We start from the raw sequence: 57,671 nt of genomic DNA on the forward strand, positions 1-57,671 counted from the left end.
GCTGTACAGATGAGTAAGTGAACACAATGATGAATTGATGACAGAACCAGAAAGGCAGGCAAATAGAATCATGCAGCAGTCAAGATTCACAGTCTCTATCAATGATGATTACGACGATACTGTGTATACCGATGTACTGGTGATCGGAACGGGCATTGCCGGGTTGTTTACTGCCCTAGCGGCAAGTGAACATAAGAACGTGCTATTAATCACAAAGGATATACTGCTGGAAAGCAATACACGTTATGCGCAGGGTGGTATCGCTGCGGTGATGGCGCAGGATGATTCGCCTCACTTTCATCTGGAAGATACCCTGCTGGCAGGAGCGGGTTTGTGTGAGCAGCATGCGGTACATGTACTGGTGCAGGAAGGACCAGAGCGAGTACAGGAGCTGATGATGCTTGGAACGGCATTTGATATGTTGGACGGCAAGCTGGAGCTGACACGCGAAGGAGCGCATAGCCACCGCCGCATTTTGCATGCGAATGGCGACTCGACCGGACATGAGATTGTGCGGGCATTGTCGCGGCAAGTACAGCAGCATGACAGGATTGATGTGTGGGAGCGGCATAGCACGGTGGAGCTGCTCATGCAGGATGAGCAGTGCATCGGGGCGGTCATTCGCAAGCCGGATGGTCATGTGCTGCATGTCATCTCACAAGCGACCGTATTGTGTACGGGCGGCAGCGGACAGCTATATGAGCATACGACCAATCCAGAAGTAGCTACTGCCGATGGTATTGCGATTGCGTATCGGGCAGGTGCGCAGTTGCGAGATATGGAATTTATCCAGTTTCATCCGACAGCGCTTTGTTATCCAGGTGCGCCGCGCTTTTTGATTTCGGAGGCGGTACGCGGGGAAGGCGCGATCTTACGCAATACACAGGGTGAAGCATTTATGCCGAATTATCATGCGCTGGGTGATTTGGCACCGCGCGATATTGTATCCCGGGCGATTGTAAGTGAGATGGAGCGGGATGGGAGTGCTTTTGTATATCTGGACATTACGCACGAATCAGAGCAGCAGCTGCGACATCGCTTTCCGACCATTTATGAAACTTGTCTGCGGTATGGACTGAATCTGGCGCAAGATTGGATTCCGGTTTCTCCGGCAGCACATTATATGATGGGCGGTATTCGTACCGATGATAACGGGGAGAGCAGCATTGCGCGCTTATTTGCCTGTGGGGAAGTGTCGTCTACGGGCATTCATGGAGCGAATCGGCTGGCAAGCAACTCGCTGTCTGAAGCGGTTGTATACGGTCGCCGAATTGCACAGCGCATTATGGAATTGCCGCTGCTGGAGATGATGAGCGATAAGGCTGTATTTTCTGACTCTCCTAATGTAAATAAATTCACAACCCCGTCATCTGCATCATCTGCGCCGTCATCTGTCATGCAATCGCAATTGTTGGATGTGCGGCTTGCACTGCGGCGATGCATGACGATGTATGCAGGTATTCGCCGTACAGCTACTGGTCTGCAACAGGGGCTAGAGCAGCTGCAACATATTCAGCGTCAATATGATACGCTACCAGGCTATACATTTACGATGGATCGGGATCATGATGAGCTGGGCAATATGCTGCTTGTCGGACGCTTGATTATGCTCGCGGCGCTTCAGCGTGAGGAGAGTCGCGGTGGGCATTATCGGGACGATTTTCCAGAGCGAGACGATGTGAACTGGCACAAGCATACGATTCAGCACCGACAATATGGGCTAAGTGAGGAGAAGATCAGTCATGTTTAACGGATATCAGGAGCAGCTGGATACATGGATCAGACACTGGCTACAGGAGGATGTAGGTGCAGGCGATGTAACGACCGCTGTGACCGTTCCGCAAGGGCATATGAGCCGGGCGGTAATCCATGCCAAGCAGGATGGCATTCTGGCGGGACTGCCGATAGCGGAGCGCGTATTTGCCGTCGTTGATTGCAGTCTTCATTTTCAGGCAGTAGCAATTGAGGGGCAATTGCTGCAAAAAGGTGATATTATAGCAGAAGTGGAAGGCAGTACCCATTCGCTGTTAACGGGCGAGCGCTTGGCGCTGAATTTGCTGCAACGGATGTCTGGCATTGCGACTGGGACAGCAGAATATGTTCAGCGCATAGCAGGGCTGCCAGTACGGCTGGTTGATACACGCAAGACGACACCCGGTCACCGGATGCTGGAAAAGTATGCCGTGCGCATCGGTGGCGGAGCGAATCATCGTTTTGGATTGTATGATGCAGTGATGATCAAGGACAATCATATCAAAGCCGCTGGTGGCATTACGGCGGCTGTACAATCGGCACGCGCTGCCATTCCGCATACGATGACGATTGAAGTGGAGACGGAATTCATCGCTCAAGTACACGAAGCACTGGATAGCGGCGCTGATATTATTATGCTGGATAATATGGACAGTACCAATATGCGCGAAGCGGTACAGCTGATACGCAGCCATAGCCCACATGTGAAGATTGAAGCGTCCGGCAATGTCTCGCTGGATACGATTCGCGGACTGGCAGAGACGGGGATCGATATTATATCGGTTGGACGGCTGACGTATTCATTTCATAATCTGGATATCAGCCTTGATCTTGGAGCCAAAAAGAAGGAGTGACCCTCATTGATACTGGTGATTGATATTGGGAATACGAATATCGTATTCGGCATTTATAAAGAAAAAACATTGCTGCATCATTTTCGTATCCATACCAATCGCCAGGCGACCCCGGACGAATACGGTGTAACGGTTCATCAGTTATTTCAGATGTCTGGTATTGCGACGCAGGCGCTGGAAGGCATTATCATTTCATCGGTCGTGCCGCCGATCATGCATACGCTGGAAGAGATGTGTGCGAAGTATTTGCATCATACGCCGGTAATTGTCGGGCCGGGTATTCGTACCGGCTTGAATCTGCGGTATGAGAATCCGCGTGAGGTAGGGGCTGATCGGATCGCCAATGCGGTAGCAGCGATTGCGATTTATGGCAGTCCAGTGATCGTAGTCGATTTTGGCACGGCGACGACGTTTGATTGCATTGATAGTCAGGGGAATTATTTGGGTGGGGCGATTGTGCCGGGAATCGGCATTTCGACCGAGGCGCTGTATCAGCGTGCTTCCAAGCTGCCGAATATTGAGCTAGAGAAGCCGCGCAAGGTGATCGGACGCAATACGATTCATGCGATGCAGTCAGGTATTATTTTCGGATATGCTGGTCAGGTCGATGGCATCGTCAAACGCATTCACGAGGAGCTGGGTGAACGCGCGCGTGTTGTCGCTACTGGTGGTCAAGCGGAGCTGATTGCGAGCGAAACCGACAGCATTGACGAGGTGAATCCACTGCTGACGCTGGAAGGACTGCGTTTGATCTATGAGCGTAATCGCATCTCTGGTAAAGCAGTTGCCCGCAATGATGGATCATCTATTTTATAATTGCATACATTTCCAAGCCGACAGGCAGCACAAAACTTTTGACGTGTACGCAGCGTCACTTTAGAATATAAAGTGCTGAACCTGTGCGGCTTTTTTTGCAGCCGCCTTGTAATGACGTTACAATAATAGGGTAATGTGCAATACAATCACTACCACATTCTTAATGAACAACAGGATCAAGCGACGCATAATTGAGAGGAGTTTTATATAGATGGAACAACAACACAAGTCGGATCGCCTGATCCGCGGTATCGCTTTGGGTGGCAAAATTCGTGCATTTGCCATTCGTTCGACTGAGCTAGTAGAGGAACTGCGCCGCAGACATGACACTTGGCCAACCGCTACAGCGGCACTTGGTCGCACACTGAGTACTGCTGCGATGATGGGCGCTATGCTCAAGGGCGAAGAGAAATTAACGCTTCAGGTCAAAGGAAACGGACCGCTCGGACAGATCGTAGCCGATGCTAATGCCAAAGGCGAGGTTCGCGGGTATGTGGACAATCCACATGTGCATCTGCCAAGCAATGCGATGGGCAAACTGGATGTTGCTGGTGCAGTAGGTACCGAAGGCTTTGTCTATGTGATCAAAGATCTCGGTCTCAAGGAGCCATATCGTGGCAGTGTGCCGATTATCTCCGGCGAGCTGGGCGAAGACTTTACGTACTATTTTGCTACATCCGAGCAGACGCCATCTGCGGTCGGTGTAGGCGTGCTAGTCAATACGGACAACTCCGTGATCGTAGCGGGTGGATTCATTATTCAATTGCTGCCGGGTCTGAACGATGCCGAGATTGATGCCATTGAGAAGGCGCTATCTACATTGCCGCCAGTAACGACACTGCTGGAGCAAGGGCTGGAACTGGAAGATATGCTGCGCAAGATTTTGCCGGACGTGGAAATTATGGATCAGATGGATATCGTGTTCAACTGCGCATGCTCGCGTGAACGCGTTGAGCAAACCTTGGTCAGTCTGGGCGAGTACGAATTGACGCAACTGATCGAGGAAGACGGTCAGGCGGAAGTCGTTTGCCATTTCTGTAACGAGAAGTACCAGTTTAACCGTCAGGATCTGGAACACATTCTGACCGAAGCCAAAAGCTAAAGGAAGACAAGACATATGACGAAGGGCAGATCACCGTTATGGACAGCCGTCATGGTCTTGGTCATAGTCATTATTATGCTGCTCGGAGCCTTTTGGGTCATCCGAGCAGTTCAGCATTCTGGCGGTGACGGCGCAGCAGTAGCAGTCGTGAACAATCAGGAGATCAGCGAGGATCAGTGGGTTGCGGAGCTGAAGAAACGCTACGGTCAGGAGATTCTGACCCAGATGATGAATCGCAAGGCAGTACAGCTGGAAGCACAGACGCTGCATATTGAGGTCAGTCAGCAAGAGATCGACGATAGCTTGCAGGAGCAGATTAGCGGCTATGATTCACCAGCTGCCTTTTACAAGGAAATGAACAGTCAGTTCGGATTAAGTCAGCAGGATTTGCAGAACGAGGCGACGTATCAGATTCAATTGGAAAAGATCGCTACAGCCAGCATCAACGTGACCGACGCGCAGATCGATAGCTATTTGCAGCAGCATGAACAGCAGAATAGTCAGCAGCGACAGTACGAACTGGCATGGATCAAAACGGATAGCGAAGATCAGGCGAATGAAGCGGTGCAGCGGATTGAGAACGGTGAGGACTTTGGTGATGTTGCCAAGCAGCTATCCATCGATTCGTTTTCCGCTTCCAACGGTGGCGAATTGGGCTGGATCGACGATGATGATCCATTTCAACCAGCCGAGATGATGAAGGTCGTCAAAACGATGAACAAAGGCGATATCGTTGGTCCGATCAAGCTGGATGATAGCGGATACGCCGTTGTGCAGATGCTGGATATTCGGTTGCCGCAAACGTCCAAGCTAGAAATTAGCCGTGACACCGCTCGCCGCAAAATCGCGCTGGAACGCGCTCGTCCGCTGACTGAAGTCGAGCAGCAACTACGGAAAAAGTATAATGCGTATATTTTATCCGCGAATCCGCAGGAATAAGGAACAGAACATTGACAACGATGTTCCATATTGGTACTATTAAGTCATATTAATACCTACCATTTTACTCGGATTAGCGTAGTTCACACATACAGGGTGTAACACCCATTGCTACGTTCCATTATTTGAAGGAGGGCAACACGCATGGCAAAAGTCGTAAATAACGTGACAGAATTGATTGGAGGAACTCCACTCGTTCGTTTGAACCGTTTAGTTCCGGAAGATAGCGCAGAAATCTATCTGAAGCTGGAATATCAAAACCCGGGTTCCAGTGTCAAAGACCGCATTGCGATCAGCATTGTGGAAGAAGCGGAAAAACAAGGACTGCTGAAACCGGGCGGTACGATCGTTGAAGCAACCAGCGGTAACACGGGTATCGGTCTGGCTATGGTCGCAGCAGCCAAAGGCTACAAATGCGTGATCGTGATGCCGGAAACGATGAGCTTGGAGCGTCGTAACCTGCTGCGTGCCTACGGTGCTGAACTGGTGCTGACTCCGGGATCGGAAGGTATGAACGGTGCGGTCAAAAAAGCGGAAAGTATCCTCAAAGAAAACCCGGACTACTTTATCGCAGAGCAATTTAAAAACAAAGCCAATGTGAAAATTCACCGCGAAACAACCGGTCCAGAGATCGTGGAAGCGATCGATTCCATCGGCGGTTCGCTGGATGCCTTTATCGCTGGTATCGGTACAGGCGGTACGATCACAGGCGCAGGCGAAATCCTCAAAGAGCGTTTCCCTGAAGTGAAAATTTATGCAGTCGAGCCAGCGGCATCGCCGATTCTGGCAGGCGGACAACCCGGTCCTCACAAAATTCAAGGGATCGGTGCCAACTTCGTTCCAGAAATTCTCAACCGTGACATCTACGATGAGATTATCCACGTAGAGAACGAAGAAGCATTCGAAACGGCACGCCGTGTAGCCAAAGAAGAAGGCGTACTGTCCGGTATTTCTTCCGGTGCAGCTGTACATGCCGCACTGAAAGTAGCCAAAGAACTCGGCAAAGGCAAACGCATCGTCGTAATTATCCCAAGTAACGGCGAACGCTACCTGAGTACACCGCTGTACAACTTCGAATCGTAATTTTATGTTGCATCCTATACTGCGGATCAGTAGAAAGGTAGTATCTTCTCTGAACGACAGTTTGCAAAAGTCCTCCATCTCCGGTGTCACTTGACGCGGAATGGAGGATTTTTTATATCTTCCTATGACTTCATCCGTTCTTTACCCGTCTTGCCCTTCTCAAGTCCGCCACGCTTTAGTATACTAACGACTAACTACAGATGATCAGCTTGGAGGAACTACGTTTGACCAGAGGATGTATATCGTTACAGCAATGGCAGGTATGGAGCGAAGAAGGCTACAACCAGCTGCCCTATATTTTGCGTGTTCCATTGTCGGAGCAGCTGCTGCCAGAGAGCTGGGAAGTGTTATGGAGTGAACAGTTTCCTCATACCGTCTTGCTGGAAAATGGCAAAAGCGGACGTTACAGCTATATTGGTGTACAGCCAGTAGAATATCTGAGCGGCGATCTGACGAAAGGGCAATCGGTGATATTGCAACAGGGCGACCAGGAAGAACGACAACGCAGTACATCTACAGCAGTTGTAGAACCAGGTGACGATCCAGCGTATACGCCATCGCCAGATCAATTGATTGACAAAGACATTGAATATACAGGCAAACCACTAGATGTTCTGCGACAATGGATGTCTCGTTATCGCGCACCACGGGTGAAGGACGTGCCGCCGTTTACTGGTGGCATTGCCGGATTTCTCAGCTACGATGTAGCGCGCTCACTGGAGCGTTTGCCCAATCGGTTATCCAATGAATTGGAATTGCCGGAATATGGATGGCTTCGCTTTGATCAAGTATGGGTCGTCGATCATCAGGAGCGGTTATTGTATTGCTGTGTGCATACTCCATTGTTACAAAAAGAAGATGCGCGTGCTGAATCTACCCCAGCGGTTGGCATGAACATATCCGGTTCCACACATTCCAGCTCAACGGATACTACAGATTCAGAAGCGCAGCAGAATCAAACTCATGCTGCACATAACAGCAATGATGCCAGCTACACGTCAATCCATTTGGAACATGCGTATACAGAGGCAGCATCAGCCGCAGATCAAATGGCAGCGCAGTGGCAACAATGGCTGGAGCAAGCGGCACATATTCAATCAGCGGCGTCTCGTCAATTCTTTCTGGAGCAGCATCCACCAGCAACAGCTGATTCGCGCACGGATGCGTACGGATTTACGACTGATTTTCAACAAGCGGAGTTTGAGCAGGCAGTTTGTGCCGTGCAGCATTATATCCGTCAAGGTGATGTATTTCAGGTGAATCTATCACTACGCAGCCATCGCCAGATCAAGAGCACACCGGAAAGGATCTACGAATGGCTGCGTCTGACCAATCCGTCGCCATATATGGGCTTGCTTCGATTGCCGGGTTTCCAGCTCGTATCGGCTTCGCCTGAGCTACTCGTGTCTGTCATCGACGGTTCTGTATCTGCTCGTCCTATCGCCGGAACACGCCGCCGTGGCACAACAGAGCAGGAAGACCACGACATGGAGCAGGAGCTGCTGCATACCGAAAAGGAACGCGCCGAGCATATTATGCTGGTCGATTTGCAGCGTAACGATCTGGGACGCATTGCTCGCTATGGCACCGTACGTGTACCAGAGCTGCTGACGATTGAGCGCTATTCTCATGTGATGCATCTCGTCTCCGGTGTACAAGCAGAGCTGGCGGACAACAAAGATGTGTATGACGTGATCGCCGCTACGTTTCCGGGTGGTACAATTACCGGCGCTCCCAAGATTCGTACGATGGAGATTATCGAAGAATTGGAACATACCCGTCGTGGCGCGTATACTGGCTCCATGGGCTGGATTGACTATAACGGCAATATGGAATTAAATATTATTATCCGAACATTAACCATCCAAGATCGAATGACGTATATGCAAGCAGGAGCCGGAATCGTCATTGATTCGGAGCCTTATCGCGAATACCGTGAATGCTTTAATAAATCAAGAGCGCTGGCACGAGCGGTCATGCTGAGTGAACAGTATGATCAAGCCAAGCAGCAAGAGGAGGATATATCATGATACTTGTAATTGATAACTATGATTCCTTTACGTACAATCTGGTGCAATATCTGGGCGAGCTAGGCGAAGAGGTTGTCGTTCGCCGTAACGATGAGATCGATATGGAAGGCATTCGTGCACTGGCACCGGATCATATACTGTTGTCGCCGGGACCGTGTACACCGAATGAAGCGGGCGTCACGATTGATGTCATCCAAACGTTCAAAGGCGAGATTCCCATCTTTGGCGTCTGTCTCGGTCATCAGGCAATTGGTCAGGCATTTGGCGGCAATGTTATTCGTGCAGAGCGTCTGATGCATGGCAAGACGTCTCCTATTTTGCATGAATCCCATTCTGTTTTTGAGAATCTGCCGTCCCCGTTCACCGCTACCCGTTACCACTCCCTGATCGTTGAGCGCGAAAGTCTGCCAGATTGTCTGGAGATTACCGCTGAGACAGCGGAAGGCGAGATCATGGGTCTGCGCCATAAGGAATATCAGGTGGAGGGCGTACAATTCCATCCAGAATCCATCGTAACCGATCATGGTCATACCATTCTGCGCAACTTCCTCAGCCGCAAAGTGGACAAGCCTGCCAGCGTATGAATAACGTCAGTATAAATGGTGTGATTACACCGACAGAGCAAGCCGTGGTTTCCGTCATGGATCACGGCTTCTTGTATGGAATGGGGCTGTTTGAGACGTTCCGTACGTATCGCGGACGTCCTTTTTTATTGGACAAGCATATGCGTCGTCTGCAAGCAGGTTGTCAGTCGTTAGGCATTCAGTGGAATGAGACAGCCGACCAGGTGTGCCAGCAGATTGCTGAGCTGATGCAGGCAAATCAGCTAGCAGAAGCATATATCCGCTACACTGTCTCCGCAGGCGAGGACATTCTCGGTTTGCCATCCGGTCCTTATACACAGCCGACTATCGTTATCTACGCCAAGCCACTGCCGCTAGCTTTACAGGGCAATACACAAGAACGATTATCCGGCAAAAGCAAAGCATTGCGTCGCTTGCACACCGTTCGCAACACACCCGAAGGCGATATTCGGTTCAAATCGCTGCATTACATGAACAGCATTCTCGGCAAACGTGAACTAGCGCTGTACAATGACCAACCCTCTGCCTCCGTCGAAGGCTTGATGCTAACCGCAGAGGGACATCTGGCAGAAGGCATCGTCAGCAATTTGTTTTTCGTACAGGAGGATTGTCTGTACACCCCTTCGGTCGATACTGGCATTTTGCCCGGCATTACGCGCAGCTATATTATAGAGCTGGCAGAGCAACTGGAATTGCCAGTGGAAAAGGGGCTGTACAACTGGCAGCAATTACAGCGCGCCAACGAGATTTTTATGACCAATTCTATTCAAGAGCTGGTACCAATCACCGTGCTGCTGGACGATGATCATGAGATCCCTGTATCCGGCGGACAACCGGGACGGTGGACGACAGCTTTATATGAAGCTTATGAAAAGGAGGCTTGCCAACCGTGAAGCAGCCTGTACGATATACCCGCCAATACGATTTTGGCGCTGCCAGTCTTACACTGGATCAGACGACCAAGATCATGGGCATTTTGAATATTACACCGGATTCCTTTTCTGATGGTGGCAGTTATACATCAGTCGACACTGCCCTGCGTCATGCTATGCAGATGGCAGAAGAAGGAGCGGATATAATCGACATCGGCGGCGAATCAACTCGTCCCGGTCATGATCCGGTATCGGCTCAAGAGGAGCTGGATCGCGTACTACCTGTTATTGCCGCACTGCATCATGAACTACCGCAGCTCACCTTATCAATCGATACGTACAAAGCCGAAGTCGCGCGTCAGTCACTGCAAGCCGGCGCCCATATCGTCAATGACGTCTGGGGCGGCATGGCGGATGAGCAGATGTTTGCCGTTGTCGCAGAAGCGGGCTGCCCGTATATTCTTATGCACAACCGGTACGATATGGATTATACCGATGTGGCAGCTGACGTTTGTCGTGATTTGCAGCAGCGGATTGATCTGGCGCTGCAAGCAGGCATTGACGCTAATCATATCATTCTTGATCCCGGCATCGGTTTTGCCAAGCATGCACAGCATAATTTGGAGCTGATGCGCCGTTTGGATGAGCTGCATGTGCTGAAGTATCCCCTGTTGTTAGGCACATCTCGTAAACGATTTATCCGTTCCGTGCTGGACGCACCTGCGAACGATGTAGTTGAAGGCACAACAGCCACAACTGCTTTTGGCATTGCGCAGGGCTGCCAGATTATTCGCGTGCACGATGTACGCGCCAACAAGAAAATGGCAATGATGTGTGATGCCATGCTGCAATCCTGATTTCTCCCTACTATCTTCAAGGAGCTGAACGTTATGGACAAAATGATACTGACCCGGATGGAATACTACGGCTACCACGGCGTATTTGAAGAAGAACGCAAGCTCGGTCAACGCTTCTATGTCGATCTCGAACTAGAGCTTGATCTGTCCCGCGCTGGTCAAACCGATGATCTAAGCACAACGATCAATTACGCCGAGATTCATGAAAAGGTCAAAGACGTTGTCGAACAACAATCATTCCAATTGATCGAAGCACTCGCGGAATGTATTGCATCCACTTTGCTGGATGCTTATACTGGTGTACATGCACTGACCGTTGGAGTGACCAAGCCGCACCCGCCGTTTGATATTCATTTTCAGGGCGTGACCGTACAGCTGCGGCGTACACGAAAGTGAGCGTATGCAAGTGAGTAACCCATCATCTTCCTCTGATCACTCAGAGGCTTATATTGCTTTAGGCGCCAATCTTGGCGAACGTGAGCAGACATTGCATGAAGCGATTCAACGATTGCACCAGCATGATCATATCGACGTGCTGCGCTGTTCCGGTATCTACGAAACTGCGCCAGTTGGCTATGTGGATCAGCCTGCTTTTTACAATATGGTGATCGCCGTCCGCACTACTCTACAGCCGGAACAACTGCTGGACATCATGCTGGACATCGAGAACATACTTGGTCGTGTACGCGATATCCGCTGGGGTCCACGTACCGTTGATCTGGATTTGCTATGGATGAAGAACGTATCGCTGAATACGGAACGATTACAATTGCCGCATCCACGTATGTATGAGCGAGCTTTTGTACTGGTGCCGTTGCAAGAGATTGTACAGTCAGAGCAGACACCGCAACTAGCAGAAGATATTGCTTCTGCGCTGCACCTCATTCAAGAGCAGCAGCAGGATATCCGCTACGTGCACGCCTATAACGCTGCCCTTTAGTTCAAATTTGTAATATATAATGTAGAAAATAGCAGCGAATACTTGTTTAGATCTACCACAAGCGCCGCTTCCGTCGCTTAGTCTATACACCGTGTCGTCCCGTTTAGCGCTGCCAGTAAAAGGAGTGACTCATCCGATGCTAACAATCGGTGATATTCAATTAAAAAATCGCGTCGTCCTTGCCCCGATGGCAGGCGTCTGCAACCCGGCGTTCCGTCTGATCGCCAAAGAGTTCGGCACCGGTCTCGTATGTGCCGAGATGGTTAGCGACAAAGCCATCCTGCACGGCAATAAACGTACCCACGACATGCTATTCGTCGATGAGCGCGAGAAGCCGATGAGCTTGCAAATTTTCGGCGGTGACCGTCATTCCCTCGTCGAAGCCGCCAAAGTCGTCGATCAGGATAGCAATGCCGACATTATCGACATCAACATGGGCTGCCCAGCACCCAAAATCAACAAAATCGATGCTGGTGCACGCTGGCTGCTTGATCCGAACAAGATCAACGAAATGGTGGCCGCTGTCGTCGCCAACGTCAGCAAGCCCGTCACTGTCAAAATGCGCATCGGCTGGGATCACGATCATATTTACGTAATCGACAACGCTAAAGCCGTTGAAGCCGCAGGCGGTAAAGCGATCAGTCTGCACGCTCGTACCCGCCAGCAGCTATACACCGGTCAGGCAGACTGGTCCTACATCAAGCAGGCAAAAGAAGCTGTGTCCATTCCCGTCATTGGTAACGGCGATGTCATGACACCCGAAGACGCCAAGCGCATGTTGGATACGACCGGCTGCGACGGCGTGATGATCGGTCGCGGTGCACTCGGCAACCCATGGATGCTGTATCGTACCGTCGAATATCTCAAAACCGGCGAACTGCTACCCGACCCAACAGCGGAGGAAAAAGTACGCATTGCCATCCTGCATATGGATCGTCTCATCAATCTCAAAGGTGAACAGGTAGCGATGAGAGAGATGCGCAAGCATCTGTCCTGGTATTTAAAAGGGCTGAAAGGCTCTGCCAAAATCAAAGATTCCATCATGGAAGAAACGAAGCGCGATGAGATGGTACGTATCCTGCACAACTTCCTTGAGAATCAGCCCAGTCTGGCAGGCTCTGCTGCTGACTACGAAGCCGTTCCGTTTGTACAGGTACAATGCGCAACCCCAGCTTCAGTCTGAGTAGTAGCAACGATTATATATGTATCACCCAAAGCGGACTTTGTTATACGACGAAGTCTGCTTTTTCATGTATCATGTGAATGAATCCATATGATGAAGTTCACTCGGGTAGGGGAACAGGAGGCATTCAGAGCTCACGCTGCGTATAACTGCACATTTTCTACTATCAAGTTCAACTGTCATCATACTTACCAATTCAGATAAGTACATGCACAACAATAGACATCGAATCATACCGTTTATTTGCTTTACAGAAGGCAGTTTTTTGTCGGTTTTTAGGTTCTTCCGGCAGGGTCTGCCTTTTTGTTGACATTTCATTTTCATTCCAATATACTTTTGCAGTATAAATTTGCCTGAGTTAATGGTTGGATTTGATATAGCGAGTGGTTGAAAATTATTCACACGACAGGAGAATTGGTTAAGATGAGCGATAAAGAAGTCATTTTGACACAGGACGGTCTAAAGAAGCTGGAAGACGAACTCGAAAACCTCAAATCGGTTAAACGCCGTGAGGTAGCGGAACGGATCAAGATCGCCATCGGATACGGTGATATCAGTGAGAACTCCGAATATGAAGATGCCAAGAACGAACAGGCATTCATCGAAGGACGTATCATTACACTGGAGAAAATGCTGCGTAATGCACGGATTATTAACAGTGATGAGATTGATACAGATGCGGTGAGCATTGGTGCAACCGTTATCGTACAAGATCTGGAGTTTGGCGATACGATGGAATATACCATTGTAGGTAGTGCCGAATCCGATCCTTCTCAGAACAAAATCTCCAACGAAAGCCCGGTTGGCAAAGCAATCCTTGGCAAAAAGCAGGGAATCGTCGTAGACGTGAACGTACCTGCCGGCGTCATCCAGTACAAAATTTTGGAAATCAAAAAATAATAATGGTGTTACACACCATGATCCATTCGTAAAAAGCTTCCCCCAGGGGAGCTTTTTTCTTGAAATCTGACTGAAATTCATGAAAATATCCCGTTTTACGGATTTCAGTTTCAGGTCAAATCAAGTAAACTATACCTATGTGCGTATATCGCCGACAACGATAAGGATCGTTTTGGATTGTACAAGCGGTTGATAATCAAATTGCAAAAGCTATTTATTGAAGGAGTTGAATTTCAGCGATGTCTGATGAAACATTGAATCCCGGTCAGAACGAAGAGACCGTTATGAGCGAAAGCGAATTGAACGAAATGCTACAGTTGCGCCGGGCGAAGCTGGACGAACTACGAGGACTGGGTATCGACCCATTCGGTAAAAAGTACGTTCGCACAACCAATGCAGCCGAAGTGGTGCACACCTACGATACACTCACCAAAGAAGAGCTGGAAGAAAAAGCAGTAACCGTAAGTCTGGCAGGTCGCATCATGACCAAACGCGGCATGGGTAAAGCCAGCTTTGCACATATTCAGGATCTGAGCGGACGTATCCAAATCTACGTACGCAAGGATACCGTAGCCGAAGCACAATACGAAGCATTCAGCATTCTGGATCTAGGCGATATCGTCGGTGTCAAAGGAACAGTCTTCAAAACCAAAACCGGCGAGATGTCCATTAAAGTCAAAGAACTGGAAGTACTGACCAAATCTCTGCTGCCATTGCCGGACAAATACCACGGCATCAAAGACGTAGAGCTGCGTTACCGTCAGCGCTATGTCGATCTGATCGTGAACCCGGAAGTGCAGCATACCTTTATCACGCGTTCCCGTATTATCCAGTCGATGCGCCGTTACCTGGATTCGCTCGGCTATCTGGAAGTGGAAACGCCAACGTTGCATAGCATCGCTGGTGGAGCGGCAGCCAAGCCGTTTATTACCCATCATAATGCGCTGGATATGCAGTTATACATGCGCATCGCGATTGAGCTGCATCTGAAACGCCTGATCGTCGGCGGTTTGGAGAAAGTATACGAGATCGGACGCGTATACCGTAACGAGGGAATCTCCACCCGTCACAATCCAGAATTTACTATGATCGAGTTGTATGAAGCATACGCCGATTACAAAGACATCATGAGCCTGACCGAAAATCTGGTTGCTCATATTGCTCAAGAAGTGCTGGGTAGCACCGTCATCAACTATCAAGGTCAAGAAGTCGACCTGACTCCGCAATGGCGCCGTGTATCCATGGTCGATGCCGTCAAAGAAGTCAAAGGCGTAGACTTCGGCGTGCATATGAGCAATGAAGAAGCACAAGCACTTGCCAAAGAACATGGCGTAAAAGTCGAGCCACATATGACATTCGGTCATATTTTGAATGCTTTCTTTGAAGACTTCGTAGAAGAAACACTGATCCAGCCGACATTTATTACCGGACATCCGGTAGAAATTTCCCCACTGGCGAAGAAAAACGAAGAAGATCCACGCTTCACGGATCGCTTTGAACTGTTTATCGTTGCGCGTGAACACGCCAACGCATTTACCGAGCTGAATGATCCAATCGACCAGCGTCAGCGCTTTGAGGCGCAGCTGCAAGAAAAAGAACAAGGCAACGATGAAGCTCATGAGATGGACGAAGACTTCCTGCGTGCATTGGAATACGGTATGCCACCAACCGGCGGACTCGGCATCGGTGTCGACCGCTTGATCATGCTGCTTACGAATGCTGCATCGATCCGTGACGTTTTGCTGTTCCCACACATGCGCAACCAGTCCGGAGAATAAGCATCTCAATTGAGGCTTAACACAGCATAGAAGCCATGACGCTTACCATAAATGCCATATCACTTAGCATGTATGCCAAGAGTTATGAATATCATGAATTGAGCTCTATGTCACTCACAAATTAAGCTCTATGTCACCCATAAATCGAGCTGTATACCACTCACAGATTAAACGTGATGCTACTCATAGAGTCACCTATGATCATGACAGTATATGATCCACAAAACGCCCTAACGGAAAAAGGACATGACCCATCGTCATAACCACCGTCGACTCGACTAGGCGCTCAACAAGTAAGCTTCAAGTGATCATATCTCTATGAACTTTAAGTGGTCATAGCTCTATGAAGTAGACAGCAAAAACATGTACGTTTCCAATAGTCACAGTCTCATCAAGTAGACAACAAAAAAGTACATTCAAAAACGGTTACTCCCCAAAGATCTTTGGAGGAGTAGCCGTTTCGTTTGTTGTACAAACATTCCTCGTCGTAATACATCAGATAATGGCTCTTTTGTACTTCACTTCTTCTATACTATTGCTTCTCTATCATGAAGCCCTACCATCGAACGCTATCATCAAGCAGTCATCTCAACCCTCCCCCATTGCTACATAGCTGTACCCATTTGCGATCAAATTACGAGTAAGATTAAGTAATCTTCCCAAAGCAAAACATAACTGTTCCATATAAAGCTCATATACTATGTACGACTCTACATTAACTTTGAAAAGATAAAACAATTACAGCAATCATTGCTTCATATTGAATGGACAACAGCACAATCTAAAACAATAAAATAAGCACCGATTAAATTTACCTTTCACCCGATAAATAAAATTTATAAAAAAGCTTGTTTACTTTCAAAGTATGTGGTATTCTATAAATCTAGCGCGGTCAAGTAAGCTTGTCGTTGCGGGTTATCACCTGAATATGAGCTTCTATGTCATTCAGCTCCCATCAAACGGACTGAAAAATAACTTCAAAAAAAGTTGTTGACAGCAAGCTGGTGAGGTGGTAAGATATAAGAGTTGCTGCGAGAGACATCGCGGCACACGAAAGAGCTTGATCTTTGAAAACTGAACAACGAGTGAGTGAAGAACTTAGGTTCTTCAAAACATAGAGAACAGCAATGTTCTCGCCAGCAAGAAATGAGCAAGTCAAACACTTTTATGGAGAGTTTGATCCTGGCTCAGGACGAACGCTGGCGGCGTGCCTAATACATGCAAGTCGAGCGGAGTTAATAGAAAGCTTGCTTTCTTGAGACTTAGCGGCGGACGGGTGAGTAACACGTAGGCAACCTGCCCTTTAGCCTGGGATAACTACCGGAAACGGTAGCTAATACCGGATACTTTCGATGTCCACATGGACGACGAACGAAAGACGGAGCAATCTGTCACTGAAGGATGGGCCTGCGGCGCATTAGCTAGTTGGTGGGGTAACGGCTCACCAAGGCGACGATGCGTAGCCGACCTGAGAGGGTGATCGGCCACACTGGGACTGAGACACGGCCCAGACTCCTACGGGAGGCAGCAGTAGGGAATCTTCCGCAATGGGCGAAAGCCTGACGGAGCAACGCCGCGTGAGTGATGAAGGTTTTCGGATCGTAAAGCTCTGTTGCCAGGGAAGAACGTTTTCTAGAGTAACTGCTAGAGAAGTGACGGTACCTGAGAAGAAAGCCCCGGCTAACTACGTGCCAGCAGCCGCGGTAATACGTAGGGGGCAAGCGTTGTCCGGAATTATTGGGCGTAAAGCGCGCGCAGGCGGTCATGTAAGTCTGGTGTTTAATCCCGAAGCTCAACTTCGGGTCGCATCGGAAACTGGGTGACTTGAGTGCAGAAGAGGAGAGTGGAATTCCACGTGTAGCGGTGAAATGCGTAGAGATGTGGAGGAACACCAGTGGCGAAGGCGACTCTCTGGGCTGTAACTGACGCTGAGGCGCGAAAGCGTGGGGAGCAAACAGGATTAGATACCCTGGTAGTCCACGCCGTAAACGATGAATGCTAGGTGTTAGGGGTTTCGATACCCTTGGTGCCGAAGTTAACACATTAAGCATTCCGCCTGGGGAGTACGGTCGCAAGACTGAAACTCAAAGGAATTGACGGGGACCCGCACAAGCAGTGGAGTATGTGGTTTAATTCGAAGCAACGCGAAGAACCTTACCAGGTCTTGACATCGGAATGACCGGTACAGAGATGTACCTTTTCTTCGGAACATTCTAGACAGGTGGTGCATGGTTGTCGTCAGCTCGTGTCGTGAGATGTTGGGTTAAGTCCCGCAACGAGCGCAACCCTTATGCTTAGTTGCCAGCATGTAATGATGGGCACTCTAAGCAGACTGCCGGTGACAAACCGGAGGAAGGTGGGGATGACGTCAAATCATCATGCCCCTTATGACCTGGGCTACACACGTACTACAATGGCCGGTACAACGGGAAGCGAAGCCGCGAGGTGGAGCGAATCCTAAAAAGCCGGTCTCAGTTCGGATTGCAGGCTGCAACTCGCCTGCATGAAGTCGGAATTGCTAGTAATCGCGGATCAGCATGCCGCGGTGAATACGTTCCCGGGTCTTGTACACACCGCCCGTCACACCACGAGAGTTTGCAACACCCGAAGTCGGTGGGGTAACCGCAAGGAGCCAGCCGCCGAAGGTGGGGTAGATGATTGGGGTGAAGTCGTAACAAGGTAGCCGTATCGGAAGGTGCGGCTGGATCACCTCCTTTCTATGGAGAATCGTCTTCTGCAACGAAGACATTCAAATACGAAGCGGAATGCTTCAACCCCTCTTCGCAAGAAGAGGACAAGCCGGTCGGCTTGGAACTCACTCGTTGTCAGTTTTGAAAGAGCAACCACTCTTTCAAGTTGATCCTTGAAAACTGGATACCGAAACGAAACATCGCGTTTTAGAAAACTGTTCTTACTGGAAACTGTGTAAACAGGATCGGTAACGAAGAGTAATGATAGGTTCTTCTTTTGATAAGAAGACCACCAACTAGGTTAAGCTAGTAAGAGCACACGGTGGATGCCTAGGCGCTAGGAGCCGACGAAGGACGTGGCGAACAACGATAAGGCCTCGGGGAGCTGTAAGCAAGCGTTGATCCGGGGATGTCCGAATGGGGAAACCTCACTGGATTCATCTCCAGTGGCTCACATCTGAATACATAGGATGTGCAGAGGCAGACGAGGGGAACTGAAACATCTAAGTACCCTCAGGAAGAGAAAACAAGAGTGATTCCGTCAGTAGCGGCGAGCGAACGCGGAACAGCCTAAACCAAGAAGCTTGCTTCTTGGGGTTGTGGGACGTCTCTTTGGAGTGACAAAGGAATATGGTAGATGAAGAGGTCTGGAACGGCCCGCCGTAGAAGGTGAAAGCCCTGTAATTGAAAGTATGTTCCCTCCGAGACGGATCCCGAGTAGTGCGGGGCACGTGAAACCCCGTATGAATCTGCCAGGACCATCTGGTAAGGCTAAATACTCCCTAGCGACCGATAGTGAAGCAGTACCGTGAGGGAAAGGTGAAAAGGACCCCGGAAGGGGAGTGAAATAGAACCTGAAACCGTGTGCTTACAAAAAGTCAGAGCCCGATCTATGGGTGATGGCGTGCCTTTTGTAGAATGAACCGGCGAGTTACGTTCCCGTGCAAGGTTAAGGTGAGAAGCCGGAGCCGCAGCGAAAGCGAGTCTGAATAGGGCGACTGTAGTACGTGGACGTAGACCCGAAACCGGGTGATCTACCCCTGTCCAGGATGAAGGTACGGTAACACGTACTGGAGGTCCGAACCCACGCACGTTGAAAAGTGCGGGGATGAGGTGGGGGTAGCGGAGAAATTCCAATCGAACCCGGAGATAGCTGGTTCTCCCCGAAATAGCTTTAGGGCTAGCCTCGGAAGATGAGTCGCGGAGGTAGAGCACTGATTGGATGCGGGGCCCGCAAGGGTTACCAAGTTCAGTCAAACTCCGAATGCCGCAGACTTTATTCCGGGAGTCAGACAGTGGGTGCTAAGGTCCATTGTCGAAAGGGAAACAGCCCAGACCATCAGCTAAGGTCCCGAAGTGTGTGTTAAGTGGAAAAGGATGTGGAGTTGCCCAGACAACCAGGATGTTGGCTTAGAAGCAGCCACCATTGAAAGAGTGCGTAATAGCTCACTGGTCGAGTGACTCTGCGCCGAAAATGTAACGGGGCTAAACACACCACCGAAGCTATGGCTTGATGCATTCGCATCAGGGGTAGGGGAGCGTTGAATGAGGATTGAAGGTGTACCGCAAGGAGCGCTGGACATCATTCAAGTGAGAATGCCGGTATGAGTAACGAAAAGATCAGTGAGAATCTGATCCGCCGAAAACCTAAGGGTTCCTGAGGAAGGCTCGTCCTCTCAGGGTAAGTCGGGACCTAAGGCGAGGCCGAAAGGCGTAGTCGACGGACAACAGGTTGAAATTCCTGTACCACCGAAAGCCGCTATGAGCAACGGGGTGACGCAGGAGGGTAGTGACGCAGGCTGATGGATGCCTGTCTAAGCAGTGAGGCTTGTGTGTAGGCAAATCCGCACACTTCAAGGTCAAGCTGTGATGGGGAGCGAAATATATAGTAGCGAAGGTCATGATCTCACACTGCCAAGAAAAGCCTCTAGCCAGGAAGCAGGTGCCCGTACCGCAAACCGACACAGGTAGGTGAGAAGAGAATTCTAAGGCGCGCGGAAGAACTCTCGTTAAGGAACTCGGCAAAATGACCCCGTAACTTCGGGAGAAGGGGTGCCCCGGTAGTGTGAATAGCACGAGGGGGCCGCAGTGAAAAGGCCCAAGCGACTGTTTAGCAAAAACACAGGTCTGTGCGAAGCCGCAAGGCGAAGTATACGGGCTGACGCCTGCCCGGTGCTGGAAGGTTAAGGGGAGTGGTTAGTCTTCGGGCGAAGCTATGAACCGAAGCCCCAGTAAACGGCGGCCGTAACTATAACGGTCCTAAGGTAGCGAAATTCCTTGTCAGGTAAATTCTGACCCGCACGAATGGCGTAACGATTTGGGCGCTGTCTCAACGAGAGATCCGGTGAAATTTTAATACCTGTGAAGAGCAGGTTACCCGCGACAAGACGGAAAGACCCCATGGAGCTTTACTGCAGCTTGATATTGAACTGGGGTGCGATTTGTACAGGATAGGTGGGAGCCTTGGAAGAGGGAGCGCAAGCTTCCTTGGAGGCGCCGTTGGGATACCACCCTGATCGCATCTGAGTTCTAACCTAGTACCGTGATCCGGTACGGGGACCGTGTCAGGTGGGCAGTTTGACTGGGGCGGTCGCCTCCTAAAATGTAACGGAGGCGCCCTAAGGTTCCCTCAGAATGGTTGGAAATCATTCGAAGAGTGCAAAGGCAAAAGGGAGCTTGACTGCGAGACCTACAAGTCGAGCAGGGACGAAAGTCGGGCTTAGTGATCCGGTGGTACCGCATGGAAGGGCCATCGCTCAACGGATAAAAGCTACCCTGGGGATAACAGGCTTATCTCCCCCAAGAGTCCACATCGACGGGGAGGTTTGGCACCTCGATGTCGGCTCATCGCATCCTGGGGCTGAAGTAGGTCCCAAGGGTTGGGCTGTTCGCCCATTAAAGCGGTACGCGAGCTGGGTTCAGAACGTCGTGAGACAGTTCGGTCCCTATCTGTCGTGGGCGTAGGAAATTTGAGAGGAGCTGTCCTTAGTACGAGAGGACCGGGATGGACGCACCGCTGGTGTACCAGTTGTTCCGCCAGGAGCATCGCTGGGTAGCTACGTGCGGACGGGATAAGCGCTGAAAGCATCTAAGCGTGAAGCCCCCCTCAAGATGAGATTTCCCAAGTTTAGTAAGACCCCTTGAAGACGACGAGGTTGATAGGTTGGGGGTGGAAGTGCAGCAATGCATGGAGCTGACCAATACTAATCGGTCGAGGGCTTATCCAAGATTCTAGACACGCGATGGATCGTTTCGGATTCAGTTTTCAGGTGATTAACACATCTGCACGTTTGGTGATGATGGCGGAGGGGTTCCACACGTACCCATCCCGAACACGACCGTTAAGCCCTCCAGCGCCGATGGTACTTGGACCGCAGGGTCCTGGGAGAGTAGGACGTTGCCAAGCGAAATAGCAAGACAGAGAAAAAAAACGTTGTCCCACGGGATGACGTCTTTTTTTGTTGTCTCGTAGGGTATCTATTGTAGGTGGGTATGATTGTTATATAACAGAGCGGAGTAGTACATAATAAGCAGTAGCTTTGAACCAGTTCGACATAAATTGTAAATCAAATAAAACAGACCGATATCCGTTATTAGACGAAGTATCGGTCTGTTTGACTGGATGATTTGCATTGTGATTCGATAGAATCAATACGATGTGCTTAGGGTATACTTATATACCTTAACTGAAGGATTGAAATGTTAATGGAATGATGTCAGTAACCAGTACTGGTATCACTATACGTATTGCTTGTTGCGCTATCAGATGTGTCATTGCCAATAGCAGAAGTATCTGTTGCAGGATCATACGAATTATCAGTACTGCTAATGCCAGTACTATCAGAGCTGCTCGTTGTACTATCACTTGTACTACTAGCTCCATACGTGTTACCGGTTGCTGTTGTGAATTGAATAGTACCACTTGCAGAGTTGTATTTTACATCTGCACCAAGCAAGTCGGCTGTAGCGCGTACCGGAAGATACGTAGTTCCATCATATGTGAGTGGTGTAACTTTGGTGCCGTCTGACGATTGGAGAGTTGCTGCACTACCATCGACCTCAACTTTTACTTGGTCGTTTAAGTAAGCTGTAACCTTTTCTAAATTTGTGGCAGCCAAGGCACCTGTACCTGTTCCTACCAGTAAAGCAGATCCAATTAGCAAAGAGGTAATTCCTTTTTTCATCATTAATCTCCTTTCGATGTGTAAGATGGTTTGACTACCATAATAACTATTCTGATTTGATTTATCCAGTTTTTCTGGTAAAGATTTTGAATTTTTTTGGTTGTTGAATAGCTTGATTGCAGTTATAGCTTAGGATGAGCAACCGTTAATTTTTTGAATTTTTTTGTGTTTTTTTGATTGATTTGTACAATATTTGAAGTAAGAAGTAAGAAGTAAGAAGTAAGAAGTAAGAAGTAAGAAGTAAGAAGTAAGAAGTAAGAAGTAAGAAGTAAGAAGTAAGAAGTAAGAAGTAAGAAGTAAGAAGTGGTAGGTGGAGTATTGAGTATAGACGTTTACGAATAGCGATCTATTTTGCTTAGGAATTATATTTTCATGAGTTAAAACCCGCGGTGCTAGTTAATATAAAATACCTATTATTTCAGGACAAATAAATTGAACTAATTTACAAACTAAACCTATGCTTAGCATTCTTAAGCATGAAATAAACAGATCGTCAGGTTTTTCCTTCTCTTTTGTTGTGCATTTCATGAATGATACGGTTATTGAAATCAACTAGCACCACGAGTAAGTTGAAATATATGATTTGTAATGAGCATAAGTAAAGATGTTTTGAGCAAAAGTTGAGCTTTATGATGAGTGAATATGAAAGCGCAGAGTAATTTAAAGTTAATGGACAACAAAAGAGAATGATTGAGAAATAATATTAGATTAATAATCAATACTGGGTCTGAGCTTGGGTCTGAACGTTTGGCAGGGGAAACGGTTCAACTGGGTTTCTGAGAGAGCATTATTCAACAATCTCTTTGATTTGAATAATCATGCACATATATTAATCATTATACGAATGCTTGTCTTTTTGCTATGTTTACATACCTTATTTACAAAACAACTAGATAAAATACAACGATAGCCGATAAATGGGATGAAAGTGTTCTTTATTCCTGTTTTGTCCTTAGAGAGAGGACAGGCGTATGCAAGGGGAAGGCAAATTTTTGTTGTCTGGATTACTTCATGTGATTCTGCTGTAACGTTCTTGACAGCCCATACCCCCTTTGCTAAGATGGCAATAATATATTTTCAGAAACTTATTTTCAAGGTTGTTTTTCCTTGATTATCGGGGTTTTTAATACAATGAGTCGCTTATAAATATTCGCTTTTAAGAAGATGCCGTGAGTGTCGGAAATGATCGGATGGCAGTTTGATTTTTCCCGTTTGGGACAGCGGATTGAAACGGATGAGTTTGTAAGCCAGATTTCAAAACAGATTAAGGGAGGAACATCTTCGTGTGGGAAACAAAGTTTGCTAAAGAGGGACTGACATTTGACGATGTGTTGTTAGTGCCGCGTAAATCCGAAGTATTGCCGAAGGAAGTAGATGTATCGACTGTATTGAGCAACAATGTAAAGCTGAATGTACCTTTGATCAGCGCAGGTATGGATACGGTAACGGAAGCGGCAATGGCTATCGCTATGGCGCGTGAAGGCGGTATCGGTATTATTCATAAAAATATGTCTCTGGAGCAACAAGCAGAAGAAGTGGATCGTGTCAAACGTTCCGAAAGTGGCGTTATTACGAACCCATTCTCGCTGACTCCAGACAAAATGGTGTCCGATGCAGAGGCTGTGATGGCGAAATATCGCATTTCTGGCGTACCTGTAGTGGACGAGCATCATAAACTGGTTGGTATTATTACGAACCGCGATTTGCGATTTATTCACGACTTCAACATCCCAATCAGTGATGTGATGACTAGCGAAAATCTAGTAACAGCTCCTGTAGGTACAACACTGCAAGAAGCTGAAGGTATTTTGCAAAAACACAAAATCGAAAAATTGCCATTGGTGGATGAGAACAATATCCTCAAAGGCTTGATCACGATCAAAGATATCGAAAAAGCGATTCAGTTCCCGAATGCAGCAAAAGATCCACAAGGTCGGCTGCTTGTTGGTGCTGCTATTGGCGTATCGCAAGATTCGTTTGCACGTGCTGAAGCACTCGTGAACGCAGGTGTTGATCTGCTGGTTGTCGATTCTGCACACGGTCATCATATTAACATTTTGGATGCTGTTCGTAAGCTGCGTAGCATGTTCCCTGAACTGACTATTATTGCAGGTAACGTAGCAACCGGTGAAGCTACACGCGATCTTATTCAAGCCGGTGCTTCTATCGTGAAAGTCGGTATCGGTCCAGGCTCCATCTGTACCACCCGCGTTATCGCTGGTATCGGTGTACCGCAAATTACCGCTATCTACGATTGCGCGACTGTAGCTCGTGAATATGGCGTACCGATCATCGCTGATGGCGGTATCAAATATTCCGGCGAAATTACGAAAGCTCTGGCAGCAGGCGCTTCGGCGGTTATGCTGGGTAGTATGTTTGCAGGTACAGAAGAAAGCCCGGGCGAATCGGAAATCTATCAAGGTCGTCGTTTCAAAGTGTATCGCGGTATGGGTTCTATGGCTGCTATGAAACAAGGCAGTAAAGATCGCTATTTCCAAGATGACGATAAGAAACTTGTTCCCGAAGGTATTGAAGGACGTGTAGCTTACAAAGGTCCTTTGTCCGAGACTATTCATCAGTTGATCGGCGGTCTTCGTTCCGGTATGGGTTATTGTGGTACAGGTAATCTGGATGAGCTGCGCAATGATACGCAATTCATTCGTATCACTGGTGCAGGTCTACGCGAAAGCCATCCGCACGATATTCAAATTACAAAAGAAGCACCTAACTACTCGCTGTAATAGGTCGCTGTCAGATAATATCATAAATAATTGCTCGAAATGAATGATCTAACTATATACTTCTGACCGTATACAGTAATGTTCCACATGTAACAATTCATAAACAGGGTGTATAGCGAATCGAAATTGAATTGCGATCATCTATGTGTATGAAACTTCTATTCGGTTGTTAGTTAATTTGCAGTTGACGTTTGAACAAGCCTGTGATTTTGCGCAGGCTTGTCTTTTTTTGCATGCTACCATGTGCTAAAATGAGAAAGTCATTGTAATATCAGGCTTTTTTCGCATTCGTTTGGAACTACATAATGCCGCGTATTGCATGAAATAACATAAGTGAAGACTTGAGGGGAGCATTAATACATTGGAACGCAAGTGGTTAACGCAAAAAGGAAAGAAGTCGAAACGTCAACTTATTAAAAAGAGTGTAGCATCGCTGATGCTTGTAAATATGCTTTGTTTATCCACGATTATTCCAACCGCAGCTATGGCGGCATCTTCCAGCAGTACATCCACATCCACTGATCAAAAGTCGACTGAAGCAACATCGACCAGCAGTAAGTCTATTCCATCAGTTGATTCACTTGGTTTGCAGGTGAAATCAGCGATTCTGATGGAAGCATCCACAGGTAAAATTTTACTTTCTATTAATAGCGATGAAGCTTTGCCGCCGGCAAGTATGTCAAAAATGATGACCGAATACATCGTTTCCGATTATGTGAAACAAGGTAAGATCAAATGGGATGATCAAGTTACTGTATCGGCTAATGCTGCTGCACAAATCGGTTCGCGTGTGTTCTTAGCGGAAGGCGATAAGCATACTGTATTGGATCTATACAAAGCAATGGCAATTGGTTCTGCAAATGATGCTACGGTAGCATTGGCAGAGTATATTGCTAATGGATCAGAAAAAGATTTTGTGAAAATCATGAATGAGAAAGCAAAAGAGTTTGGTATGAAAACCGCATACTTTGCTAACTCGACTGGTCTCAGTATTGCTGACATGCCGCAAGCAACACGTCCAGATTCGGATCAAGAAACAATCATGTCTGCGATGGATACTGCCATTTTGGCGCGTCATATTGTAGAAGATCATCCGGATTTTAATGAAGTGACAAGTATCCAATCGTTTAAATTTCGCTCTACAGATAAAGACCCAGTTGTAAACTGGAACTGGATGTTGGAATCTAATTCATCTATCACCAATTTTAAAGCATATGCTTATCCAGGTCTGGATGGTTTGAAGACCGGACACACAAGTGCAGCGAAACAATGTTTTACTGGTACCGCTGAACGTAATGGCATGCGTTTGATTAGTGTTGTTATGGGGGCAGAGACAGAAGCCGAACGCTTCATTCAAACGAAGAAAGTACTGGACTACGGTTTTGATAACTTTGAAGTTAAACAAATTGTAGGTGCGAAATCGGCAGTATCTGGTCTGGCTAGTATTCCGGTTGTCAAAGGTGCTGCAACTGAAGTACCAGTTGTAACTGAGTCTGCTGTAAATGTTGTCGTTCCGAAAGGGACAAACCCGCAAAACGTAACCTATACAGTAGCTCAAGCTGATGAAACAGCACGTACAGCTCCGATCGAAGCAGGAAAAGCACTAGGAACGATCACGTATACGTACAAAAACGACAGCATCCCACAGGATCAGGTGACAACAGTTAATCTGATTGCATCCGAGCCAGTGGAAAAAGGCGGCTGGTTGCGCATGTTCTTCCGCTCCATCGGTGATTTGTTCGGCGATCTGTTCAACTCTGTTAAAAACTTGTTCTAACAGTAAAATAGGTACAAATGATTACGTATCTATGATTGTATATGTGTATCCATACGCGATCATATCCAGCAAATTCATTCACTAAAAGCGAATCATCTTCTATATGTAATCACATCCTCGTCTACACCATGTACCCGCCAGGCTTAGCCTGGCGGTCATACTGTCATATACGTGAATATTCTATTGTATAATGCATAGGTGTCATGTAAAATTATGAGTTAGATTCTGTCCTCTGTTTGCTTGAATAATAGGGCAACAGCGGCATATTGGGCCGTGAGCAGAACCACATTTTACAGTAATCTCCATCATCATAGAAATTAGGGGATTTACCGAAAGAATTCAGGAGGCATGGACATGGAAACTGGTACATCGAGAGTCAAAAGAGGTATGGCGGAAATGCAAAAAGGCGGCGTCATCATGGACGTCATGAATGCAGAGCAAGCGAAAGTTGCTGAAGCAGCCGGTGCAACGGCGGTTATGGCTCTGGAGCGCGTGCCTTCTGATATTCGTGCAGCTGGCGGCGTAGCCCGTATGGCTGACCCGACGATTGTTGAGGAAGTGATGAAAGTCGTTTCCATCCCGGTTATGGCAAAAGCCCGTATCGGTCACTATGTAGAAGCAAAAGTACTGGAATCCCTCGGTGTAGACTATCTGGATGAGAGTGAAGTTCTGACACCTGCGGATGAAGTTTTCCATATCAATAAAAGTGAATTCACTGTACCGTTCGTATGTGGCGCCAAAGACCTTGGTGAAGCATTACGTCGGATCGGTGAAGGTGCAGCAATGATCCGTACCAAAGGCGAGCCGGGAACTGGTAATATCGTAGAAGCGGTACGTCATATGCGCCTGATTAACAGCCAGATTCGCAAAGTACAAAGCATGTCTACAGACGAATTGTACGCTGAAGCGAAAATTCTGGGTGTATCGTACGAACTGCTGTTGGGCGTACACGAAAATGGTAAATTGCCAGTTGTTAACTTTGCCGCAGGCGGTGTAGCTACACCTGCTGATGCAGCTCTGATGATGCATCTGGGCGCAGACGGTGTGTTTGTAGGTTCTGGTATTTTCAAATCGGAAAGTCCAGAGAAATTCGCACGTGCGATTGTGGAAGCAACAACGCACTACACGGACTACAAACTGATCGCTGAAGTATCCAAAAATCTGGGTGCGCCAATGAAAGGTATCGAAATCTCCAAATTGACTGCGGACGAGCGCATGCAGGATCGCGGCTGGTAAGAAAGAAGGATGAATCCATGAAGATCGGTGTACTGGCACTGCAAGGTGCCGTAGCAGAGCATATTCGCAGTCTGAAGCTTGCCGGAGCGGAAGCGGTTATTGTGAAACGAGTAGGCGAGCTGGATGAACTGGACGGATTGGTCATTCCCGGTGGCGAAAGTACCACGATTGGCAAGCTGATGCGCAAGTATGATTTTATCGATGCGCTGCAACAGTTTTCCGCTCAGGGCAAGCCGTTGTTCGGTACATGTGCAGGTCTGATCGTACTAGCGGAGCGTATTGCCGGACAAGAAGAAGCACATCTGTCGCTGATGGATATGACGGTATGCCGCAATGCATTTGGACGGCAAAAAGAAAGCTTTGAAACCGATCTGGATGTCAAAGGTATTGATGAGCCGATTCGTGCAGTGTTTATCCGCGCGCCGTTGATCGAACAGGTGGGCGAAGGTGTAGATGTACTGTCCTTCTACAAGGACGAGATTGTCACGGCACGTCAGAGGCATCTGCTGGCTTGTTCGTTCCATCCTGAGCTGACCGATGATTATCGACTGCATCAGTATTTTGTAGATATGGTCAAGGAATCACTGGCAGCGCGTGCGTAATCCGAGATGACTTATCTATCGTATGAGCTTGTCGTTCAACCGTAGTAATAATGATGGAAATATAGACCTTAACTCTTGGCAGCTTCCGTGAGCGAGTATATTGTCTTTCGGAGTGCGGCAAGTTCTCGCTTGCCCGGTACAGTGCCTGGCTTGACGAAAATAGACGATCTGGTTAGAAATGACCAATAGCGCGTCTGATTCGTCAGCTGGTCTGTCGGCGACTAAGAGAGCTGAGAGTTAAGGTTATTTTTATAAGGAGGGGTTCTTAATGTTGGATGTCAAAATCTTGCGTAATGATTATGAGAGCGTAGCCCAAGCACTGGAAAATCGCAACAAATCTCTGGATTTGATCGCTGCTTTCCCTGAGCTGGATGCGAAACGCCGCGAGCTGCTGCAAGAAACCGAGCAATTGAAAAACCGCCGTAATACGGTATCTGGTGAGGTAGCGCAGCGCAAAAAGAATAAAGAAGATGCTGAAGAACTCATTCTGGAGATGCGTCAGGTATCAGATCGCATCAAGGCACTGGATGAAGAAATTCGTACGCTGGAAACAGAAATCGATGCGCTGACACTGGCGATTCCGAATTTGCCAGACAGCAGTGTACCGATTGGTGCTTCTGAGGAAGACAATGTGGAAATTCGCCGCAATGGTGAACCGCGCGAGTTCTCCTTTACACCGAAAGCACACTGGGATATCGCGCAGGAGCTGGGCATTCTGGACTTTGAAGCAGGCGCCAAAGTAACAGGTTCACGCTTTACCTTTTACAAAGGTCTGGGTGCGCGTCTGGAACGTGCGCTGATTAACTTTATGATGGATGTACACAGTAGCGATCACGGGTATGAAGAGATTCTGCCGCCGTATATCGTGAACCGTGACAGTCTGGTCGGTACAGGTCAATTGCCGAAGTTTGAAGAGGATCTGTTCAAGCTGACCGATACAGATTATTATCTGATCCCGACAGCAGAAGTACCGGTAACGAACTACCATCGCGAAGAGATTCTGTCGAAGGAAGATCTGCCGAAGCACTATGTAGCCTATAGCTCTTGTTTCCGTTCTGAAGCAGGTGCTGCTGGTCGCGATACACGCGGTCTGATTCGTCAGCATCAATTTAACAAAGTCGAGCTGATCAAGCTGGTCGAGCCAGAAACGTCCTACGAAGAGCTGGAGAAAATGACAGCCAATGCAGAACGTATTCTGCAACTGCTCGGTCTGCCGTATCGTGTACTGGCATTGTGCACAGGCGATATGGGCTTTAGCGCAGCGAAAACATACGATCTGGAAGTATGGTTACCGGAAAGCGATATGTACCGTGAGATCTCCTCTTGCTCCAATGTTGAGGACTTCCAGGCGCGCCGTGCCAGCATCCGTTATCGCAAAGATAACAAGAGCAAGCCGGAATTTGTGCATACGCTGAACGGTTCTGGTCTAGCAGTCGGTCGTACAGTGGCTGCAATTCTGGAAAATTATCAGCAGGAAGATGGTAGTGTCATTGTACCGGAAGCGCTGCGTTCCTATATGCGCGGAGTCGAGGTTATCGGTAAACAAGAAAAATAAATATTGTACTGCTATCGCAGATATGATATATTAATTATGTTGTGCAATATTCAATCGAATATTGTATAACATAATGTTTGGAGAGGTACCGAAGCGGTCATAACGGGGCGGTCTTGAAAACCGTTAGGGGGCAACTCCACGTGGGTTCGAATCCCACCCTCTCCGCCATATATTTTCGATCCAAGTCGTTCCGAAAGGGACGGCTTTTTTGTTGCATCCATATATGGTTACAGTAAGATAGGTCCGTATTGAAGTACATCCATATTCAAGAAAATTTGCTGCTTGATCGGTTTCTTATAGGAGACGAAGGGAATTTATGTAATAATAACAATATAAATATATTGCTAATCGACAAAAAATTGTCACCTTTTTGAAAGTTATCACGTACATAAGAAAAGGAGGCTAGGCCATGGCATTGCACCAACCTCCCGATATGGCCGCGTTCACCCCTGTGGAACACGGCAAACGTTCTCTACGAAGCACGCTAATTCGTACGATGTTGATCGTACTGGGCGCCGTTCTGGTGGCGATCGCACTGGAGCTGTTCCTTGTACCGAACAATGTAACGGATGGCGGCATTACAGGGATTTCGATCATCATGTCCTTTTTGACCGGTTGGAAATTAGGGATCTTTCTGTTTCTGATCAACATTCCGTTTCTAGTAATCGGGTACAAGCAGATCGGCAAAACGTTTGCGCTATCCACGCTGCTCGGCATCTCCGTGATGTCGGTTGGCACTCTGTTGCTGCATCCGGTTGCCGCCTTTGTGAATGAAACGGTATTGGCTGTTGTATTTGGCGGTATGTTTCTAGGATTAGGCACTGGCTTGGTGCTGCGCTCCGGTGGTTCGCTGGATGGAACGGAGATTATTGCGATTTTGCTATCGCGGCGTACGATCTTTTCCGTCGGTGAGATTGTCATGATTATCAATTTGTTTATTTTGACCGGTGCTGGCTTTGTATTTGGCTGGGATCGGGCGATGTATTCGATTATTGCGTATTATATCGCGACCAAGGTTATCGATATTACAATCGATGGTCTGGATCAGTCTAAGTCGGTCTGGATTATTAGCGACCGTATTCATGATATCGGAGATGCGATTATTAGCCGATTGGGACGAACCGTTACTTATTTATCCGGGGAAGGCGGGTTTTCCGGTGAAGACAAGAAAGTGATCTTTTGCGTCATTACGCGCCTGGAAGAAGCCAAGCTCAAGGAGATCGTGAATCATTTTGACGAAAATGCCTTTATGGCGGTCGGCAATATTCATGATGTCAAAGGTGGACGCTTCAGAAAACGGGATATTCATTAAACGGACCCGTGTACATGTTTGGTTATCATAGTTACGATAGAAACAACAGTACAACGCATATCTGCATGGATGTGCAAAAGTAGGACTCTAGCAAATGGCAGAACAGCTCTATTTGATTCTTATTGATAGAATCAGCAGGTTATATTGACCTGCAATGTTAAGAATTTATAACTAATTTTGGATGTGTCATTTAAAATATTGCCAAAATGGGTTATCATGGATGCGGAGTCTATTTTCTTGCTTGATTCAACGATCATTAGAATATTTTATGCTTGCACACAGAAAGGGGTAACACAATGAACAAGAAGATGACCGGGAGCTTGCTGGCACTATTGCTGGTATTCACCCTCACACTGGTTGGCTGTACGAAAACAGCTGAACCGAAAGAAGCGGTAAAAACAGCGACAGCAAATGCTGCCAAAATGACCTCCTACACAATGACAAGCCAGTTTAAAATCAACGATCTGGCAATCACTTCGGCTGATGGCGCAGCATCGTCCGAAAGCGCTCAAATTGCCAATACGCTGAAAAATGCGGAATTGACACTGAACGGTGTGTATCAGGCTGATCCGATGCAAACCGAAATGACGATGAACCTGAAACTGGCTGGCGGTTCTATGAACTTTGAAGTGCCGATCGTGCTGACTCAGGAAACTATGTATATTAAGATCCCGCAAATCCCGATGCTGCCACTGTCGCAAAACGTAGTCGGCAAATTCTTGAAGCTGGATCTGAAAGAATTGGCACAAATGCAAGGTGAAGAGTATACACCAATCAGTGCGGATACTAGCCAGAAGCTGGCACAAGAGCTGTCCGGTGCTGTATTGGATAAATACGATCAAGCCAAATATTTCAAAGATATCAAACCTGCGGATGCAGGACTGCCAGATGGTGTAGATGCGAAGCAAGTGGTTCAATTCGCTGTAACGAATGACAATGCCAAAGAAGCAGTAACGATCTTTGTAAAACAGGCGTTGCCTGCGGTATTGGATGTATTGTCCAAAGAAGAATATCGTTCTGCATTGAACCTGACACAAGAAGATATTGACCAGGCGAAAAAGGAAATTCAATCCGAAGATTCCCAAAGCGAGTTCTCCAAAACGGTGAATGAGCTGGATAAATATCTGACACTGAATCAATTCAACATCAATACAGCGATCAACGATAAAGACTTCCCTGTTTATCAAAAAATGGTGATGGACGCTGTATTCTCTAATCCGGATACAAAAGAAAATGTGAAGCTGGCACTTGAAGGTAGCGGTCAGTATTCCAAAATCAACGAAAAACAAACCTTTGCAATCGGTATCCCTGCTGACGCTGATGTGATCACAATGGATCAACTGCAACAGGAAATGGGATCGTCGTACTAATTGCGAATGATAACCAATCAAACGTAGGATTCGCTGTAGATTGATCATAGCTTGAATCCTTATAAGTAAGATGACTCATATCATAGAAAATGACAACCTGTACAATCTGTGCATCAGTCAAGGCTGAGTTTTGCAGATACCACGCAAATAACCCCCGTAATCGCTTATGTAGCGTAAACGGGGGTTATTTTTATGTGAATATGGATAGTGAACAGCGAGGCAAGGTAGTAGTCGTTTCGCTTATCAATCAAGTGTGTTCCATAGGACTATCGTTAGCAAGTAAAGCGTACATCTGATGATCTTCCCATTGACCGTTGATCTTCACCAGTTGACGAGCAATTCCTTCCTTCTGAAAGCCACATTTCTCCAATACACGTCTGGATGCCGTATTATGAGGAATCACGCCTGCTTGAATACGATGCAGATTCAGCGAGCGAAATGCATACTCTACTACGAGCCGTACGCTAGCAGTCATATAGCCTGTGCCTTTGTATGCAGCGCTTAGGGAGTAGCCCAGATCAGCAAATTGACCAACTCCACGCACAATATGACTGACAGAGATCGTACCTGCCAGTACATCATCCTCATCGCGAAAAATACCAAATAGATAACTACGATCTTCAGCAGCTTCCTGCTTACGACGGTAGATCAGATCCAGCTGACTGGCAAAGGTGAAAAATTCATCCGGGTACTGCGGCTCATACCGTTGATTATCTTCACGACTGGAAAGCCGCAATTGCAGTAATTGCTCCGCATCATCCGGCTGCAACAGGCGGACATAAATACCTTTGTCCTGGTCGTGCAATTGCATATGCATGATAGTATCCCTCCTTGCTATAGCAGCTATGTGTAATCCTTTTGTACGTCTGTCTGACGTTCTAGCCGCGCCTGCTTCAGCTTTACGCGCAAGTCGCGGAAAAAGTCAGTCAGCAGGGCAGCGCATTCTTCCTGCATGATTCCTTCCAATACTTCGGTACGATGATTAAAGCGCGGTTCTTGTAGCAGATTCATCAGTGTGCCAGCACAACCTGCCTTGGGATCCGTTGTACCGTATACAACGGTTGGCACACGGCTTTGAACGATCGCACCGGCACACATCGGGCATGGCTCTAGTGTAACGTATAGCGTACAGTCTAGCAGCCGCCATGATCCGAGCGTTTCGCTAGCTTCGCGAATGGCTATGATCTCGGCATGGGCGGTAGCGTCGTGAGTCGTTTCACGCAGATTGTAGCCGCGTCCGATGATTTCGTTATTTTTGACGATAACGGCACCGATAGGGACTTCACCTAGCGCTTCGGCTTTGCGCGCTTCTAGGATCGCCTCTTTCATCCAGTGCTGATAGGAAGTATTCGAAATGGTAAACCCTTCTTTCTATTGTGGATACATATGGCACTTGTCCATCGAACAAATATTCGTTGTTAACAGCTTGTGGACAAAACTGTGGATAACTATGTTTTGTTGTGGAAAACTTACTTTTTAATCGTTTTTGTTAATAACTTTTAAGAGAATGAAGACAGCGAGAGAGCAGGCACCGTATAGGCTGGCGCGATTTGGACAGCTATGGGACATTTTCTATACGTATCAAATGTTTTCCACAGGCTTTCGACTCAATTTTAGGCAATTTAGGCGCTAATTTCAATTATAATCCACAGGCAAAAAAACGGATACCGAGTATATCGGCATCCGTTATAACGAGAACATAGCGTTCCCATTTCATATATACGATTAGTTACTAGTGTCGCTTCCATTACCGACAATGGATTGAAGAGTCGGATTCACATCGCTATCTACATATTTACGAACGATTGCAACCTCAACGCGGCGGTTTTTGGCACGTCCGACATTGGTTGAGTTGTCGGCAATCGGATGGTACTGACCATAGCCGATTGCACTGAATTTACGTGGGTCGAGTTTCTGGTTGAGCAATAGAATTTGCATAAAGTTCAGTGCACGGTCCGAACTCAGATTCCAGTTGGAAGTATATCTGGAGTTGGAGATCGGTACGTTATCTGTGTGACCGGAGACGATAATATCATAATCCGGAATCGCTTGTAAAATAGAGGATAAGGATTTGGCTAGCATACGAGAATCGGTTTTGACCGTTGCCTGACCGGAAGCGAACAGCGTATTATCGCTAATTGTTACTTTCAGTTCAGACTGGTTCAGCTTGGTCGTTAACTGAGAGCTGAGTCCGTTTTCTTTGATATACTGATCCAGTTTGCGTTTGAGATTCTCCAGATCTTGTTGTTCCTGCTTTTGCAGTGCTGCACGCAGTTTTTGCTGAGAAGACTTTTGTTCGGAATTGTCAGCTGCGGCTGCGGTATTGTCTTGTTGATTTTTGCTCGGAACTTCACCTTCTGTTGGAGCCATCGCATTCTCATCCAGTACACCACTACCGCCTGTAAAGGCAGCGCTCATTGCTTTGGCCATCTGTTGGAACTTGGCAGCATCCAGCGAGCTCATGGAGAACAGAGTAATAAAGAGTGCTAACAGCAGGGTCATCAAGTCGGAATAGGGGAGCAACCAGCTCTCATCGGCATGCTCCTCATGGGGTTCATGTCGTTTACCCTTCTTGCTCACCGCCGCCGCCTCCTTCCTGTTGTCCCTCTAGCTCAATTTTTTCCGTTGGAGTCAGGAACACTGCCAGTTTTTGACTGATTGCCATGGTCGATACGCCGGATTGAATCGATAGCAAACCTTCGACCATCATCAGCTTAATCTCCACTTCTGCTTTGGACAGACGCTTCAATTTATTGGCCATCGGATGCCACAATACATAACCGGTAAAGATACCGAGAACCGTTGCGATAAACGCACCAGCGATCGCGTGGGAGAGCTTTTCCATATCACTCAAATCGGCAAGGGCGGCGATCAGACCGACAACCGCACCGAGTACCCCGAGTGTAGGAGCATACATACCCGCCTGTGAGAAGATCAACGCGCCAGAGCGGTGACGTTCCTCGGTAGCATTAATATCTTCCATCAGTACATCCTGCACAAACTCCTGATCATTACCATCAATGATCATCCGCATTCCATTGCGGAGAAAGGAATTGTCGATTTCTTCAACTTTGGACTCCAGCGCCAGTAAACCTTCGCGGCGAGTAATCGAAGCCCAATCCATGAATGTACGAACCAGTTCCTTTTTGTCGAGCAGGGTCTGGTTTTTGAAAATGATCCCGAACAGCTTCGGAACACGTTTGACTTCGGGCATCGGGAAAGCCATAAAGATCGTTGCGGCTGTACCTACGAGGATGATAACATAAGCAGCTGGGTTATTAACCAGACTGACCAGGGGAGCACCCTTGAGGATCATACCGACAACTAGAGAGAGAACCCCGAGTACCAGACCAAGAATTGTTGAAATTTGCATAATACACCTCGTCCATGAGTATATGTTGTATTGCCTGCATCATTCTCTTCCATGGAATGATGGCATTGCTTCATTCGCTGATACTTTTGTTATCGACAGAATATGATGCTTTATGAAGAGTTTTTTGAGTTATAATGGAAAGAAGTTGGCAATTGTAACAATATTGACAGATGGACTGGAGGTTCGTTATGGGCGTGAAGCATGGACGCGAGTATGAGGATATACTGACAGATTTGACGACAGCACTGGACTTGATTCCCGATTGTTATCTGTTTTTTCAGATGCCGCCGGAAGAATGGGCAGGACTGCAACCGGATGAGCGTCGGGAAGTACAGGAAGCGCTGGCAGAGGATCTTTTTTATGCGCTGGGTTCCGAACCTTCCATTCAGGTTGGTAGCGGAGTGGTCATTTATGCAGCAGATACACACCGGATCGATATTTTGATTGGAGAAACGGAAATGACCTTTGTTCCGCTCATCTGATGAAGACCGTGATATGAATATAAATGGGTAAATCAAAAAGACCAGATTGTGGGAGATAGCTGCATGCTTCTCTAAGCGATCTGGTCTTTTGGCATTAAGTAGAGAGCGAGAATCATAATGTCGTTACCGATATTCGATATACAGAGTTTCTTGATAGAGGTTACAGATTACGCTGTATCTTCACCTTGCTCATACACCATACAGTAAAATGGCTTCATGCCATCTGGTGTGCGGCGGTCATACGTATCGGTAATATGAAAATCAGCCTTTTGGTATGTGCGAATAGCGCGCTGATTCCAGGTGAGGACTTCCAAATCAATCTCTGCTTCAGGTTGACGTGTGATTGCTTCCTGAGTAATAACGCGGACAAAATGTTCACCATACCCGTTACCACACAGATCAGGTCGCATGCCAACCCCTAATCTGATCGTACCTTCTAGCGGGAAAAATTGAGCAAAGCCACATAACACACCATCGGCGTCCATTACAGAAGCATATTGCTGGTGACGCAGCTGTGGATCGCCAAACTCGACCTCCAGTTGCTTCATTTGCTCCCACGGCATCCAGCCATAAATATCGTACGGCGCCTCATATACCCATGTACAAATATCAGCCGCATGAGCTTCCGTCATTGGCGTAACTGCAAAGGGTGGGGTTAGGGAAACGGGCATAAAAGATTGCTCCTTTACCATATGATTTAACAACGCAAAACACGGGTATAAATTAAAAAATAATTCAAATAAATAATGGAAAATGTGTTTACCATAATTATGAGATGTTTAATAAGTAGTAGACATAATTATAGATGTTGTTCCAAAATCTTATTTAACTTTTTAATGAAAAAGTGTAACTAATCCAATATTTTCTTCGTTTATATAGTATAGAACAAAATAAAAAAACCGCAAAAGATTCTGGCGGGAATCTCTTACGGTTAATAAATAAAAATGATCAAACAGATAAAAGTCGTATATTAATTGTCGGTTGCAAACGTGTCAAAGCTGTAGTTGCTCATTACGCGTTTTGCGCCGACATAACGTTCTGCATAGTAGTCCATGCTCAGGTTGTCGATGCGTACGCCTCTGGATGTAGAAGCATGTGCAAATTGCGTGCTGCTTACCATGACTCCAACATGTGAAACTCCTGCTCCAGTCGTGTTGAAGAAGACGAGGTCTCCAGCTTGCAGATTGTCTCTGCTTACTGCGTCGCCTACTTGGAATTGCGATGTGGATTGACGCGGCAGATCGATGTTCATTTTACCGAATACATATTGAGTGAATCCGGAGCAATCGAAACCGTTAAATGAAGTTCCCCCGATGCGGTACGGTGTTCCCATTGCTGGATCAATGATCTGGTCCATTTTGGAATCAGCATGTGCACTGCTATTCCCCATAACAGTAAATGCAATTGCGAATCCCATAAGTGCGGCGGTTAGTTTCTTTTTCATGTTCAAAATCATTTGTCCCCTTCCAATGCCTACGAGGTTAGCTTAAGGATTCGGTAGAAGGCTTCCCCTATGATCCCTCTCTTGCAAGATCAATTCACCCAAAACGGTTCCCCCGTTTCCCGGTGCCACGGAATTTGGCTTTACGCTTGATTAATGCACCGTATGACGTATGACGATATCCAACTTTTTCGACAAAATTCAGCTTTTCTGGTAAAAGTTACAAGATAACCTTCTAAAGTTTACAAAGTTGTTACTAAAAACTCGCTGGGTTTATTCTAACAGAGCTTTTTTACTTTGGCAACGTTTGATAACTGTTTTTCTATGAAAATTATTGTCATCTTTATGACATGGCATGGTGAAAACCGCGCCAATAAAGGGATTACATTTATTAAAAAAAATTCATTTTTAAGCGTAAAGTGATGATTGTTTACGCGCAAACTGGATGATTCGTGATTACTTTCCTTTTTTTCGGTCATTTTTTTGTAAACTTTAGACTTTTGCCGATATTTGTTTTAATTTTTTGATACTTTATATGACATAAGCGGCGTAGAATTGGCTTTTTGACCCCAAACCGCTACAATCATGGTAAAATCAATCATATGAAGATATCGGTTCATACTTGAACAGAAAAGGAGTTATTTTTATCATGGATCAAAATCAACAACCTGAACAACAACCTGCCAAAAAATCAATGTCTTTAAATATTATTAGCAGTAGCGCCAAGAGTACGAAACACAAAGGTTTTGGTGCTGGTTCTATCAATCTCAACAATGTTTCTCCTATTATTATTGACCGCGGCGAAGCCAGTATTGATATTGGCGCGATGCATGCGAAAAGTAAAGTAGAGCGTGGGATCAAATTCAGCGCCAATCGCGAAGACGTAGTAGATGGACGTCAAGTATGGGTCGTTTGGGTAGCGGTAGACAAGCAGCCGGAAGGCGGCAGTTATGCTGGAGCAACCGCATGTGAAATGTGGATTAATGAAGAAGAAAAAAGAGGCTGGAAAATTCTCGCCGATCACGTCAACAAATTGGACTATGCGATTAAACGCCGTATTATGCTGAGTGAACTAGGTAGCGAAGACAAAGCAGCTTTGAAAAAGCTCTTGTCTACGCATAATGAAGACTGGTGGAACCGTTCGCCAGAGGAATTAAAAGAAGCGCTAGAAGGCTGACGTTCGATGACTCGCCAAATGTGAATACGAATGAGATCCTGAATGTCAGGACTATCTGATGAAGCAACACATGGTAATGTCCATTTGGCGCGCACAAAATCGTTATTATCGTACGCCAATACTATATTGCCCACAAACGATGTACACAACATGAGGCTGGAGATCAACTGATTTCCAGTCTTTTTGCATAAATATTCATCATTATTCAATAAAATTTGAAATAATCAGCTGTACTCGCTGTATTTTCTGTACAAATTTATTCAAATTATGAAAAATGACCATGATAAACTGGAAAAAAAGGGTATAAATGATTAAATGCTTTTGACTCGTTATAAAAATGGGAAATTCCTTTCTTCAAGGTGCCTTACGTTGTTATAATTGCTGTACAGTCATCTTCGTAGGAAAAGCTAACCCTTGCGTGACTAAACTATGCTACAGATGGAGGGAGCAATATATGAACAACACTAGTGCTATTCATACGGGTATACCAGGACTGGATGATATTCTGTACGGAGGTATACCGCCGGGATCTGTCGTGATTTTGGAAGGCGAACCAGGAACCGGCAAGACGACGGTAGGCATACAATTTCTAGTGGAAGGTGCGGTTTCGTTTAACGAGCCTGGTATCTATATTACGTTTGAAGAATTGCCCGAACAAATTTACGAAGATGTAAAGGGGTTTGGATGGGATTTGCGTCAGCTTGAAAGAGAGAATAAGCTGCGCGTTATTTGTATGGAGCCAGATATTTTGCTGGATCAAATGTTACAGCCGGGCGGTATTTTTGAAAGTGTAGTCAGTGAGATCGGTTGCAAACGCGTGGTAATCGATAGTATCAGTCTATTCCGTCTCGTGAGTAGCGGTGATCAGGTGCGAAACAATGTGTATACAATTCGTAATATTATGCGTAAACACTCGCTGACTTCGCTCTTTATCCGTGAATATTCGGAGATCGGTGAATCCAATGTACCGTTTGAGAATTACATTTGTGATGGTATTATCCGTCTATCGCTGAAGCCGCTAATGGAGAAGTACCGCAAGCGTACAATCGAAGTGCTGAAGATGCGTGGTACTCGTATTATGGAAGGCGAGCATACGTATAAGTTTCTAAATCAGGGTGTGTATATCGTACCGTCACTGTCGATGGCAGAAGACAAGATTCTGATCAACGAGAGCGATGTACTGTCTACGGGTATTAAGACATTAGATGAGATGTTGGGTGGCGGCATTCCGCGTAGTAGTGTATATATGATCGATACGAACAGCAAAGCCAATTATCGCTATCTCTTATCGTCGATTTATGCACAGCGTATCAAAGATGGTGACTGTACCGTGACGATGATGTCTGGCAATACGTCGCTGGATACATTTGCCGATACGATTGAACTGTTTGGCGTTTCTCTTCGAGAGGCGGCAGAGCATAATAAGGCATTCTTTATCGAGCATTACCGAAGGGCTGTCGACGCCAATTTGGAAAAGGCAATGATTCGCGTAGACAAAGTGGACAATGAAGATTATGCGCAGGTGTTGAATGATCGCCTTGCACCGATTTTTGAATGTGAGGATCATTGTGATCGTCGTTGGTTTGTGTATTATGACCTGAACACGATCATCTCGGAACGCGGACGCGATTTCCTGCTACGCTACTTTGCTGAGGAGATGTCGATGTGGCGTGCACTTGGTATTACGATTGTAGTACATTGCAATTTTGCGGAGATTGGACAGGAAACGGCATCCTTCCTGGAACGGACCTGTAATGGTGTCATCCGTACCTGGGTCGATGGGAATTATCAGTATCTACAGGTTACCAAGTCCCCGAGTGGTCGCGTATCCGCGCCGCACATTATTGCGAACGCAGACAAAGAGCCATTTGTACAGCTGATCTAAGGAGGGATAGGAACCGTATGGTAGCAGAAAGTGATGTAATTACTTTGCAGATGGAATGCACGCTGTTTTTTGAGAACAACCCATATGCGATTGAAACGAGTAGCGGCCTGTCCAAAAGGCTGGGACGTAGTCAACAGGTTACCGAGCGAGCATTGAATCGTCTGGCGGAGATGGCCATCCTGGAGAAAAATGGGGATGGTGTACGTGCCATTTACCGTTACAAGGCTCCTTATATTCAGACAGAAGTGGATTTGAGCGCCTATGATTGAAACATACATGATCAATGACATTCGGGATATATGCCAAGAGCTTCAGGATACTTACGCTCAATTGACTGAATTGCTTATTTTTATAACGGATCATGAAGGTCGCATTATTACGGCGCCATCGCATTTGCGGAGTAGTTCGGTGTTTGAACAATATGCGGGTGAACTGAACGAGATGTTCCGACAGGAGATTGAGAATCTGCGCGGGGTGAAGCATACGATTTTGTCAGATCAGTGGATACCGGGAGTACGGTGGTTGATCTCGCCGATTGCATTTGACCAGCCGTTGTCCGGTCTATTCGTATGGGCAGGGATTCTGATTCAAGCGGGTACACGTCAGGGCATCATATCACATCCGAATTTTGTGCAGCCAACCAGTGATATACCAGCAGGATTTTTTGAGGCGATTCAGGACTGGATTCGCAGTGTGCCGGAAACGACGCCGGAGCAGGAGCTATTTAAGCGTGAGAAGATTACGAAGCTTGCCCACGCTTTGTCGTTGATCCTCAAGTCTAGCTATAAGGAGAAGAGGCTAACCGATCGATTGGTAGCGCTGAATGATACGCTGTCTGCTGATCAGAATGCGTCACATCCGATTGAGGAGATCACGCGTGCGGTATTATCGACGAGTGATCTGGCGGATGTATTCGGCTTTGCCCTTCGTACAGGTCCAGGCAAGTATACGATTGTGAACAGTATTGGTCCTTCGTCTGCCGAACTGAATGGAGCTGTATTCCATGAAGGCGAAGGTTTCCTCGGACAGGCAGTACTCAGTGCACAGCCAACGCGCTGGAACAATGTGGATCGTGATCCGCGCAGTAACTTTTTCCTGCAAAAAGGGGTGCCGCAAGTCCATGAAGTGCAAGGGTTCCCGATTCGGTATGATGACGAAGTGTATGGATTGCTGTTTGGAGTGAGCTTCAAGGAGCGTTCGGTGCCGGGTCTGCATTTCCAGTTTGAGGAGACCATGATCTCACTGATGGGCTGGTACATCGCTAACCATTTGACGTATGAAAAGATGGAAAAGCAGTTGCAGCGCTTCAAGCCGCTCATCGAACTGTCCCGTCTGATCGTATCGGTGCAGGATGCGCAGCGCGTCATGTTTATGCTGGTCGATATGAGTCTGAATCTGGTATGGAATCCGTCGGCATCCATCGTTGTACATCGTACATCCGATGATGGCAAGATTCAGATGGTGGCGCGCGGCATGCAAAGTCCCAATGGCGAGACATATGCCAAGGATATTGCTCGCCGTTATCTGGAAGCAGGCGATAATCCATCTGCCAACTATTACATTAACAACAATACGCCATTCTCGCTGATGCTGGAATATCCGATCGTTTATGGTAATCGTGTTCGCGCTGTACTGGCGGTAGCGGTTAGCGATGAACAGGAAGGCGAAGAGTGTCGCGAGATTCTGTCTGCGCTGGCAATGATGGGTAGCGTCGTTATGAAATCGGTTTACGACCGTCAGCAGTATATGTCCAACAGCAACCGATTCGCACAGATTCTGCATGAATCGATTCGCGAATGGAATATGGCACTGTATCAGTTGACTGCCGATTCGCGTAAAATTGTGCAGGAATTCGCTGTCTGGGGCGGTGTGACGAAGGAAGAAGCAGATGTCATCGGTCGGGCTTGTGTAATGTCGTATTCCGATCCGAACATGCTGCGCAGCTTCCCACATCTGTTCCAGCAGGAAGCAGAGATGATCGAAGATTACAAGCGCATTCAAGATGACCAATCCGTTCCTTCTGGCAGTACGTATTCCAAGGGGGGACAGATTATGTCGCTGGCATTTGCGATTGCGGCGGCGGGCGATCATGATATGCGCGTCGTTAACGATCTGCCAGTCAGTGGGATTGATCAGGGACTGGTTAGCCAATTCCGCCTCTTTGTATTGAGTCGTCATACGCTGGAAACCGAGATCAATCTAGTTGAGGAAAAGCCAGCCGCTGCTCAACCGACTGCTCGATCATCGGCAGAAGGTGCAGAAGGACGCGGTCTGGAAGCGATCGTCAAGCAGTTTGGTTTATCGCCGCGTGAAAAAGAAGTACTGGAGCTGGTTGTCAAAGCATCTAGTAACAAAGAGATTGCTGCGACTCTATTCATCAGTGAACATACAGTCAAGAACCATTTGACCAATATTTTCAACAAAATGGGTGTCAGTGACCGTGCGCAGGCGATTGCCGCTGTATTTAACAAAAGTATTGGTTAATAAGAATCATATAATATTACTTTATTCACAGAGAAATCAGTTTGTTACAAATCAAGCATGGTCTTGAAAATAGGCGTAAAAGAGCGTAAATGGGCTAATAAGTTGTTTTTTGTTGCTTTTTTGCGTCTATTTTCGTTGGTATTTAGAAAATTAGCAAAAGATCACCTTATTTTATATAAATAAGGTGATCTTTTTTTGCTTAAATGGCGAAATATGGAATTAAGGAGGTATTATATGACAATAATCCTAAAATAGGAAAATATGGCTATTAATTAAATTAAGAATTTAAGAGACAATAGTAAGGTATATTTCCCAGATGTTTCCAATCAGTCAACCCGTCGACCCAGTCACAATCACCCACTACTACCATTCTTCAAAGGGGCGAAAGAGATGAGAAAAAAGGGGTATTCGTTATTCATCGCAGTTTTAATCTTCAGTCTGGTGATGGTAAACTTCCCTGGACATGCGAGTGCAGCAGGTGCACTTAGGATTACGTCGCAGAATGGCCAGAATGTCACAGGTCAGACGACGACCTTAAATATTGCCTATGAACCAGGTATTCAGTTAAGTTTAATCGGGAGTGTCGTATTTGAACTTCCTACAGGCATAACAGTTGCAGCCGGTGATGAATTTAACGGTACAGCCATTCCGGCTAGTATGATTACGAACAATGGTAGAACCCTCACTTTAAGTGGCACCCTTATACTTAACCTGCTTGCCAGCGACACATTGACGCTGAAAAATAAAACCCTTCCTGCGGCAGGCACCTATACAATTACAGCATATACCAAAAGCGCTCTGAACGTAACGATTGGCGAATCGACCCAGCAGAATACATTCACTGTTCTGTCTGCTACACCAGCGCCAACCAGTTCACAAGTTAGCGTCTCCAATCAAATCTCCGGCACATCTACAATCACCGTGACCGGTCAGAATCCTACAGATGTTATTACCGCATACAATGCCAGCAGTCAGGTACTTGGCACGGCAACTGTTGATGCCGCAGGTACAGCTGTTGTTTCTGCTGCGCTCACACCGACTGGCGGCACGATTAGTGTTAGCGCCAAACGTGGTACAGCAGAAAGCGCACGTACAAATGTTACGTATAGCGCTGCAATCTTGAGTGCAGTTCCTTCCACTAGCATTAACGTTCAAAATAACTACGGCACCAGCGATACGATTACCGTTTCTGATATCAGTGCAGGTGATCTGGTGACTGTATATGTATCTGGTACATCGATTGGTACAGCAACAGCCAATAGTAGCGGAATCGCCAAGGTTACTGCACCGCTGACCGCCACAGGCGGCACGATCAATGTTACCCGTACACGCAGTGGTGTGGAGAGTGCTTCCACATCCGTTACGTATGGAGCGGAAACCGTTCCTCCTGTAGCAGCAGCTAATGTTTCTATCAATAATTCGTATGGTGGTACGTCTACTGTGACGATCGGTAGTCTGCAAGTCGGTTCGATCGTAACCGTATCTGCGGGCAGTACTGTTCTGGCTACAGGTACAGCAACATCGGCAACTCTAGTCTTGCCGATCGTCCTGAATGCTACGGGCGGTAGTCTGAATATCAGTGTCAAAGAAGGTCTGTTGCAAAGCGCAACGACTACGGTAACGTATCCTTCGATTACCGTTCCAGCTATCGTTTCTGGCAATATCCAGATCACGAACAATTCCGGTAATGCGGATACTGTAGCCGTGACAGGTCAGATCGAAGGTGATCTGGTGACTGTGTATGATGGCAACGGTGTACTAGGTACAGGTACTGTCAATGCGCAAGGTTCCGTTAGTGTACCTGTGACGTTGGTGCCGCTTGGTGGCACAATCAATGTTAGTGTGAAACATAACGGCGTAGAAAGCCCTGCAACAGCGATTGCTTATTTGGCAGAAGTGGTCACACCATTAGCCAGCAACCAGATTTCGCTGGGCAATATCGTGAATGGTCAGATCGTAGTGACCGTCAATGGGTTGACGTCGGGCGATCTGATCCAAGTGTACGGAACAGGTGAAGTGCTAGGAACAGCGACGGCAACCGCCACAGGTTCCGTTTCGATTCCGGTCAGAGCCAATGCACAGGGTGGCAGTCTGAATGTAAGTTTGACTCGCAATGGCATTGAGAGCGTAGCAACCTCGGTAACGTACGGTTCGGTTGTTGTGCCTCCAGTATCCAGTAGCAATGTAACAATTACCAACAATGCAGGTGATAGCGACACAGTCGTAGTTACCAATCAGACGGCAGGCGATCTGATCACCATCTATGCAGGTGGTACAGTTCTCGGTACCGGTACGGTTGCCAGCAATGGAACTGCCACCGTTGCTGTAAAATTAAATCCGCTTGGCGGAAGTGTGAGTGTCAGCATTACGAATCAGGGTGTGGAAAGCACGGTTGTGCCTATTCCGTATGGAGCAGAAGTCGTGCCTCCATTGACCGCAGCCAGCATTAATGTAACGAACAACTCCGGCAATAACGATACGGTTGCTGTTAGTGGTTTGACGAGTGGAGATATTATCCATGTATATGGCAACGCAACATTGCTGGGTACTGGAACAGTAGCAGCAAGTGCTACCAGTGCTAGCATTCCAGTAACGTTGATTCCAGTTGGTGGCAATGTGACTGTAACGTTAACGCGTAATGGTGTAGAGAGTGTCCCTACGCTTGTTACGTATACAGCAGAAGTGGTAAATGCGATTCCGGCGGAACGCATTACCGTGACGACTGCGATCGGTGTAGCAGCCAGTATTACTGTCAATCAATTGCAAGAAGGCGACATTGTTCATGTGTATGCGGATGGCACATTGCTCAGTACAGGTACAGCCGATGCACAGGGTGTAGTGCAGGTAGATGCTGCCCTTTCTGCCAATGGCGGTGCGATCAGTGTAACGCTTGTTCGCAATGGGATTGAAAGTATCCCTACCCTTGTTAATTATAATGCGTTACTCATTCCATCTATTTCAGCACAAAATGTAAACCCGCAAAATAACTACGGCGATACAGATACGGTAACGGTATCCGATGTGAACGAAGGTATGGAAGTTATCATTTATGGAAATGACAATACTGTTCTCGGTACAGCGACTGTTCCAGCTTCACGTCAGGTATCCATTTCGGCTACTCTGATTCCGACGGGTGGTACAATTTATGTATCGCAACGATATCTCGGTATTGAGAGTGATACAGTGGCGGTTAACTATGCGGCAGAAGTGGTACCACCAATTCCTGCTAATTTGATTACGATTAATAATAGTTCAGGTACACAGGATACCGTTAGCTTTACATCGTTGATAGCAGGCGATCTGATTACGATTTATGAAAATGGTGTTGTATTGGATACCGGTACAGTGGCGTCCAATGGTTCTGTGTCGATCGCTGTGACATTGAAACCGCAAGGCGGAACTTTGTCGGTTACGCGTACGCACAATACGATTGAAAGTGCAGCAACTGCTGTGAACTATGATGCGGAACCAGGTCCGGTATTGAACATCAACAGCATCAACTTGATCAACAATACGGGCAATAACGATAGCGCGACGGTTACTGGTCTGCGACCAGGGGATACGATTCGCATTCTGGCAACTGACGGCACCGTTCTTGGTACTGCCGTTGCTGATGGGAATGGTACGGTCAACTTCCAGCTGCAACTGCTGCCTGCGGGCGGAACAGCTTCGGTAATTCTGATTCGCGATCAGCTGGAAAGCACACCGGTACAGGTCACTTATCCAGCAGAACCACAGGCACCGGTAGATTCACCGCAAGCTGTCGTTGATCGTATTCAAGGTGATCAAGGTACGATTACTGTGACAGGTATGCAGGCGGGTGTGGATGCCAGAGTATACGATCAGGACGATGCATTGCTCGGCACCGCTACTTCAGATAGCGGCGGCAAAGCAGTCATTACATTTAAATTCCTAAAAGCACAGGGCAAATTGTTCATCCGTGTACTCGTTAATGGTGTGGAAACAACGATCAGCACATTTGATTATCAAAATGTAGACGTAGAACCGACACCGGACAATACGAAGGCTGAATTGACCGATATCGACGGTGATCAAGGTACAGTTACGATTACCGGGGCGCAACCAGGCGATGTTCTAAAAGTGTACGGACCGAACGGCAATGTGTTGGGTACAGCTGTAGCCAATGGTAGCGGCGACGCGCTGATAACCTTTACATTCCCAACTGCTGACGGTCAACTGGTCGTTACATCGACACGTAACGGCGGCAATGGTGAAGTTCCAGTCACTACGCTCGATTACAGCGGCGTGGATATTCCAGCAACTCCGCAACCAGCAGCAGCGCTGAGTAATATTAATGGTGATCAAGGTACGGTTACGATCACCGATGTACAACCGGGCAATACGGTTACCGTATATGGTCCGAACAATGAGGTGCTTGGAACCGGCGTTGCAGATGGCAATGGTCAGGCGATTATTACCTTTGTTTTCCCAACGGAAACTGGTTCGTTAACAGTAACTACTACTGGTAACGGTACAGAAACAACGATCACTACCTTGCCATACAGCGGCATCCAGATCCCGGCGACGCCTTCACCACAGGCGGCTTTGAGTAACATTAACGGGAATCAAGGCGTGGTGACCGTGACAGGCGTAGTTGCAGGACAAGTTGTACGTGTATATGGAGATAACAATGTACAGCTGGCAGAAGGAACAGCTGACGGCAATGGCTCAGCTGTACTGCCATTTGTATTCCCGACGACTGATGGCACATTATCTGTGCGCACGGTTAGCAATGGTAACGAAACCGAAATTGGTATTTTGCCATATAGCGGCGTCGATCTGCCAAGCGCCAATCCAACAGCGACCATCAGCGATATTGATGGAGCGACGGGCACAGTAACCGTAACCGATGCACAACCGGGCGATATCGTCAAAGTGTATGGTCCCAACAATGAGGTATTAGGTACAGCAACCGCCAATGGTAACGGGGAAGCGATTATCAGCTTTACATTTACAACGACGGACGGCACATTAACTGTGACGTATACTCGTGGCGGTAGTGAGACACCGATTACGACGCTTCCATACAGCGGCGTCGATATTCCAGCGACTCCACAACCGACGGCGGCATTGACGAATATTGATGGCGATCAAGGTACAGTAACAGCTAAAGATCTGACAGAAGGTCAGGTTGTGACTGTGTATGGTGATAATAATGTCGTACTGGGTACTGGTACGGTGGGTGCGAATGGCGAGGTTATCATTGCCTTTACGTTCTCGACAGCCGACGGAACATTGACAGTCGTAGCGACTAGTAACGGAACAGATATTACGATTGCGACGCTGCCATACAGTGGCATCGATATTCCGGCGACGCCATCGCCAGAAGCAGCATTAAGCGGTATTACTGGGAATCAAGGCGTGGTAACCGTGACTGGCGTAACTGCTGGACAGACCGTACGTGTCTACAGTGACAGCAACGTACAATTGGCAGAAGGTATTGCAGATGGTAACGGTTCAGCGGTATTGCCTGTGACGTTGCCGGGAAGTAGTGGCGAACTGTCCGTACGGATCGTAAGTAACGGTACAGAGAATGAAATTGCCCTCTTGCCATACAGCGGTATCAATCCGCCAGCCACTCCACCAGCAGCAGTCATCAGTGATATTAATGGTGCAGAGGGAACGGTAACCGTAACCGATCTTCAAGCAGGCGATATTGTCAAAGTATACGGTCCGAACAATCAGGTACTGGGTACAGCAACTGCTAACGGAACTGGTGAAGCAGTGATTGATTTTACATTTACAACAGCAGATGGAACGCTGCGAGTCACTTATACACGTGGCGGAACGGAAACGGATATTGATAATTTGCCATACAGTGGCGTCGATATTCCAGCTACACCTCAACCGATCGCTGCATTGACAAATATTAGCGGCGATCAAGGTACAGTAACTGCCAGCAATCTGGCAGCAGGACAAATTGTCACCGTGTATGACGATAACAATGTCGCACTCGGTACAGCAACAGCAGGAGCGAACGGCGAAGCGATCATTGCCTTTACGTTCCCGACAACAGACGGAACATTGACGGTCGTAGCGACCAGTAACGGAACAGATACTACGATTGCGACGCTACCATACAGTGGAATTGATATTCCGGCGACCCCATCACCAGAAGCAGCACTGAGTGGTATTAACGGGAATCAAGGCGTGGTAACGGTAACTGGCGTAACTGCCGGACAGACCGTACGCGTCTACAGCGATAACAATGTTCAACTGGCAGAAGGAGTTGCAGATGGTAATGGCTCAGCCGTTCTATCGGTTACGCTGCCAGGAACTAATGGTGAATTGTCCGTTCGTACGGTTGTTAATGGAATCGAAACGGAGATTGCGCTCTTGCCATATAGCGGCATCACTCCACCAGTAACTACTCCTTCCGCTGTAATCAGCGACATCGACGGAGCTACTGGAACCGTGACGATTACGGATGCGCAAGCAGGCGACATTGTCACAGTGTATGGTCCGAACAATCAAGTACTGGGCACAGCAACAGTAAGTAGTAATGGCGAAGCAGTGATCGACTTCACCTTTACGACAAGCGATGGCACGCTGACAGTGACGTATACCCGAGGTGGAAATGAAACAGAGATCACCACATTGCCATACAGTGGTGTCGATATTCCAGCGACTCCATCACCGGAAGCTGTACTCAGCAGCATCAATGGGGATCAGGGTGTTGTGACAGTAACTGGTGTAACTGTTGGACAAACGGTACGTGTATATGGAGATAACAATGTGCAGCTGGCGGAAGTCGTTGCAGATAGCAACGGTTCAGCAGTATTGCCGTTCTCCTTCCCTACTGCGGATGGCACATTGTCTGTCCGTACCGTAAGCAATGGAACGGAAACAGAGATTACAACGCTGCCGTATAGTGGCGTAGACATTCCGACTACACCTATACCGACACCAACCGCTGATCTGACCGATATTAATGGAGCAGATGGTGTTGTGACGGTAACCGATGCACAGCCGGGTGACGTGATCAATGTCTATGGTCCGAATAATACACTTCTTGGTACTGCAACAGCAGGTAATAGCGGAACGGTGGCAGTCACCTTTACGTTTACAACATCTGATGGTAACTTGCGTGTAACGTATACCCGCGGTGGCACCGAAACCGATATTGACAATCTGCCATATAGTGGCGTGGATATTCCAGCAACACCTACACCACAGGCAGATCTGACAAATGTAACGAATGATCAGGGAACCGTTACTGTCACTGGTGTGACTGCCGGACAAACGGTACGCGTGTACAGTGATTCCAATGTACAGCTAGCAGAAGGTGTGGCCGATGCCAATGGTAATGTGACGCTGACCTTTACCTTCCCATCTTCGGATGGCGCATTGTCCGTCCGTGCAGTAAGCAATGGAACGGAAACTGAGATTGAGAATCTGCCATACAGCGGTGTCGTTGTACCAGGCACGCCAGAACCGCAAGTGGAGCTGACTAATAGTAGCAATGGTCAGGGTACAGTAACGGTAACTGGTTTGGCAGCACAGCAAATCGCACGCGTGTATAGCGATACCAATACCCAGCTGGCAGAAAATGCAGCCAACACTCAGGGTACAGCTGTACTGACTTTTGCCTTCCCATCTTCGAGTGGAACCTTATCCGTACGCAGTGTAACGAATGGCGTGGAAACGGAATTGGATACTTTGTCTTACAGTGGTGTTGTCGTACCGGGCAATCCGGGCAATCCAGATAATCCACAGGCAGCATTGGTTAATGTACAGGGAAGCCAAGGTACCGTTCGCGTGAATGGAGTATTGACTGGTGATACCGTTACTGTCCAAAGTTCCGTATACGGACAAGGAACGGTTCAGCTGGGCAATGTTACCGTTAGTGCAGATGGCTTCGTTGATATCAGCGTACAATTCCCTGAATCTTCGGGTCAGCTGGTCATCACTCTGAATCGTGGCGGCAATACGACGACCGTTGCGACAATCAACTATAGTGCTGGCGGCGGTGGCGGTAATACAGGTGGCAGTGATGATGATTCGACACCTGCTAACCGTACACCAGGTCAACTGGGCTGGCCGTATGGCACCGACACAACAGGTGCGGCAGCTGGAACAGGAGCAGCCACGCCAGCAGAGGAAAATAATACTGAAACAACACCGCCGGCAGAAACGACGACACCAGCAAGTAATGATGTCGAAGCCGCCAGCACAGGTGGCACGGAAGCTGTAGAAGAACTTCCTTCCGGTATCAATCTCACTGATAGCGATATTGCTGACTTTAACGATACTGCTGGACATTGGGCGCAAGCCGATATCGCCCGTCTGCATCGTCTGGGCATATTGGAAGGTGTCGGTAGTAACCGCTATGCACCGAATGCAACGCTGACACGTGCTCAGTTTGCCCAGATGGTTAGCAATCTGCTGCAATTGAACGCTAGTGGCGAAGCTGCCGGATATTCCGATGTACGTGATGCTGCTTGGTACAAAGATGCCGTTCAAGCTGCAACAGCAGCAGGTGTCACTAATGGCTACACCGACGGTTCCTATAAACCGAACCAAACGATCTCGCGTGAAGAAATGACGCATATCGTTAGCAATACGCTTCGTTATATCGATTCACAGAAATCTTATGATACTGATACAGACAAAGTGCTGTCTCCTTACAGTGACCGCGCCAAAGTCGGCAACTGGGCACGTAATGATCTAGCACTGACGGTTGATCAGGGATTAGTCAAAGGTAGACCAAGTGGAACGATCGATCCGAAAGCGAGCACGACCCGTGGCGAAGCTGCGACCATCCTGTCTCGTTTGCTGGATCAAGCAAGTGATAACTTCAACATCAAATCTGAATGATTTGCATGAAACAATCAGTCGGATGAGTAGAGTCATTGCACGATTAAAAGACGGCCGTCATGCTACCTGCAGCGGTCGTCTTTTAATTTTTTTATTAGTTAACATCATCTATTACGAAACAAACTGCATAAACCGTTGTAATATAGAGAGACGATGATTTAGAGACTTAGCAAGAAATGCAATCTATAACTTCATCTATATACTTGAACGTCTGATACAAGGAGGATGCCATGGAACAGATGCATCTTAATTACAACGGCTGGATTATCGGGCTATCCATCCTGATTTCCATCGTCGCTTCCTATATTGCCCTGAATCTGGCAAGCAAAGTATCCCATACCCATGGAAGAAGCAAAGTCGTATGGCTGTGCCTTAGCTCTTTTGTGATGGGCAGTGGGATCTGGTCTATGCACTTTGTGGGAATGCTTGCTTTTCATTTTGATATGCCTGTGAACTACGATATCATATTGACCATGCTGTCAGCACTAGCGAGCATTGTTGCTTCATTTGTTGCTTTTACCGTCAAGCTCAATCCAGCAAAAAAAGTATGGAAGCCGCTCATTGCCGGTATCATTATGGGCAGTGGTATTGTTGCCATGCATTATATCGGTATGGAAGCGATGCGCATGGATGCGATGATCAGCTATACGCCATCTTATGTGATTCTATCGATCTTAATTGCGCTGCTAGCTTCCTACGGTGCGTTATTTCTGTTTCACAAATTCCGCGATAAACCGGATTATAGTCATTGGAAGCTGATGAGCGCCGTTATTATGGGCTTCGCCATTTCTGGTATGCATTATGCGGGTATGGCTGCGACGAATTTTCATGCTATGCCGCATCTTGGTAGTGAAATGCCGATGATGTCATCGTTGTCTGCCAGTCAAGTACTGCTGATTACAGGCGTATCGATCGTCACATTCACTATTTTGTCCGTATCGTGGGCAGCGGTGTTTGTGGAGCGGCATTTGCTGGAACGAATGGCATATAGCGATCCGCTGACTGCGCTTCCGAATCGTCACGGCTTGCAGAATTATTTTGAAAAAGTATTCGATGATCATACCGAAGGTGCTGTACTATTTCTTGATCTGGATCGCTTCAAATCGATCAATGACACGTTAGGTCACGATATAGGGGATGAGCTGCTGATTGAGGTAGCAAGGCGATTGCGTGAATGTATTCTCAATGAGAAAAGTGCTGGCAACGAGCAGGTATTCCGTCTGGGCGGAGATGAATTTCTGATTGCGGCGAGCAGTATGAGTCCGTCGCAGGCGATTGCGCTGGCAGAGCGTATTTTGCAGTCGATCAAGCAGCCGTATCATTTATCAGGCAATCAATTGTTTGTCACGGGTGGTAGTATTGGCATAGCACTGGCACCGCAGCACGGGTATGATCGCACATCGCTGATGCGTGCCGCGGATACCGCCATGTATGTATCCAAAAATTCCGGTAAAAACCGATACAGCATCTTTAATGAAGATATGAACAAGCGGCAAATTCGCCGCATGGGCTTGGAAAATGATCTGCGTCAGGCGCAGGATAACAATCAGCTATTTATCGTGTATCAGCCCAAATGGGATTCCCAGCACGACCAACTGGTTGGTATGGAAGCATTATTGCGCTGGCAACATCATGAGCTGGGACTAGTATCGCCGGGCGAGTTTATTCCCATCGCCGAAGAGACCGGGCTGATCATTCCGATGACATATTGGATGATCGGGCAAGTATGCGAGCAGAATCTGCGCTGGCAACGGGAAATGAATGTTGCCGTACCAATCTCGGTGAATATGTCAGCACGTATGTTTGAGAATCCGCTATTTGCTGGCAGGGTCGAACGAATTGTGCAGCAGAGCGGCTTGCCGCCGCATTATCTGGAACTGGAGATCACCGAATCGATTGCGATGAACAGCATGGAAGGTACGGTAGAGCAGCTCAAGCATATTCAATCGCTAGGCATACGAGTATCCTTGGACGATTTTGGCACCGGTTACTCGTCACTTGGTCGATTGGATGAGATGCCAGTCGATATTATTAAAATGGATCAGATCTTTGTCCGCAAAAGTGACCAGACGTCCAAGCAAGCGATTGTCAGTACGATCATCGCTATCGCGCGCAATCTGGAATTGGAGCTAGTGGCGGAAGGCGTGGAAACCGCCGAGCAACTTGCCTTTTTGCAATCCAGAGGTTGTTATCTTATGCAGGGATTTTATTTTGGCAGACCGATGACGGTCACACAGATGAACGAATGGTTAAAAGAACGCGTACTCAACATGCCGCTGGCAGAGTGAATTCACTTTGTACAGCGGTTTTTATATGTCAGCATCGATTGAGTTATGCGGCAGAGTGAATGCTTGCGGCATTTTATTTTTCACCGACAGATACGTATGATCCTTAATGTAAAAGCGCCACGGATGCGCCGCATATTCTTCGGCGTAGTCGATATTGATGCGTGGTCCGCATTCGATAACCAATTGCTCCAACTCCTGCTCATCTGCCTGCTCCAATCGCAACTGAGCACCGCTGGCGAGCAGATGGATGCCATTTAGCGATTTGTCGATATCTAGAGCGCGGCACAGCTTGCCCGGACCGTTACAGAGCGTCTTGAGCTTGCCGGACGGGATCTGGCGGAGTAGCAGCATCAATTGCTCGTCTCGACTTGTCAACGGCTCAACCGCGCGGATCAGCACTGCCTGTGGATCATCCTCTGGTCCAGTCACGACATTCAGACAATGATACATGCCATAGATCAGATAAATGTAACAGGTGCCACCCTGCCGAAACATCATCTCTGTACGATTGGTGCGTCGATTGCCGTAAGCATGGCTGCCTTTGTCCTCAGCGCCGCCGTAGCTCTCGGTTTCTACAATTCGGCAGCGGATCTCCCCGGCGGGCGTAATGCGGCTAATAATCTGCCCCAACAATCGGGGGGCTGCTTCCAACGCGGGTAATTGAACGATTTGCTGAATATTCATGTCAGGCTCCTTTGTATGGTGGATGTAGATATCTTCTGAATGGCTCATACATGGATAGTTAACCAGATGGTGTGAATGCCGCTCAGGGAACAGCTGGTATCACGGTCAGTATCTCTTTTGCAGTGGGTGTACGGATGTCGTATAATGCGAAAGGAACGCAGTGTAGTTATTAACGTAATTTAACTTTTGAATACAACTATACACAAATGAAAAGAGGGACTTTCTATGGAACTGTGGTACACGGAAAAACAGACGCCCGTATTCGGCATTACCGCCAAAATCCGCGAAACGCTAGTCACTGAGCAAACCGACTTTCAGGATCTGGCGATGATCGATACCGAACAATTCGGTCGCATGCTCGTACTGGACGGCATGGTCATGACGACAGTGAAGGACGAGTTTGTTTATCATGAAATGGTCGCCCATCCAGCCCTCAACACCCATCTCAATCCAAGACATGTACTTGTTGTCGGCGGCGGTGACGGCGGCGTGATCCGCGAAGTACTCAAGCATCCAGAAGTGGAGAAAGCAGTACTGGTCGAGATCGACGGCAAAGTAATCGAATACTCCAAAAAGTACCTGCCTGAGATTGCTGGCGAACTGGATAACCCGCGCGTCGAAGTACACATTGCCGACGGCTATATGCATATTATTGAAAATAAAAACGCCTACGACGTCATCATGGTCGATTCGACCGAACCGGTTGGTCCAGCCGCGCCCTTGTTTGAAAAAGGCTTTTATCAGGGGATCTATGAAACGCTGCGCGAGGACGGCATTTTCGTCGCCCAGACGGATAACCCGTGGTTCAAAGCCGATCTGATTCAGCAGGTGAACCGTGATGTCAAAGAAATCTTCCCGATCGTGCGTGTCTACGGTGCCAACATCCCGACGTATCCGAGCGGGTTGTGGACGTTCACCATGGGTAGCAAAAAGTATGATCCGCTGGAAGTGGACGAATCCTCCATTCCCGAGCTGGATAGTAATAAATATTATACCCCGCGTCTGCACAAGGCTGCATTCGTACTACCCAAATTTGTCGAAGACCTGTGCAAATAAGCTGAACCACTTGTCTCCAAACTTCTCCAAAACAAACGCTATCTTCCTCATCATAGAATGACCTGTTGATGATCAACAGCCTATATCCTGCTTGTAATTAACAGACAGCAAGCTCTTAGCCAGTAGCCATCCGTGCGATGCACATGCCTGCTGGCTTTTGCCTTTTATGACATCCTCATCACTTCCATAGGGAACCCGCAACTTTTTCAACGAAAATGCGGCTTTCCTGTTCATAAAATGGTACAATAAAAAGGAGTGCGCTTATTGAATTTGCTATGAATATGTTCTATATTCAACAAGCCAAGTCAGAGAAATGTCCGAAATGGAGCTGGATGTATGACGGAAGCCAATCAGGTGCGACTTACGCTGCGGAGTGAGCAGGACGGCACAAGCAGCACAACCGAAATGATCGGTCAGGTGTTCATGAAGGGCAGTAGCCTGTATGTTCGTTACACCGAACCGCCGCAGCCACCTCAGCCGGAAATCCGTACCACAGTGAAAATTAGCAGCGACGAAATCAAGATTATGCGTCATGGCGGTGTCGAAGCCGAGCAGACTTTCCGTTCGGGAGAGCAACTGTCCGGATTTTATCGATCGCCTTTTACCCGTTTTGCATTGGAAACGGATACCCGAACCATTCACAATGAATTGGACGGAACGATGGGCAGCATTGCTTGGGAATACGATCTATACGCATACGATCAGCTAAGCGGCAGTTTCAAAGTCAACTTACACATCGAGTTGCTATAGCTATCCCGGTACATGACCCTCAATCATACATGCACAACCTGCCGTGAGGCAGACCC

Annotated in this window: 39 protein-coding genes, 1 tRNA gene, 3 rRNA genes and 1 riboswitch; of the genes, 35 read left to right on the forward strand and 8 right to left on the reverse strand. The window is 47.4% G+C overall.

The annotated features are described in order from the left end of the window. Nucleotides 1–70 precede the first annotated feature (70 nt). From nadB to rrf, 18 genes are all read left to right on the forward strand, one after another. A complete protein-coding gene (nadB, locus tag ACE3MZ_RS00250) occupies nucleotides 71–1,750 on the forward strand; it encodes an L-aspartate oxidase (protein ID WP_411344585.1) in 1,680 nt (559 codons plus the stop codon). After that, nucleotides 1,743–2,606, forward strand: a complete 864-nt coding sequence (nadC, locus tag ACE3MZ_RS00255) for a carboxylating nicotinate-nucleotide diphosphorylase (RefSeq protein WP_411344586.1) — start codon at nucleotides 1,743–1,745, stop codon at nucleotides 2,604–2,606. The genes nadB and nadC overlap by 8 nt, the downstream gene beginning before the upstream one ends. 6 nt (nucleotides 2,607–2,612) lie before the next feature. Next, nucleotides 2,613–3,422, forward strand: a complete 810-nt coding sequence (locus ACE3MZ_RS00260) for a type III pantothenate kinase (RefSeq protein WP_411344587.1) — start codon at nucleotides 2,613–2,615, stop codon at nucleotides 3,420–3,422. A 211-nt stretch (nucleotides 3,423–3,633) separates the two neighbouring features. Further along, the gene (gene hslO, locus ACE3MZ_RS00265; protein WP_411344588.1) at nucleotides 3,634–4,524 is read left to right on the forward strand and encodes an Hsp33 family molecular chaperone HslO; all 891 of its coding nucleotides are present in this window, start codon (nucleotides 3,634–3,636) and stop codon (nucleotides 4,522–4,524) included. Between the two features lie 15 nt (nucleotides 4,525–4,539). After that, nucleotides 4,540–5,463 carry a peptidylprolyl isomerase gene (locus ACE3MZ_RS00270; protein WP_411344589.1) on the forward strand — a complete coding sequence of 308 codons (924 nt, stop codon included), beginning with the start codon at nucleotides 4,540–4,542 and terminating at the stop codon, nucleotides 5,461–5,463. 144 nt (nucleotides 5,464–5,607) lie between these two features. Then, nucleotides 5,608–6,546 carry a cysteine synthase A gene (cysK, locus tag ACE3MZ_RS00275; RefSeq protein WP_411344590.1) on the forward strand — a complete coding sequence of 313 codons (939 nt, stop codon included), beginning with the start codon at nucleotides 5,608–5,610 and terminating at the stop codon, nucleotides 6,544–6,546. 224 nt (nucleotides 6,547–6,770) lie between these two features. Next, the gene (locus tag ACE3MZ_RS00280) at nucleotides 6,771–8,576 is read left to right on the forward strand and encodes an anthranilate synthase component I family protein (protein ID WP_411344591.1); all 1,806 of its coding nucleotides are present in this window, start codon (nucleotides 6,771–6,773) and stop codon (nucleotides 8,574–8,576) included. After that, nucleotides 8,573–9,160: an aminodeoxychorismate/anthranilate synthase component II gene (gene pabA / locus ACE3MZ_RS00285; protein ID WP_367064466.1), complete on the forward strand. Its 588-nt coding sequence runs from the start codon at nucleotides 8,573–8,575 to the stop codon at nucleotides 9,158–9,160. The genes ACE3MZ_RS00280 and pabA overlap by 4 nt, the downstream gene beginning before the upstream one ends. Next, on the forward strand, nucleotides 9,157–10,053 hold the full coding sequence (pabC, locus tag ACE3MZ_RS00290; RefSeq protein ID WP_411344592.1) for an aminodeoxychorismate lyase: 897 nt from the start codon (nucleotides 9,157–9,159) through the stop codon (nucleotides 10,051–10,053). The genes pabA and pabC overlap by 4 nt, the downstream gene beginning before the upstream one ends. Continuing rightward, nucleotides 10,050–10,889, forward strand: coding sequence for a dihydropteroate synthase (folP, locus tag ACE3MZ_RS00295; protein ID WP_411344593.1), 840 nt, complete (start codon nucleotides 10,050–10,052; stop codon nucleotides 10,887–10,889). The genes pabC and folP overlap by 4 nt, the downstream gene beginning before the upstream one ends. Nucleotides 10,890–10,922: 33 nt before the next feature. Then, nucleotides 10,923–11,285, forward strand: coding sequence for a dihydroneopterin aldolase (gene folB, locus ACE3MZ_RS00300; protein WP_411344594.1), 363 nt, complete (start codon nucleotides 10,923–10,925; stop codon nucleotides 11,283–11,285). 10 nt (nucleotides 11,286–11,295) lie between these two features. Beyond that, nucleotides 11,296–11,829 carry a 2-amino-4-hydroxy-6-hydroxymethyldihydropteridine diphosphokinase gene (gene folK / locus ACE3MZ_RS00305; protein ID WP_411344595.1) on the forward strand — a complete coding sequence of 178 codons (534 nt, stop codon included), beginning with the start codon at nucleotides 11,296–11,298 and terminating at the stop codon, nucleotides 11,827–11,829. 136 nt (nucleotides 11,830–11,965) lie between these two features. Next, on the forward strand, nucleotides 11,966–13,012 hold the full coding sequence (gene dusB, locus ACE3MZ_RS00310) for a tRNA dihydrouridine synthase DusB (RefSeq protein WP_411344596.1): 1,047 nt from the start codon (nucleotides 11,966–11,968) through the stop codon (nucleotides 13,010–13,012). Nucleotides 13,013–13,435: 423 nt separating this feature from the next. After that, nucleotides 13,436–13,912, forward strand: coding sequence for a transcription elongation factor GreA (greA, locus tag ACE3MZ_RS00315; protein WP_411344597.1), 477 nt, complete (start codon nucleotides 13,436–13,438; stop codon nucleotides 13,910–13,912). 239 nt (nucleotides 13,913–14,151) lie between these two features. Beyond that, a complete protein-coding gene (lysS, locus tag ACE3MZ_RS00320) occupies nucleotides 14,152–15,690 on the forward strand; it encodes a lysine--tRNA ligase (protein WP_411344598.1) in 1,539 nt (512 codons plus the stop codon). A 1,164-nt stretch (nucleotides 15,691–16,854) separates the two neighbouring features. Then, nucleotides 16,855–18,407 (forward strand): 16S ribosomal RNA (locus ACE3MZ_RS00325). A gap of 272 nt (nucleotides 18,408–18,679) precedes the next feature. Then, nucleotides 18,680–21,607, forward strand: a 23S ribosomal RNA gene (locus tag ACE3MZ_RS00330). 62 nt (nucleotides 21,608–21,669) lie between these two features. Beyond that, nucleotides 21,670–21,786, forward strand: a 5S ribosomal RNA gene (gene rrf / locus ACE3MZ_RS00335). The 16S, 23S and 5S rRNA genes sit together here, the layout of an rRNA operon. A 310-nt stretch (nucleotides 21,787–22,096) precedes the next feature. On the opposite strand, the gene ACE3MZ_RS00340 is transcribed toward rrf, so the two are convergent. Next, complete coding sequence (locus ACE3MZ_RS00340) at nucleotides 22,097–22,567, reverse strand: stalk domain-containing protein (RefSeq protein WP_411344599.1); 471 nt, start codon at nucleotides 22,565–22,567, stop codon at nucleotides 22,097–22,099. A 1,280-nt stretch (nucleotides 22,568–23,847) separates the two neighbouring features. Between ACE3MZ_RS00340 and guaB the strand changes: the two genes are divergently transcribed. The 8 genes from guaB to ACE3MZ_RS00380 all read left to right on the forward strand — a co-directional run bounded on the left by guaB (nucleotide 23,848) and on the right by ACE3MZ_RS00380 (nucleotide 33,157). Continuing rightward, a complete protein-coding gene (guaB, locus tag ACE3MZ_RS00345) occupies nucleotides 23,848–25,305 on the forward strand; it encodes an IMP dehydrogenase (protein WP_411344600.1) in 1,458 nt (485 codons plus the stop codon). Between the two features lie 436 nt (nucleotides 25,306–25,741). After that, nucleotides 25,742–27,082, forward strand: coding sequence for a D-alanyl-D-alanine carboxypeptidase family protein (locus ACE3MZ_RS00350; RefSeq protein ID WP_411346650.1), 1,341 nt, complete (start codon nucleotides 25,742–25,744; stop codon nucleotides 27,080–27,082). A gap of 354 nt (nucleotides 27,083–27,436) precedes the next feature. Beyond that, nucleotides 27,437–28,318, forward strand: a complete 882-nt coding sequence (pdxS, locus tag ACE3MZ_RS00355) for a pyridoxal 5'-phosphate synthase lyase subunit PdxS (protein ID WP_411344601.1) — start codon at nucleotides 27,437–27,439, stop codon at nucleotides 28,316–28,318. Between the two features lie 17 nt (nucleotides 28,319–28,335). Then, nucleotides 28,336–28,920: a pyridoxal 5'-phosphate synthase glutaminase subunit PdxT gene (gene pdxT, locus ACE3MZ_RS00360; RefSeq protein ID WP_411344602.1), complete on the forward strand. Its 585-nt coding sequence runs from the start codon at nucleotides 28,336–28,338 to the stop codon at nucleotides 28,918–28,920. A 268-nt stretch (nucleotides 28,921–29,188) separates the two neighbouring features. Next, a complete protein-coding gene (gene serS / locus ACE3MZ_RS00365; protein ID WP_411344603.1) occupies nucleotides 29,189–30,475 on the forward strand; it encodes a serine--tRNA ligase in 1,287 nt (428 codons plus the stop codon). Nucleotides 30,476–30,554: 79 nt separating this feature from the next. Further along, nucleotides 30,555–30,643: transfer RNA gene (locus tag ACE3MZ_RS00370), tRNA-Ser, on the forward strand. Between the two features lie 241 nt (nucleotides 30,644–30,884). Continuing rightward, entirely contained in the window at nucleotides 30,885–31,787 is a 903-nt protein-coding gene (locus ACE3MZ_RS00375) for a YitT family protein (RefSeq protein WP_411344604.1), read from the forward strand. A gap of 296 nt (nucleotides 31,788–32,083) precedes the next feature. Then, nucleotides 32,084–33,157, forward strand: coding sequence for a hypothetical protein (locus tag ACE3MZ_RS00380; RefSeq protein WP_411344605.1), 1,074 nt, complete (start codon nucleotides 32,084–32,086; stop codon nucleotides 33,155–33,157). Nucleotides 33,158–33,404: 247 nt separating this feature from the next. On the opposite strand, the gene ACE3MZ_RS00385 is transcribed toward ACE3MZ_RS00380, so the two are convergent. From ACE3MZ_RS00385 to motA, 4 genes are all read right to left on the reverse strand, one after another. Continuing rightward, nucleotides 33,405–33,974 carry a GNAT family N-acetyltransferase gene (locus ACE3MZ_RS00385; RefSeq protein WP_411344606.1) on the reverse strand — a complete coding sequence of 190 codons (570 nt, stop codon included), beginning with the start codon at nucleotides 33,972–33,974 and terminating at the stop codon, nucleotides 33,405–33,407. 26 nt (nucleotides 33,975–34,000) lie between these two features. After that, nucleotides 34,001–34,513 carry a tRNA adenosine(34) deaminase TadA gene (gene tadA / locus ACE3MZ_RS00390; protein ID WP_411346651.1) on the reverse strand — a complete coding sequence of 171 codons (513 nt, stop codon included), beginning with the start codon at nucleotides 34,511–34,513 and terminating at the stop codon, nucleotides 34,001–34,003. Between the two features lie 369 nt (nucleotides 34,514–34,882). Then, nucleotides 34,883–35,737: a flagellar motor protein MotB gene (gene motB / locus ACE3MZ_RS00395; RefSeq protein ID WP_411344607.1), complete on the reverse strand. Its 855-nt coding sequence runs from the start codon at nucleotides 35,735–35,737 to the stop codon at nucleotides 34,883–34,885. Beyond that, complete coding sequence (gene motA / locus ACE3MZ_RS00400; RefSeq protein ID WP_411344608.1) at nucleotides 35,721–36,530, reverse strand: flagellar motor stator protein MotA; 810 nt, start codon at nucleotides 36,528–36,530, stop codon at nucleotides 35,721–35,723. The genes motB and motA overlap by 17 nt, the downstream gene beginning before the upstream one ends. A 188-nt stretch (nucleotides 36,531–36,718) precedes the next feature. Between motA and ACE3MZ_RS00405 the strand changes: the two genes are divergently transcribed. Continuing rightward, nucleotides 36,719–37,012, forward strand: a complete 294-nt coding sequence (locus tag ACE3MZ_RS00405; RefSeq protein WP_411344609.1) for a hypothetical protein — start codon at nucleotides 36,719–36,721, stop codon at nucleotides 37,010–37,012. Between the two features lie 167 nt (nucleotides 37,013–37,179). Here the strand turns inward: ACE3MZ_RS00405 and ACE3MZ_RS00410 are convergent, their stop codons facing one another. Beyond that, nucleotides 37,180–37,683: a GNAT family N-acetyltransferase gene (locus tag ACE3MZ_RS00410; RefSeq protein WP_411344610.1), complete on the reverse strand. Its 504-nt coding sequence runs from the start codon at nucleotides 37,681–37,683 to the stop codon at nucleotides 37,180–37,182. 299 nt (nucleotides 37,684–37,982) lie between these two features. Beyond that, a complete protein-coding gene (locus tag ACE3MZ_RS00415) occupies nucleotides 37,983–38,456 on the reverse strand; it encodes a C40 family peptidase (RefSeq protein WP_411346652.1) in 474 nt (157 codons plus the stop codon). A gap of 11 nt (nucleotides 38,457–38,467) precedes the next feature. Then, nucleotides 38,468–38,606: riboswitch (cyclic di-AMP (ydaO/yuaA leader) on the reverse strand. Nucleotides 38,607–39,102: 496 nt separating this feature from the next. Between ACE3MZ_RS00415 and ACE3MZ_RS00420 the strand changes: the two genes are divergently transcribed. From ACE3MZ_RS00420 to ACE3MZ_RS00445, 6 genes are all read left to right on the forward strand, one after another. Further along, nucleotides 39,103–39,630: a YwhD family protein gene (locus ACE3MZ_RS00420; protein ID WP_411344611.1), complete on the forward strand. Its 528-nt coding sequence runs from the start codon at nucleotides 39,103–39,105 to the stop codon at nucleotides 39,628–39,630. A gap of 454 nt (nucleotides 39,631–40,084) precedes the next feature. Then, nucleotides 40,085–41,515 carry an ATPase domain-containing protein gene (locus tag ACE3MZ_RS00425; RefSeq protein ID WP_411344612.1) on the forward strand — a complete coding sequence of 477 codons (1,431 nt, stop codon included), beginning with the start codon at nucleotides 40,085–40,087 and terminating at the stop codon, nucleotides 41,513–41,515. A 17-nt stretch (nucleotides 41,516–41,532) separates the two neighbouring features. Next, entirely contained in the window at nucleotides 41,533–41,784 is a 252-nt protein-coding gene (locus tag ACE3MZ_RS00430; protein ID WP_411344613.1) for a hypothetical protein, read from the forward strand. Further along, on the forward strand, nucleotides 41,777–43,999 hold the full coding sequence (locus tag ACE3MZ_RS00435; protein WP_411344614.1) for a LuxR C-terminal-related transcriptional regulator: 2,223 nt from the start codon (nucleotides 41,777–41,779) through the stop codon (nucleotides 43,997–43,999). Before ACE3MZ_RS00430 ends, ACE3MZ_RS00435 begins: the two co-directional genes overlap by 8 nt. A 390-nt stretch (nucleotides 44,000–44,389) precedes the next feature. After that, nucleotides 44,390–52,837 (forward strand): S-layer homology domain-containing protein, encoded by an 8,448-nt coding sequence (locus ACE3MZ_RS00440; protein ID WP_411344615.1) that lies wholly within the window; start codon nucleotides 44,390–44,392, stop codon nucleotides 52,835–52,837. Between the two features lie 230 nt (nucleotides 52,838–53,067). Beyond that, the gene (locus ACE3MZ_RS00445; protein ID WP_411344616.1) at nucleotides 53,068–55,125 is read left to right on the forward strand and encodes an EAL domain-containing protein; all 2,058 of its coding nucleotides are present in this window, start codon (nucleotides 53,068–53,070) and stop codon (nucleotides 55,123–55,125) included. A gap of 21 nt (nucleotides 55,126–55,146) precedes the next feature. On the opposite strand, the gene ACE3MZ_RS00450 is transcribed toward ACE3MZ_RS00445, so the two are convergent. Further along, the gene (locus ACE3MZ_RS00450; RefSeq protein WP_411344617.1) at nucleotides 55,147–55,809 is read right to left on the reverse strand and encodes a DNA-3-methyladenine glycosylase; all 663 of its coding nucleotides are present in this window, start codon (nucleotides 55,807–55,809) and stop codon (nucleotides 55,147–55,149) included. A gap of 225 nt (nucleotides 55,810–56,034) precedes the next feature. Here ACE3MZ_RS00450 and speE point away from each other — a divergent pair, with 225 nt between their 5' ends. Both speE and ACE3MZ_RS00460 read left to right on the forward strand, forming a co-directional pair. Continuing rightward, the gene (speE, locus tag ACE3MZ_RS00455; RefSeq protein ID WP_411344618.1) at nucleotides 56,035–56,865 is read left to right on the forward strand and encodes a polyamine aminopropyltransferase; all 831 of its coding nucleotides are present in this window, start codon (nucleotides 56,035–56,037) and stop codon (nucleotides 56,863–56,865) included. A 336-nt stretch (nucleotides 56,866–57,201) separates the two neighbouring features. Beyond that, nucleotides 57,202–57,615 carry a DUF1934 domain-containing protein gene (locus ACE3MZ_RS00460; RefSeq protein WP_411344619.1) on the forward strand — a complete coding sequence of 138 codons (414 nt, stop codon included), beginning with the start codon at nucleotides 57,202–57,204 and terminating at the stop codon, nucleotides 57,613–57,615. Nucleotides 57,616–57,671: the final 56 nt, after the last annotated feature.

The organism is Paenibacillus sp. WLX1005 (genome assembly GCF_046603685.1).
Lineage (GTDB): Bacteria > Bacillota > Bacilli > Paenibacillales > Paenibacillaceae > Saccharibacillus.

Coding starts and splice junctions, on each gene's coding strand:
- nadB (WP_411344585.1), top strand. CDS start 71: ATGCAGCAGTCAAGATTCACAGTCTCTATCAATGATGATTACGACGAT.
- nadC (WP_411344586.1), top strand. CDS start 1,743: ATGTTTAACGGATATCAGGAGCAGCTGGATACATGGATCAGACACTGG.
- hslO (WP_411344588.1), top strand. CDS start 3,634: ATGGAACAACAACACAAGTCGGATCGCCTGATCCGCGGTATCGCTTTG.
- ACE3MZ_RS00270 (WP_411344589.1), top strand. CDS start 4,540: ATGACGAAGGGCAGATCACCGTTATGGACAGCCGTCATGGTCTTGGTC.
- cysK (WP_411344590.1), top strand. CDS start 5,608: ATGGCAAAAGTCGTAAATAACGTGACAGAATTGATTGGAGGAACTCCA.
- pabA (WP_367064466.1), top strand. CDS start 8,573: ATGATACTTGTAATTGATAACTATGATTCCTTTACGTACAATCTGGTG.
- pabC (WP_411344592.1), top strand. CDS start 9,157: ATGAATAACGTCAGTATAAATGGTGTGATTACACCGACAGAGCAAGCC.
- folB (WP_411344594.1), top strand. CDS start 10,923: ATGGACAAAATGATACTGACCCGGATGGAATACTACGGCTACCACGGC.
- dusB (WP_411344596.1), top strand. CDS start 11,966: ATGCTAACAATCGGTGATATTCAATTAAAAAATCGCGTCGTCCTTGCC.
- greA (WP_411344597.1), top strand. CDS start 13,436: ATGAGCGATAAAGAAGTCATTTTGACACAGGACGGTCTAAAGAAGCTG.
- lysS (WP_411344598.1), top strand. CDS start 14,152: ATGTCTGATGAAACATTGAATCCCGGTCAGAACGAAGAGACCGTTATG.
- ACE3MZ_RS00340 (WP_411344599.1), bottom strand. CDS start 22,567: ATGATGAAAAAAGGAATTACCTCTTTGCTAATTGGATCTGCTTTACTG.
- ACE3MZ_RS00350 (WP_411346650.1), top strand. CDS start 25,742: ATGCTTGTAAATATGCTTTGTTTATCCACGATTATTCCAACCGCAGCT.
- pdxS (WP_411344601.1), top strand. CDS start 27,437: ATGGAAACTGGTACATCGAGAGTCAAAAGAGGTATGGCGGAAATGCAA.
- pdxT (WP_411344602.1), top strand. CDS start 28,336: ATGAAGATCGGTGTACTGGCACTGCAAGGTGCCGTAGCAGAGCATATT.
- serS (WP_411344603.1), top strand. CDS start 29,189: ATGTTGGATGTCAAAATCTTGCGTAATGATTATGAGAGCGTAGCCCAA.
- ACE3MZ_RS00375 (WP_411344604.1), top strand. CDS start 30,885: ATGGCATTGCACCAACCTCCCGATATGGCCGCGTTCACCCCTGTGGAA.
- ACE3MZ_RS00380 (WP_411344605.1), top strand. CDS start 32,084: ATGAACAAGAAGATGACCGGGAGCTTGCTGGCACTATTGCTGGTATTC.
- ACE3MZ_RS00385 (WP_411344606.1), bottom strand. CDS start 33,974: ATGCATATGCAATTGCACGACCAGGACAAAGGTATTTATGTCCGCCTG.
- motA (WP_411344608.1), bottom strand. CDS start 36,530: ATGCAAATTTCAACAATTCTTGGTCTGGTACTCGGGGTTCTCTCTCTA.
- ACE3MZ_RS00405 (WP_411344609.1), top strand. CDS start 36,719: ATGGGCGTGAAGCATGGACGCGAGTATGAGGATATACTGACAGATTTG.
- ACE3MZ_RS00410 (WP_411344610.1), bottom strand. CDS start 37,683: ATGCCCGTTTCCCTAACCCCACCCTTTGCAGTTACGCCAATGACGGAA.
- ACE3MZ_RS00415 (WP_411346652.1), bottom strand. CDS start 38,456: ATGAAAAAGAAACTAACCGCCGCACTTATGGGATTCGCAATTGCATTT.
- ACE3MZ_RS00420 (WP_411344611.1), top strand. CDS start 39,103: ATGGATCAAAATCAACAACCTGAACAACAACCTGCCAAAAAATCAATG.
- ACE3MZ_RS00425 (WP_411344612.1), top strand. CDS start 40,085: ATGAACAACACTAGTGCTATTCATACGGGTATACCAGGACTGGATGAT.
- ACE3MZ_RS00430 (WP_411344613.1), top strand. CDS start 41,533: ATGGTAGCAGAAAGTGATGTAATTACTTTGCAGATGGAATGCACGCTG.
- ACE3MZ_RS00435 (WP_411344614.1), top strand. CDS start 41,777: ATGATTGAAACATACATGATCAATGACATTCGGGATATATGCCAAGAG.
- ACE3MZ_RS00440 (WP_411344615.1), top strand. CDS start 44,390: ATGAGAAAAAAGGGGTATTCGTTATTCATCGCAGTTTTAATCTTCAGT.
- ACE3MZ_RS00445 (WP_411344616.1), top strand. CDS start 53,068: ATGGAACAGATGCATCTTAATTACAACGGCTGGATTATCGGGCTATCC.
- ACE3MZ_RS00450 (WP_411344617.1), bottom strand. CDS start 55,809: ATGAATATTCAGCAAATCGTTCAATTACCCGCGTTGGAAGCAGCCCCC.
- speE (WP_411344618.1), top strand. CDS start 56,035: ATGGAACTGTGGTACACGGAAAAACAGACGCCCGTATTCGGCATTACC.
- ACE3MZ_RS00460 (WP_411344619.1), top strand. CDS start 57,202: ATGACGGAAGCCAATCAGGTGCGACTTACGCTGCGGAGTGAGCAGGAC.